The sequence below is a fragment of the Candidatus Binatia bacterium genome (assembly GCA_029243485.1).
Classification (GTDB): Bacteria; Desulfobacterota; Binatia; order UBA12015; family UBA12015; genus VGTG01.
Window position 1 is genome coordinate 57672 of the sequence record JAQWRY010000073.1, and the last position, 55553, is coordinate 113224.

Here is a 55553-nt window from a genome sequence, read left to right on the forward strand (position 1 = left end):
TGTACGTGGGCGCGTCGGTCGAGTTGCGATAGGATGCGCGGGTGACCCCGGACGCGAGAGCCACCGAGCTGTACAGCGCGAGTCGCGAACTCTTGGCGGGGTGGTCGGACGTGTGGGGGCGGCCGGGTCTGGAGGACTCGGTCGATGTCGAGATCAGCCGGAGGATGAGCCGCGCTCTGGGCCTCGCGCACCCCGGACGCCGAGTCATCAGGATCGCGCATGCTCTGCTGACCGCACCCGCCGCCGCCTTTGCGGAGGTGTTATGTCACGAAGCAGCACACGTGGTCGTCTTCGAGCGATATCGCAGGTCCGTTCGTCCGCACGGGAGTGAGTGGGCCGTTCTGATGCGCGCCGCGGGCTACGAGCCCCGCACGCGTGTCGACCCGCGGGACCTCGGCATCGTTTGGTCGCCCCCGCCGCGCCGCCCGCGAGCCCGCTACATCTACGAGCATCGCTGCCGCGCGTGTGGAATGAACCGGCGAGCTCGGCGCGCCGTCCGCCAGTGGCGATGCGCGCGCTGCCACGCCGCGGGGCTCTCCGGAGAGCTGGAGATCCGGCGGTGGCCGGAGGCGGCCGGCCGGAGATTTGGTTGGCTAGGGACGGCTCTGAATCCCTCGGATTGACAAGCCCGGGCATGAAACGTAGTGGTGACTCACTAACGCTGGCGCCCTGCCGGCCGTGAGAAAGGACCGCACGTCATGTCGACCGAGCCGAACGTTCCTGAGAACCGTTTCTTCGAGGGCATCCTGGCCCCCGTGATGGATGAGCGTAACGATGCCGAGCTCGAAGTCGTCGGAGAACTGCCGGCAGGTCTCCAGGGCATGTTCGTGCGCAACGGGCCGAACCCGCAGTTTGCGCCCGAGGGTGCGTACCACCCGTTTGACGGCGACGGGATGATCCACGCCCTCTACGTCGAGGACGGCAAGGCTCGCTACCGCAACCGGTGGATCGAGTCGGCGGGCCTGCTCGCCGAGCGCAAGCGCGGGCATGCCTGCTTCGGCAGCGTTTCGCAGTTCAAGCTCCCGGCGCAGGACGTCATGGACGAAGTCGGCATGATGAAGAACAACGGCAACACCCACACCGTGCGGCATGCCGGAAAGTACCTTGCACTGATGGAGGCCGCGCCGCCGACTGAGCTTTCGCGTGAGCTGGGGACCGTCGGCGAGTACGACTTCGCAGGTAAGCTCAAGGGACCGATGACGGCCCATCCGAAAATCGACTCGAAGACGGGAGAGATGTTCTTCTTTGGGTACTCGCCGTTCCCGCCGTACCTCCGTTACCACGTCGCGGATGCGTCGGGCGCGCTCGTTCACAGCGTCGAGATCGACCTGCCGGCACCGGTCATGATCCACGACTTTGCCCTGACCGAGAACTACGTCGTGTTCTTCGACGCGCCCGGGATCTTCGACCTCGACTCGATGATGAAGGGCGAGCCCGGCGTACGCTGGGAGCCGGAACGCGGCACGCGCATCGGCATCCTGCCCCGTCGCGGCGGAAACGACGACATCCGCTGGGTCGAGATCGACAACTGCTTCCCGGTTCACTTCTGGAACGCGTGGGACGATGGCGACAAGGTCGAGATTTACGGCCCGTCGTTCGAGAAGATGCCGGGTGGTCTTCAGTTCGACAACCCGAGCCAGATCGAAGAGCCGAAGCCGTGGCACTGGTCTGTCGATCTCACGGAGAAGACGGCGAGCGGCGAGCAGACCGACGATCGTTCCGGCGAGTTCCCGCGGATCAACGATGATCGCGCCGGTCGGCGGCACCGCTATCAGTACAACGCGCTCGCGCGCACGTGGGAATTCGAGTTCGATTTCCACGGGGTCATCAAGTACGACATGGAGTCCGGCACGTCTGAGGAGTACGTCCACGGTGAGAACGCGGTCAGTGGCGAGCACGTCTTCGCTGCCGATCCCGCGGGCCAGAACGAGGACGACGGTTGGTTGCTGAGTGTCGTGACGGATCGGCTCACGAAGCGTTCGGAGTTTAGGGTTCTCGACGCCCGCGACGTCGCCGCCGGGCCCATCGCACGAGTGAAGGTCCCGCGTCGGGTGCCGCTCGGCTTCCACGCGAACTGGTTCCCCGACGCCTGAAGCCGACAGGTGATGGCAGCGTTCGGCATCGCGAGATAGAAGCCCGACCATGCGACGTATTCTGATGTTCGTTGTCATGGTCGGGCTTCTCGCGACGCCGCCCGCCGTTCTTGCGCAGGGAGACGCGCTCGCGGAGTTGAAGAACACGACTCCCGAGCAGCGTGCGACGGTTCAAACCGGGTTCATGAAGGAGAAGCTCGGACTCTCAAAGGAGCAGGCGGAGAAGGTCGCCGCGATCAACCTCGAGTTCGCAAAGAAGAGCGATCCCGTCATCAAGGGCGACGAGGGGATGTTCAAGAAGATGCGTCTCCTACGGGCCGATCGCGACGCCAAGCAAGCCGCGCTCTCGAAGGTCCTCTCGCGGGAGCAGGATGCGAAGCTCGCCGCCTCTCGTGAGGAGATGCGCGAGCGTATGAAGAAGCTCCTCGCCGACCGGCCCTAGTGTAGCGCCGGTCGCTGCGCGCGACGTGGATTACTCCGAGGCGAACTTCTCGATGGCGGAGACGACGGTCGCCGGCTCCTTCTTGTGCGGGAAGTGTGCCTGCCCGGCGATCTTCTCGAGCGTGCCATGCGGGAGCGCGTCCGCGAGCGACTGCGAGAGGGCCGGGTCGTTCTCGCCGACGAGTACCAGGGTTGGGCAACTCACGGACTTCATGCGATCGGTGATCGCCTCGGCTTCGAGGGTCTCCATCCGGCGGGCCAGCTCCATCATCGGACCGGCCGTGCCTTCGACCGACTTGCGGCTGATCGGCCCGAAGATCGAGTGGGCGATCCCCTCGAGGGCGTTCATCCGGCCGGCTTTCAGGATCTCCGTGCACCAGTTTCTCTGCTCGGCGTTCGCTTCCGTGGCGGTTCCGAGGACGACCAGGCGCTCTACACGGTCGGGCGCCTGAAGCGCGGTCATCAGGGCGACGAGGCCGCCCAGCGCGTGTCCGACCAGAGTGGCCTTGTGGATCCCGAGGTCGTCGAGAACGGCCACGACGTCCTTTCCGAGGTCGTCCCATTGGTAGGGGCCGGCCGGGCCGCCGGAGTAGCCGTGCCCGCGCTGCTCCAGGAGAACGACGCGTCCCTGCTTGGCGAGCGCGGGGGCGACCGCGTCCCAGGCGTCGAGCCCATCGGCAAAGCCGTGGATCAGCACGAAGGTGCGCTCCCCCTCGCCGAGCGTGCGGGCCCGCAGGGAGTATCCCCCCAGATCAATCTTCTTCGTTTCTTCGGACATTTCAGGACTCCTCGGGCCAAAAGACGGTCGGGATTGCTTGCCGGATGGGCGGGGTTCAATCAAGGATTGCCGGTCGGAACGTCGGGAAGAAACGGCGGCGTTCAGATGGTAAGCTGTAGGGGAACGTTTTGTCGTATCCAGAACTCGAGACGAATCACGGGTGGGTCCGGGGGCTTGAGTCCTCGGGTATTCACACGTTCCGTGGGATCCCCTACGCCGCGCCCATGGCGGGCGTGCGGCGATTTCTACCGCCGTCGCCCCCCGAGCCGTGGACGGGGGTGCGGGACTGTACCCAGTACGGTGACGCGGTCCCGCAGGTCTCCCTTCCGGTCTTCTCGTTCATCAACCTTGCCGCGGGCCGCCTGGGAGAAGATTGCCTCTCGGTGAGCGTTTGGACGCCCGAACTGGATACCGCCCGGCGGCCGGTCCTGGTCTGGATTCACGGCGGCGGGTTCCTGGTCGGCGCGGGCTCCACGCCGATGTACAACGGCCGGGCGCTCGCGATGCAGGGCGACGCCGTCGTCATCACGATCAACTACAGACTCGGAGCGCTCGGATACGCGCATCTCGGGACCGTCTTCGGCGAGGGATTCGAAGAGAGCACAAACCTCGGCGTTCGTGATCAGATCGCGGCGCTCGAATGGGTGCGCGACCACGCTGCTCGGTTTGGTGGTGACCCCGAGAACGTCACCGTGTTCGGTCAGTCGGCCGGCGCGATGAGCATTGGAGCGTTGTTCGCGGCACCGCGCGCACGCCCGCTCTTCCATCGCGCGATCTGCATGAGTGGCGCCGGCGGCCACGTCATCGAGCGCGACCTCGCGGAAGGTGTGGCGAAAGAGTTCGTGAGTCGGCTGGGTGGGCCGCCGCCGTCGCACCGGTCCTTTGCGCAGATCTCGATGGATGACATCCTGCAAGCGCAGAACGAGACCATGAACGAGATGACGAATCTGTTTCGTCTCATGGTCTTCTTGCCGTTCGTCGATGGCGACGTCATCACCGAGCAGCCGCTCGATGCCGTTCGGCGTGGTGCGACGCGTGACATCCCGATCCTCACGGGCACGACGCTCGAGGAGTGGAAGCTCTTCCGCATGCTCGATCCGGGCATTCGAGGGCTGTCCCAGGAGGGGTTGCGAGACCGGTTCGGGCTGATCTTGAACGAGGGCTTCCCGGGTGCGCCGTCGCCGGACGAGGCGATGCGGCGTTGGCTCGAGGCGCTCCAGGGCCGAACCGCCGCGACGAGTACGAACGAGGCGTGGGTCGCCTTCCAGAGCGGGCGCATGTTCCATTATCCGTGCGCGCAGCTTGCCGAGGCGCAGCACGCCGCGGGCGGCGCCGCCTACCGGTACCTGGTGACCTGGCGGGCCGCCGCGATGCGCCGCTTGCTCGGCGCTGCACACGCGATCGACGTGCCGTTCCTGTTCGGCGCCGTCGGGAACCCGCTCGTGTTGCCGCTCACGGGCTTCAGTGGCGCGGCCCGTACCCTCGAGCACAATCTGCAGACCGCGTTTCTCGCGTTCGCGAGCGGTGGCAAGCCCGGGCATTCGGGTCTTCCCGCGTGGCCCGAGTACGACGACGAATCGCGCACGACAATGATCCTCGGTCGGCAGTTCATTGCCGAGGACGGCCCGCTCGAGCGGGAGCGTGTCCTCTACGAGGAGTGGAGCCAGGCGCCATCACCCCTGCGCATGGAGGCCGGCCCCGTCTCGTGACCGCGCCCGTTTGACTCGCATCGACGGGAATCCTAGCGAACCCGGATGGAAGAGAAGGGGAACATCCTGCTCGGGCCGGTGGGCGGGCTCGGGTTTGGTGGCGTTGTCGGTCTCGCGGTGGGGTACACCGCGAAGAAGATCGGCAAACTCGTCCTGCTGGCGATCGGCGCCGTGTTCATTCTCCTACAGGCGCTTGCCTATACCGAGTTGATCGACATCGACTGGGGTGCGGTCGAAGGCGCGGCGACGAACGCCTGGGAGACCTCGGACGGTACGCTCGCGGATCGGGCGTGGCAGGTGGTGACGAACAACCTGCCGTTCGGCGGTGGGTTCGTTGCGGGATTTGCCCTCGGCTTCAAGATGGGATGACGTGAAGTCGTGACGGCGACGGACTTCTTAGCGGTTGCCGAAGAGGGACGGCCCGCGCTCGTCGGTCCCAAGATCGACGGGCTGCGAAAGTTTCTGCTCCTGTTCGGGGCTGCGCGCAGTTGGCTGTGGCTGATCTTCAACGCGAACATGGACGTGGGGTTGCTCGTGATCGCGGCGCTGCTGCTCACGGCCTGCGCGACTTTGGCTTGGGTGCCCCGCTGGGCGCATGTGGCCCCTCGGATCGCCGTACCTCTGTTGTTCGTGGAGTTGGTCGGGAACTTTCCCTTCGCGGACAATCACTTCGTCCTGGAGCTGTTGGTGGTTTCGCTTCTCGCACTCGTCGGGCGCGACGGAGACGGGGAGTCCGCGGTTCTGCAGGGGATCCTGTGGGTCACTGCGATCGTGCTGTTTCAGACGGGGCTACAGAAGGTCCTGCACGGCCAGTACTTCGGCGGCGAGTTTCTGGCGTTCATGGTCGGTCGCGGCGATCGATTCGGCGATGTGTTCGGTTGGATGCTCTCGCCCGAGGAGGTCGTACGCCTCGCGGCGCATGACCCTCTCCGTTCGGGGGAGGGGCCATATCGGGTCGAGTCCACTAAATTCGTGCTCGCCTCGAACGCGGTCTACGTCGCGGAGATGATCCTGGCGCCTTTGCTGGTTTGGAAGCGTACGCGCACGGTCGCGGCGATCGTGGCTCTCGCGTTCGTAGTCGTGATCCAGACGGGCGCCCGGGAGATCGGCTTCGCGCTGGTGTTCGTGAACCTCTTGTTGCTGTTCACACCGAGCGACCTCATCCGGAAGCTCGTACCGGTCTTCGGGATCTTCCTGCTGTGGGTGGTGCTGGCGGCCGCGGGCTTCTTGCCCGGCGCCGCGTGGATCGAGTCGGGGTACATGTGATGGCGGCCCGCCGGAAATCGCCCGGGCCCCCGGCGCCCGTCGCCGGCTGGAAGGTCGCCGTCGTTCTGGCGGTCATCGCCTTCGTCGCGGTTTGGCCGCTGGTGCATCGGGGTCTCGTCGCGCTGTACGACGTGAACCCTTGGAAACTCGGAGGCTGGGCGATGTACACGACGGCTACGCCCCCGGTCCTCGTGGTCGCCTTCGAGCCTCGGGGAGACGGTGGCGTGCCGCTCGATCGGCGCCAGTTCCCGGCGTACGTCCAGCAGGCGCTCGGACAATTTGAGATGCGCCGGCACGTCCTCGGTAATCTCCACCGACCCGATGCGTTTGCTTCGCTGGTGCTGCAGGCTCGTCCGGATCTGGAGCGCGTCGTCGTCCTCGTCCAGCGGATGGCTCTCGACCCGTCCACTGCTCGGATGTCGGCTCGCACGATGCACTACACGTATGGCGCGGAGGGCTTGCTCGCGGAACAGGCGGTTGCGGCGGCCGAGTTGGCGGGGTCGTGAGAATGAGCCGCGCGTGGTTCCCCGACGCGTGGTGGCGAGGCCTCCATGAAGACCGCTTGGGCCGACCTGCTCGGCATCGACGTGCCCATCGTACTTCCGGGGATGAGCTGGATCTCGAAGCCGGGTCTGGTGGCGCCCGTATGTGAGGCGGGTGGACTCGGAATTCTCGCCGCGGGCGGCTTCGCGGTCAGCTGATCTAGCCGGCCCCGCTCGCGGCGGATGTCGTCTGCCGGAGGTCGCGTAGGTTGTCGTTAAGCTCGCGGACGCGACGCGACAGGGTCTGGCAGATGCTGATCGCGATCCCGGGTCGGCCGTCCATCACGCGAAGCAGGTCCGGTCGGTCGATGCGCAGGAGACGGATCTTGCTGATCGCCGTGCACGTGGCGGAACGGGTTTCTCCGTCGAGAATGGCCATTTCTCCGAAGAAGTCACGCGGGCCGAGTTCGCCGAGGGTGATGCCGCTGCGGGTGATTTGCACCTTCCCGGACACGATGAGGTACATGCAGTCGTCGAAGTCGCCTTCGTGCACGATGCGGGTGTTGGCCGAGTGGTCGACCTCGCGCACGATGCTTGCGAGTTCCGTGAGTTCGCGGGTACTGAGGCGCTCGAACAGCGCGAGGCTTCGAAGGTGTAGAACGATCTCGACTCCAGAGAGCATAGGGGAGACCTCCTCTTGGTCGGCGGGAGTGTCGGTGCAGGGGCTGATGGCCCGGATGGGGGCGAGCGGGTAGGCGGGTTCGCTGGGATGGATCTCAGGCACGCCGCCGAGCCGGTTGAGCTCGGAGTGTTCGAGGGTTGCCGCGACGAAGGCGCGCGTGAGCGAATCCTCGTCCGCGAGCGCCTGGAGGAGAGCCGCGTCGCGCTCGGCCGTGCGGTCTGCGGTTGGTCGCGGCTGCTGTGCGCGTCGGCCGTCGTCGAGCAACGTGAGCAGCGCATTCGCCTGTCCGGCGGGGAGGAGCGCCTCGAATGCTTCGAGGAGGACCGCGCGTTCGCGTCCGCTGTGCGCGCGTTCGAGCAGCGGCCCCAGTTCGGCGATCCGCTCGTCTTGGAAGAGCGCGGCGAATAGCGAAAGGGCTGCGCGCGTTCCCTCGTCGACGCGCTCGGTCAGGCGTTGTCGAACGAGGCCCGACGTCGTCGCACCGGCGAGCGCGTGTTTCAGGTCGAGGACCCGGCGGATCCCCTCGAGCTCATCGTCGACCAGGGCGTGAAGCGTTGCAGCGTTGACCGGAATGTCTCGGAGCACGGGGAGCAGTGCTTCTCGCGTGTGGCGACCGTCGCAATGAAAGGCCTCGAGGATGACATCGATGCCATGCGGTCCGAGGGCGCGGAGGGACTCCTGCGCGGCCTCGACCTCGCCCGCGTCGTCCGAAGAAAGCCGCGCCACCGCCCAGCGGCCGTAGTCGGTGCGGCCCGTGAACCCCAGGAAGCGCAGCAGGGCAGCGCGAACGGCTGGGTCGGGGTCGCTCTGATGTTCGAGGAACCTCGTGGTGAGGTGGTCGACCGCTGCGCCATTTCGTGCGGCGACGTCGGCGAGAGCGTTTGCGGCGTGCGGCCGCTCCTCGTCGTCGCCGAGGAGCGCCACGACGAGATCGAGTCGTGCACGCCAGGAGGTCTTGTCGACGGTGTCGGCGGCTCGGGGCGCGACGAGTGTCGTGCGGAGGGATTCGAGCGCGACGTGGCGAAACTCGGCGGTGCCCGACGCGACGGCCTCGCGCAGGAGCGCATCGGCGTCGTCGGCGCGCAACGCCAGCTGGGCGGCGAGCCGCACGGCGGCCGGGGTACCTTCGTCGCTCTCCAGAGTGGAGAGGGTGTCGCGGGTCTTCGCGTCGGAGATCCGCGCGACGGCGGATGCCAGGAGGATCAGCCGTGCTTTCTCGTCGGCACCGAGGTCGGCCCGCTCGGTGACGGCGCCGAGCATGGCCGAGCTGGCACCGTGGGCCTCGCTGGGGGAGAGCGTTCCGGCCTGGAGAAGGCGGCTGATCGTGTCGAGAAGGATCGGGACGTTGTCGGCTGGCGCGGCGCGCAGCGCCTCCGCAGTCACCTCCGCGGCGATGCCCGGTGGCGCTTCGAGAGCGAGCTCGCACGCGGCTGCACATCGGTCGGGATCGGGGTCCCGGAGGGAGGCTTCGAGGAGCCGCGTGGTGCGGGCATCGAGAAGGTCAGCGTCGGGGGCTTCTCCCCGCCCGAAGCGCGTCTGCGATGCGGCCTCCAAGAGCAGCGACGGGTAGGCCCGCGCCAGCGCGATTCCTGCGCCGAGCCAGAGGAAGGCGAAAGGCACGGCGATTCGGGGCAACATTGCTTCGAGGGATGCGGCGATGGTGCCGAGTACGAGTAGGTTGCCGATTACGCCTCCGCCCCGCTTCAACATGCCGTCGAGCAACGCGGCTACGGTCGGGCGGCTCGTCTCGGGGAACAGCGTTGCGAGGGTCCGTTCGGCTGGCTCGCCGAGGGCTTTGTCCTGCAGGCTCGCGGCGGCCATGGCCACGATGGCGATGCTGAGACCACCGACGGTCGCGAAGCCGATGAACCCGAGCATGTAGACGGCCGGGGCCAGGAGGGCGGCGCGCGGTACGCCGAACTGGCGGAACAACCACGAGGTCCCCCCGAGTTGGAGCGCCAGGATCGCCACGTTCATCCATCCGCGGAAGTTGCCATAGAGTTGGAGCAGTTCCTGCTCGCCGTCCATGCCGCGCGTTGCGGCGTCGGCGGCGACTGAGAACTCGTAGTACAGGACCGGGGCGAGCGTGCCCGCGAGGAGCGCTCCGGTGGCGAGCAGCCGGAACAAGCCGCTGTCACGCCACAGTGAGGTGAAGCTCGGCCGCGTGTCGTCTTCGTTCCGACGGGACCGTCTCGGCCATTCGATTCGTGTGACGGTCTTTCGGCGCAGCGCGGAGGTCGCGAGGGCGCCAAGCGCGAGCGCTCCGGCGGCGATCAATATGAGCGCGTGGATTCCGAGCTGGGTTCCGAGACTCCCCGAAGCGAAGCTGCCGAAGGCGACGCCGAGCGTCCCGCCGGCCATCATCGGTGGGACGAGGCGCTTGGCTTGGCGACCGTCGACCCAGCCGCCCATCGCGATCCAGAAGACGAGCAATGCGAGGGCCTGGATCTGTTTTGCGGCGAGGACCAGGACGGCGAGGACACCCGGGAGATCGGCCAGCAGTCCGAGCCACAGAGGTACGAGGAACGCGGCGGCGCACCATAACGTGAGAGTGAGGGCGCGGCCGTGGTCGCCGCCGGCGACCCGTCGTCCGATGAAGTACGTGCTCGCGGCGAGCAGGCCGGAGTTCACGAGGAAGACGAGCGGAAGTTGCTCGACGCCCACGCGTTTTAGGAAGAGCGTCTCCGCTGCGTTGGTGAGCGAAACGGTGGCCCAGCCTACCAGGAACAGCGAAAGGCCGCCCCACAGGACGATCGGCCGCTCGGAGGCGGTTCCGTTCGGAGGTCCGGCGGTAGGTGCTGTGCCGTCTGGCATGCAGGGGACGTTATCACCGCAGGGCCAGAGGCAAAGCCCGGCTCCGGCCCGCTTCTCTTAAGTTTTCGTAATGTGCCCGAAAGCCTCCGGTAAGGGATCGGTCGCTACCATGTTCTCTGAAACCGCCCCGACCTCGAGTAGGCCGCGGCCGAGAGAGCAAGGAATATCGAGATGATGAAGAGCACCATCACGCGCGCGACCGCGGTCGCAGTGAGCGTCGGTCTGCTGGCTGGATCGGCGGTGTACGAGAGCTACGCCAAGACCGAGCCAGCCGACACCGGGCCCGGAATGGTTCTCGCTCTTGCCAACCCGACGTCGCCCCAGGATGTCGTAGTGGTCGTGAACGGACACGAAGTCACGCGGGGCGAGGTCGACAGAGAGATCGATTCGATGCTCGGCGGACAACTCGCGAACGTTCCGGCGGAGCAACTCGATGGCATCCGTGCCCAGGTGGCTGCGCGGGTGACCGACGGTGTCATCGTGAAGACGCTCCTCGAGCAAGCCGTCGAGACGCAGGGCATTCAAGTCGACGACGCCAAGATGGCTGACGCGATGAAGAAGATCGAAGCCTCGTTGCCCGAGGGCAAGACGATGGCCGACTACATGACGGCGATGGGAACCACGAAGGCGGAGTTCCAGGACCAGCTCGGCATGAGTCTGCGGGTCGACACGCTCATTGAGAGGAAGATGGGCAAGATACCGGAGCCGACGGAGGCGAACGTCACCGCGTTCTACGAGGAGAACGGTGAGATGTTCGACGCGCCGGAACGCGCCGAGGTGAGCCACATCCTGGTGGCGATGGCACCGGATGCCGATCCGGCCGCGAAGGCCGAGAAACGTAAGGAAGCCGAAGCAGTTCGTGCCGAGCTGGTTGCTCAGGGTGGCGCCGACTTCGCGACGGTCGCCGGCCTTCGCTCGGACTGCCCGAGTAAGGCGGAGGGCGGCAAGCTCGGCATGCTGGCACGCGGGGACACGGTCCCGCCCTTCGAGGCGGCGGTGTTCTCGCAGGACGTTGGCGCCGTTGGTCCGGTCGTCGAGACGCCCTTCGGCTTCCACATCGTGCGGGTGGAGGGGCGTGAACCTGCCGGCAAGGTCTCGATGGCGGAGGCAAAGCCGTTCATCGAGCAGCGGCTGGCCGAGGAGCAGCAGCGCGCCGCCGTGGTGAAGTATCTCGACGGTCTGCGGGCAGACGCGAAGGTGGTCTACCCAAGCAAGGAAGCGGCGTGATCGGTCGCTCGGGGTTGTAGGCGCGGGTGCGTTGCGCTGGAGCGCACCCGCGTCTCGTAGTCGTGGCCGTCGAGCCGAGCCCGCGCCGTTCCCAGGCGACGGGGGCCGGCTCCGGCCGCGTCTACCTCATGTTTCGAAAGCAGTTCCGGAGTTCATCGACGAAGGTCTCCGGTTGTTCGAACGCGGCGAAGTGTCCGCCCTTCGGCAGCTCGTTCCAGTAGACGAGGTTCGTGAAGCGCTTCTCCGCCCAGCGTTTCGACGTGCGGAAGATCTCCTTCGGGAAGATGCTGCAGCCCGCGGGTAGCGTGATCTGGTCGAGGCGCGGGGTATTGAAGCTCTCCCAATACAGCCTCGCGGAGGAGGCCGCGGTGCCGGGTAGCCAGTAGAGCATCACGTTGTCGAGGAGCTCGTCGCGGGTGAGGGCGTTCTCGGGGTGACCGTTGCAGTCGGTCCACGCCCAGAACTTCTCGAGGATCCAAGCGGCCTGGCCCGATGGCGAATCCGCGAGGCCGTAGCCGACCGTCTGCGGCCGAGTGCTCTGTTGCTTGGAGTAGCCCGAGTCCCATTTGTTGTAGTGCTCGAAGCCCGTGAGGGAGGCCTTCTCGAGGTCGGTCATGTCGTTCATCGTCTCGGGGTCGGGGCCGACGACGGGCATGTTCACGTGGATCCCGGCGCAGTGGTCGGAATTGTGGACGGCGACCTGCGTTGTGACCATCGAGCCCCAGTCGCCGCCTTGCGCGACGTACCGGTCGTAGCCGAGACGGGCCATGAGCTTGCCCCAGGTTTGCGCGATCTTGTCGACGCCCCAGCCGGGGGCGGTCGGCTTGTCGGAGAATCCGTAGCCAGGCAGCGAGGGGCACACGACGTGAAAGGCGTCCTTGGCGTCTCCACCGTGGGCCGTGGGGTCGGTCAGCGGGGCGATCACCTTGTGGAATTCGACGATGGATCCCGGCCAGCCGTGTGTCATGACGAGCGGCAGGGCACCCGCGTGCGGCGAACGCACATGGATGAAGTGGATGCCGAGGCCGTCGATCTCCGTTCGGAACTGCGCGAAGGAGTTGAGATGGGCCTCGCGGGCCCGCCAGTCGTAGTCGTTCGCCCAGTACGTGCAGACCTCTTGGGTGTATTCGAGCGGGATCCCCTGGGACCAGTCGGCAACGACCTCCTTGTTCGGCCAGCGGGTCGCGCGAAGGCGCGTCCTCAGGTCTTCGAGCTCTGCGTCGGTTGCCTCGATGCGAAACGGTACGATGTCTTCAGCCATGGTGCTCTCCTGTAGTGGGATGGCCTTCAGCATGGCTTTCGCGATCGTCGCGGGCAAGGGCGGCGGCCGCGTCTCCTCGGTGCGCACATCGTGCTACTCTGACCCGATGTCGTCTGGACGTTGGGTGCTCGCGGCTGCCTGTGGGGCGCTGTTGCTTCTCCTCGGAATCTGGCTCTCGCCTTCGGGCGAGACGGTCGAATACGCGACGACACCAGCGGAGCGGGGGCCGATCGTCGCCGAGGTCACGGCGACCGGGCGCGTCGAGCCGCGCCAGTCGGTCGAAGTGGGCACGTACGTTTCCGGGCCGATCCTCGAGGTCGACGTCGACTTCAACACGAAGGTCCGCGCGGGCCAGCGTCTGGCGCGCATCGATCCCCGGACCTTCGAAGGGAAGGTGGCGCACGCGGTGGCGGATCTCACGCTCGCCGAGGCTCGCGTCGAGAGAGCGGTCGCGGCGCTGGAGCTCGAGCAATCGAAGTTGCGTCGCTCGAAATCCCTCGCAGGGAAGGCCGTCGTCTCGTCCGAGGAACTCGAGATCGCTCGCTCGAACGAGCGGCAGGCTGAGGCCGAGGTCTCCGTCGCACGGGCGGAGGTCGAGCGCGCGCGTGCTACCCTCGCCGAGGCCGAGGTGAACCTGAGCTACGCGGACATCGTCTCGCCGATCGACGGGATCGTGATTTCGCGCTCCGTTGACGTCGGCCAAACGGTGGCGGCGACGTTCCAGACGCCGGTGCTGTTCGTCATCGCGAACGATCTCGAACAGATGCAGGTTCTCGCGTTCGTGAACGAGGCAGACGTGGGGCGAGTGCGCGAGGGGCAGGTCGCCACGTTCACCGTGGATGCGTTCCCGGGCCGACCCTTCGAAGCCGTCGTGCGTCAGGTACGCCACGCGTCCGAAGGGCCGGAAACACAAGAGCCGGTCATCAGCTATGTCGTCACATACGACGTGGTTCTCGACGTCGAGAACTTAGGGGGCCTCTTGCGCCCGGGCATGACGGCGAACGTACGCGTCGTGACGGCGGAGGCGGACGACGTCCTGAAGGTGCCGACCGCGGCGCTGCGCTTCCGCCCGCCCGGTTCAAAGGTGGCTCGGACGAGCGGTGACGACGGGGCCGTGTATCGCCTCGAGTCCGGGGAGCCGGTGGCCGTCTCGGTGACCCTCGGTCTGTCGGACGACCAGCTGACGGCGGTCTCCGGTGGGGGCCTGGCCGCCGGGGACGACGTGGTGACGCGCATGCAGGTGACGTCGGACGAGGGCGGCTGGGCGCTCTTCGGTCGCCGGCGCCGTTGATGTCGTCTGGCGACCGCGTCGTTCGGGCCGAAGGCCTCGAGCGGGTCTACGGAGAGGGCGACGTCGCGGTTCGCGCGCTGCGCGGTGTGAATCTCCATGTCGCGAGGGGCGAGTATATCGCGATCATGGGGCCGTCGGGCTGCGGAAAGTCGACCCTTCTGAACCTCCTGGGTTGTCTCGACCGGCCCTCGCGCGGTTCGTTCGAGCTGGCGGGTCGGGACGTGAGCCGACTCGATCCGGACGAGCGCGCGACCGTACGGAACGAAATGTTGGGTTTCGTCTTCCAGGATTTTCACCTGCTCGCGCGCACCACGGCGCTCGAGAACGTGGAGCTTCCGCTGATCTACGGCCCTTCGGCGCCCGACGCTCAGAGAACCCGGGCCCTTGCCGCGCTCGCCCGGGTCGGACTCGAGGGGCGGGAGCATCACACTCCGCGAGAGCTGTCCGGTGGTCAGCAACAGAGGGTCGCGATCGCCCGCGCACTGGTGACCGAGCCGGCCGTTCTTCTCGCGGACGAGCCTACCGGGAACCTCGACTCGGAGACAAGCGTGGAGATCCTGGCGCTGCTCGACGAGTTGCACTCGAAGGGGCTCACGGTGGTGCTCGTCACGCACGATCCCGAAGTCGCGGCGCGCGCGCAGCGCCTCATCCGAATGCGCGACGGACGGATCGTCGAAGATACGCGGGTGACGCCTCGATGAAGCTGTGGCTGTCGACGTTGCGCCTCGCCGGCCGGTCGCTCCGGCGGAACCCGCTTCGCTCGGGTCTCACGTCGCTGGGCGTCGTCGTTGGAGTGGCGGCGGTCATTGCGATGGTGAGCGTGGGGCAGGGCGCGCACGCCCGCTTGCAGGAGCAGTTGGCGAGCGTCGGCACGAATATCGTCATGGTGTTCCCAGGGGCGACGTCGTCCTCGGGCGCGCGCGCCGGCTGGGGCACGGCCGACCCGCTCACTGTGGCGGACGCGCGCGCGATCGAGCGCCAGGTCCCGGGGCTTCGGGGCGTGAGCTATTTCCGACGCGGTGTCGTGCAGGTCCAGGGCGGTGGCGCGAGCTGGAGTACGACCCTGTGGGGCGTTCCCGAGAGTTTCTCCCGCGTTCGCGAGTGGCCGGTCCAGCAGGGCGCCTTTCTGCAGCGCTCGCAGGACGAGGCGGGAGCGAAGGTGGTCGTACTCGGCGCCACCGTTGCTGAGAAGCTTTTCGGCGTCGGGCAGGACCCGGTCGGCGCCGAAATCCGGGTGAAGGACGTTCCGTTCCGCGTGGTCGGTGTACTCGAAGAAAAGGGGCAGACGGTCTGGGGCCGTGATCAGGACGACGCGGTCTTCGTTCCCTTCACGACCGCGGAGCGGAAGGTGCTCGGGGCGAAGCGGGTAGGGAACGTGGACATGATTCGCCTGGGACTGCAGCGGTCCGAGGAGGAGCCGCGGATCGTGGACGAGCTCTCGCAGCTCCTGCGCCAGCGGCGCCGCGTCCAGCCGGGCGAGGACGACGACTTCGCCGTCCGGACGATGTCGGAGATGTCGCGCACGGCCGAGGGTACGGCGGCGGACATGTCGAATCTGCTGCTCGCAATCGCGTCGATCTCTCTCGTCGTCGGCGGTATCGGAATCATGAACGTTCTGCTGGTCGCCGTGAGCGAGCGGACGCGCGAGATCGGCATTCGAATGGCGGTTGGTGCGAAGAGGCGCCACATCCTTCTGCAGTTCCTTTGCGAGGCCGTTGCTCTGTCCGGGCTGGGTGGCCTCGTGGGAGTGGTTCTCGGGGTCATGGTGTCGGTGCTGATCTCACAACTGAGCGACTGGCCGACGTTGATCTCTCCCGCGAGCATCGTCGGCGCATGCCTGTTCTCGTGCGCCGTCGGCGTCTTCTTCGGCTACTACCCGGCCCGCAAAGCATCGCGCCTCGACCCGATCGAAGCGCTGCATCACGAATAGCGGTCGCATTATCCCAGGCCGTGGTTGGACTGAGAAAAGAAGGAGGTGCGGCATGGCTCGCGATTCGAAGGTGAACAAGGTTCTGGTGGCGACGGACTTTTCCGAGAACGCGCAGGGCGCGATCGATTGGGCCGGGGAGGTCGCCCGTGTCCACGGCGCTCACGTCGAACTCTTCCACGCGTTGCAGGCGCCACCTCTCGTGCTCGCGCCCGAGATCGTCCCGCTTCCGCCCGAGTTCTACGAGCGTGACCGCGAGCACGCCGAGAAGCTCCTCGCCGAGAAGGCCGAGGAGCTGCGCGCGCGGGGCCTTCAAGTCGAGACGTCCCTCCGTTCGGGTTCGGCTCGCGACGCGATCCTGGAAGAGGCGGCCCGGGCCGACGTGGACCTAGTTGTCGTCGGCGCGCGCGGTACGACTGCGCTCGAGCGTCTGTTGCTCGGTAGCGTTGCGGCCCGCGTGGTTCGCGATGCCGCGTGTCCCGTGCTCGCCATCCCGCTCGAGCAGGTGGGTGCCCATCGGCCGATTCACCGGCTTCTTGTCCCGACCGATTTCTCGGACGACGCCGAGAGTGCGGTCCACGCAGCGAAGGAGATCCTCGGCCCGGTGGCCGACACGAAGAAGGTCACGCTTCTGCACGTTTGGACGATTCCGGCCGGGGCGGGTATCGCCTGGCCGGCGGCGGGGATCGAACCGGATCTCACCGCGTTTGTCGGCGCGGCGCGACGCCAGTTGGAGAAGGCCGCCGAGCCCCTGCGCGCCGCGGGTTACGACGTGGAGACCATCGAGCGCGAGGGCGAGCCGGCCCATGTGATCGACGAGCAGGCCCGCTCGCAGGGGGCGGACCTGATCGCAATGGGGACCCATGGCCATTCTGGCCTGAAGCGGCTCTTTTTCGGGAGCGTCGCCGAGCGGGTTCTCCCGGCGGCCCCTTGTCCGGTGCTGACCGTTCGACGTCCGTCGAAGGATGTTGACGCCGCCTAAACTGCGGGCAAGGTGGAGAGATGAAACGAAACCGGACCATATCCGCGATCGCAGCATGCCTTGCGCTCCTCGCTGCGGGCATTGCCGACGCCGCCATGCTCGAGAAGGGCGATCCGATGCCCGACTGGAATTTGCCCGATCACACCGGTGCGAAGCTCGCCTCTAAGGACCTCGCGGGGAAGAGCTACCTGTTGTGGTTCTACCCAAAGGCGCAGACCCCCGGCTGTACGATCGAGGGTCAAAACTTCCGCGACCAACATGCGGCGTTCGCGGCGGCGGGGGTGGAGGTGCTGGGCATCTCGTTCGACACGCCCGACGGCAACGCGGCCTTCGTCAAGGCGGAGTCGTTTCCGTTCCGCCTACTGTCGGATGACGGGTCGCTGGCCTACGCGGTCGGGGCGGCGGAGCCCGGCGGAGCGAAGTACGCGAGGCGCATCTCCTATCTAGTCGGGCCCGACGGACGCGTGCGGGAGGCGTACGGTACCGTCGTGCCGGCGAATCACGCGGCACAGGTGCTCGGCGATCTCGCCAACGAAGGGGGCTGAACGATGGCCGGCGTGCGGGAGGGCGAATGCGGTTGCGGCGCGGTGCGGTACCGCAGCGAGGGTGCGCCCGTCGTCCTCGCGGTCTGCCACTGCTCGGAAGTCTGATCGCGAAGACGGAGTCGTTCTCGATCTCGGGGGAGATGAAGGTCTTCCGCCGCATGGCCGACAGCGGGAACCCGATCGATTGCCACTTTTGCCCGACGTGCGGTGTGCGCCTGAACCACGACCCGAAGAAGCTGTCCGGGACCTACAAAGTGAAGCCGGGGTCGTTGGACGACTGCGACTGGCTCGCGCCGGCCGTGCAGGTGTGGACCAAGAGAAAACAATCGTGGGTGACCCTGCCGGCGGACCTGGCCGAGGTGGAGGGACAGCCGTAGGACGGGGGGCGTAGGAGAGCGACTCTGGGCGCGGACTGGTAGGACCCCGGAGTGTCCGGCGTTGCGCCCGAAGGGGATCCTGCGGAGGACCGGAGCTTTCGCCCCGGCTGGATCGGGTATTTTCATTTTCTCGGCGAGCCGCCAGCGCTCACGCGGAGGCAGTGGAAGGTCCTCGCGCTCGTTTCGACCGCCTCCTTCTTCGACCAGTACGACGCGGGCCTGTTCTCGCTTGCGCTCAAGCAGATTCAAGTCGATCTGGCGATGCCCGAGGGGAGCCTCGGTTTCTTCTCATCGATCGTCATGTTCGGGTCGGTGTTGGCGATCCTGCTGACCTGGGCCGCCGATCGGTTCGGACGGCGCCGGCTGCTCATGATTACGATCGTCGCGTACACGCTTCTGACCGGGGCGACCGCGTTCTCTCCGAACGCAGAGACCTTCGTCGCGCTGCAGTTCCTGTCGCGGATGTTCATTACGGCGGAGTACGCGCTCGCGATCGTCGTGATCGGCGAGGAGCTGGACGACGACGCGCGGGGCTGGGGAATCGGAGCGCTCGCGGCGCTCTCTGCTTGCGGGCACGGGCTGGCGTACGCGCTGTTCGCGTTCATCGACATTCTTCCGATGGGCTGGAGAACTCTGTACCTGGTGGGCCTCATTCCGCTCGCGATGGTCGCCTGGATGCGCCGGGACATGGAGGAGACCCCGTACTTCGAGCGACTGGAAGCCGGTCGGGGAGGACAGGGCGCTCCGCGGGTAGGTCTGCTCGCGCCGCTGCGGGGCCTTGTGCGGCAGTATCCCGCGCGGTTTGCCGCGATCGGCTCGATCTTCCTACTGCTCGGCCTGGCGGAGCGGGCGGCGTTCTTTTTCGCCCCGAAATTCCTGCAGGACGAGCACGGCTTCTCGCCGGCGGTCGTCGGGATGATGGGCTTGTTCGGAGGCGCGTTGGGGGTCTTCGCGAACACGCTCGCCGGACGCTGGAGCGACCGGTTCGGACGCAAGCGCACCGCTCTGGTCTTCCTCACTGTGATGCCTATTGCCGTGATCGTGTTCTACAACGCCTGGTGGGGCTTCCTGCCTCTGCTCTGGGTGGCGCTGCTGTTCTTCGCGATGGGCGGCGGCGTGCTGTTGTCGATGTACGGCGTGGAGCTGTTCCCGACCTCGTATCGCTCGACCGCCGCCGGGGCCCGGGCGACGCTGTCCACCCTGGGGGCTGTGCTTGGGCTTGGGCTCGAGTCACTCCTCTACGGGGTCTTCGGCTCGCACTGGACGGCGATCTCGGTCCTCGCGAGCCTGGCGCTTCTCGCGCCACTGATCGTATGGGTGGCGTTTCCCGAAACGACCGGGCGAAGTCTCGACGAGATTTCGCCCGAGCGTTGAGAGTCGGGCTTACGCTGGGAACATCTTCTCGACGAGCGCGGAGTCGTTGTGCTCGCGGAACTCGACGATCTTGCCGTCTTCCAGGTGCCAGATCATGCAGTACGTGTTGCGGTACGGTTCACCGCTCTTCGCCGTGGCGTTGCCGTAGGTCTCGACTACGACCCAGTCCCCTGCGGGAATCAGGTTCTTGATCTCGAGCGTAATCATCTCGTCGAGGCCCTGGACGACGCGGCCGACGAGCTCTACGAACTCGGCCTTGCTGCTGCAATGGTTCGAGAACTGATGCGAACCGTTCATCTGGAAGTGCATCTCATCGCTGAAGTTCGAGAGGAATGCCTCGGTGTCGCCGCTGTTGAAGGCGTCGAGCGCGGTCTTCACGATCGCAATGTTCTTTTCTTGAGTGCGGTGGGCGGCGAGGAGTTCCTCGGGTGTCGGATCTACCATGAATCAGGCTCCTACCCAGTGTGAATGGAACCCGTAGGGAACCCGGCGAGGGGTTCGGATACGGGCCACCGGGCCGTCGGTGAATTTCTGGGCGTCGACGACCCAGCATTCGGTGTGGTCATCGGATTCATCGTGGACGAAGCCCACGACGTACCCGTCGTCTTCGGAGCGGCTTCCGACGCGTGGCGCGAAGACGACCTCCTGGTTGAACTGCGTGTCGTTCATCTCGACGACCTCGAGATCGTCGCTCTTTCGGTCGTGCTTGAGCATCGCGTTGAACAGCAGGCCGCGATCGGGGTGGAAGCGCGAGGCATAGCCGAAGCGGGTTTCCTCGCCGATCATGGACTCGTTGATCCGCGAGAACTCCAGAGGGGTCTCGTTCGGCCGCGATTCCTCGACCTTGCCGGTCGTCATGTTGAACCGATAGCGGTGGAGCCGCGCGTTCTGGTCATCCGTTTGTCCCTCGTCCTGGTCGAGAATCGAGGTTCGGAGTGTGCGGCAGGCGTCCATGAGGATGTCGTCGCCTTCCTCCCACGCGTTGAAGACATGGAAGATGTAGCCGGTCTCGACGTCGAACCACTTCGTTTCGGAGCCCTCGCCGTAGCGCGGGACGATGCCGATTCGGGTTCCGTTCTCGGGCTCCCAGTCGAACGCCTTGCCGCCGTTCATGATGCGATCGAACGAGAACGTGACGGGCATGTCGAAGATCAGGCTGTAGTTCTTCGTGATGGCCATGTCGTGGATCATCACGGCAGCGCCCGGAAGCTCGATTCCGGTCTGATGCGTCACCTTGCCCGTGGCATCGACGACGCCGTAGCGGACGTACGGCTTCTCGGCCGGCGAGTAGCAGAACACGATGAGTTCGCCGGTGCGCGGGTCGACCTTCGGGTGGGCCGAGACGGCTTGCGTCCAACCGTCGCCGAACGTCTGCGCGCCGACGGTCTCGAGGTTGGGCAGGCCGAGTTCGAACGGACTTCCGGCTTCCCACGTCGCGAGCAGTTTGCCGTTGTGGAACGCGAGGGCCGTGTTCGCGAGGTTCTTCATCGGCATGTCGGGTGGCGTCTCGATCTTGCCGATCGAACTGAAGCCGCCCCAGATCGATTTCCCTTCCTTGCGTTCGCGCAGGAAGCCCGCCGTTTCGATCCACCGATTGCGGTACGTGGCCTCACCGTTTTTGAACTCAATCTGATGGATCATCCCGTCGCCGTCGAACGGGTGGTAGAGTTCTTCGCTGATGGGCTCGAACTGGTTGTTGGGCCCGTTGCGCAGGAAGAAGCCGGCGAGGTCGATTGGGATCTGGCCCTCGATGTCGGTGCAGGGCAGGGCGACCTCCTCGGTTACCGGTGCGAAATTTCCCTGCAGATACTCGTTGGCCATCGAAGTCCTCCTCGCGGGCATCACCCACGGCCGTCCTCGTTAGTGAGTCACCACTACGATCAACCGCTGGGCCCTGTCAACACTCGTTGGCTAGGATGCTCGCATGAGTGATTCGAAGGTTCTGACCGAGGCCCAGCGCGATGCCTACGACCGCGACGGCTTCCTGTCGATTCCCGGGTTGGTGGACGAGGCTTGGCTCGCCCGGTTGCGCGAGACGACGGCCGGGTTCGTCGAGCACAGTCGGACGCTCACGGAGTCCAACGTCGTTTTCGATCTCGAGCCGAGCCACACGGCGGACAGCCCGCGGCTGCGCCGGCTCGTCTCACCGGTCGATCTGGACGAGACATTCTGGGAATTCGCGTCGGCCTCGGTGATCACGGACCTCGTCGAAGATCTGCTCGGCCCGGACCTGAAGTTCCATCACGGCAAGCTGAACTTCAAAGCGGCCTGCGGCGGTGAAGAGGTAAAGTGGCACCAGGATATCCAGTTCTGGCCGCACACGAACTACGGGCCCCTCACGGTCGGCGTTTTTCTCACGGATGTGAAGGAGAACATGGGCAACGTCGGGTTCATCCCGGGGAGCCACCGTGGGGACTTGTTCGATCAGTACGAGGGAGACGACTGGGTCGGATGCCTGTCGAACGGGGATGTCGCCAAGGTGGATGTGGGAAGCGCGGTCTACCCGATCGGGCCGGCGGGCAGCGTGACCGTTCACAATTGTCGGACGGTGCACGGCTCCGCCCCGAATCGCTCGGAGCAGGAGCGCCCACTGCTTCTCCAGACCTACGCCCCGGCCGACGCGTTCACCTACACCGACTTGGTGAAGCGCAGTCCGCACGGCGACATGCTGATCCGCGGCCGGCCGGCCCGGTGGGCGCGTCACGACCCGCGTCCGTGTCAGGTGGGGCCGTCGAAGGTGCGAACGATCTTCGAGGTCCAGCAGCGCGAGACCTGACCGCCGCTCTGGTGCGCGGCGTCAGAACTTCTCGTTGATGATGTTCGGTACGAGCGGGTAGGGCGCGCTCTCGCTGTAGTAGCTTTGGGCCGCGTAGTTCTTGATCTCTCGTTGGTCGACGCGGTTGTCCTTGTTGGCGTCGGCCCGGTCGAAGACGGTGTAGATGCGCGAACCGAATTTCGCTTCGTTCTTGTCGACGTGGCCGTCGTCGTCCTTGTCGTGGTCGTCGTGTTCGTCCAGCCAATCCTTCGTGCTCTTCGTCACCGCCTTGCCGAGTTCGAACAGCGTGACGTTGCCGTCCTTGTCGTAGTCGGTGTCTTTGAAGGACTCGGCGCTGAAGAAGCCGCCCTTTTTGGCTTCGTCTTTGGAGAGCTTGCCGTCGTGGTCGGCATCGGCCGCCTCGAACGCCTGCTTGAAGAGGTGCGGTGTCGGTGCGGGAGTCGGATCGGCGGCGTAGGTGGCGGAGCCGGCGCTGATCCACACGGCTGCGGCGAGGCAGGAGAGGAGCTGGTGCGCTCGAATCATGGGGTCTGCTCCTCGCGCTCGAGTCGCGCGGCGAGGGCCGATGCGGCCCCGATGTGCTCGTCGGTGAACTCGAAGTGAACGGGCCCGGCGTCGAAGCTGGCGCGGTCGGAGACGGCGAGCTTCTGCAGCCCTTGGGCGGGGAAGGCGAAGACCGTGGTCTCGTCCCTCCGGGGCGGGACTGCGTTCCGACGTCCGGTTCGGCGGCGACGTGAGGTGTTCTGCTCGACGACGGGAGCCTCTCCGGTCCATTGCCCGATCTGCAGTTGGGCGGTCGTGGCGGATCCCAGCGGTGCCCGTACGCCCTGGCGGTTCAGGCTGATCCAGACCTGCTCGGGACGTCCTCCTCTCGAAGGCGATGCCCGCAGTTGGATGAACTCACGCAGAGGGAGGAGGCCGGTGTCCGGAACGGTACGGTACCACGGAGTTCCGATGACCGTCGTGGCCCCGGCGTCGTTGCGGCTGACGGAGAGCGACACGCGCTTCATCGGGACGTACTCGCCTTCGACGGTGCTGGTTCCGGCGGAGTCCGCGGGACCTGCCGCCGTTTCCGCCGCCGGGGCCGCGCCCGCTGTGGCGGCATCGTCGGCGGCTTTCGCCGCGTCCGCCGAAGCCGCTGCGGCCGCAGCGCGGAGCTCGCCGAGTTCCGCGCGCAACCGTTCGTTCTCGGCTTGCAGTAGGGCGTTCTCGTCCGCGTCGTCCGCGTCTTGGGCGAAGGCCGGTAGGGGCGTCACGGCGATGCCGCCCATGACCCCGACGACCATAGCGACCGCGCAGAGCCCGCTGCCAGCCGGCCGCAGACTCCGCCTCGCCCTCTCCCAGACTCCGTGTGCCGACCCCATCTTGGGATCCATAGCATTCGAGGGGACATTTCGGCAGTCCAATCGCGAATCCGGACCTCGAAAAGGCCGATACGGGTTGCGGTACATTGGGACTCAACACAGCGACTGACCAATCTGACCCTGGAGTCCCGAATGTTCTTCCTCTTGCGCCGCCTGGCGATCGGCCTGTGCCTGGCTCTGCTCTGCGTATTCGCGCCAGGCGCATACGCAGCCGAATGTGGTGACTCAGTCCCGTGCGACTGCGGTGACTCCGTCGGTGCTTCGACAACGCTCACGGCCGACATCGACGGCTGCAGTCGCACCGGCCGCGAGGTCGAGATCAAGAAGAGCGACGGCGTGAAGCCGGTCGGCAACGTGATCGACCTGCCGACCACTGGCCTCGGCGTCGTCGTGCGGTAGCTTCGGCTAGCCCTTGTCGACGTGCTCCATGAGCAGGTGAGCGAACCAGCGTCGGAAGCGTGCGTCGACCTGGCTGTGCTCGGGGGTTCCGGCGTTCCAGATTCCGCCGGTGAGTGAGTCGCCGAGGACGGCGGCAGCAGCCAGTCGGGCGATGAAGAACGAGTCCTCGCGAGTCGGTGGTTTGAGCCCGTTCGTCTCGGCGTGTTCGCAGCGCCGGCGGTGCAGCAGGTCGGCGACGTGGTCGAGCAGGGCGCGGGCTTCGGTGCGGGACTCGGAGGAGAGCGCGCGCCAGGCGATCAGGCGCGCGGTCCCGCTGTCGCCGAGAGTCGAGAAGACGTGCTCGATGATGTGCTCGGCGGAGCTCTCGTTCGCGGGCGCTGCCGACAGCGCATCGACCAGGTCTCCCACCAGCCGCTCCGTGATCCGAAGCCCCAACGCACGGGTGAGGCCGTCGCGGCTCTCGAAGTGGTGCAGGATAGTAGGGTGCGAGATGCCCACGTCTGCCGCTATGTCCTGAAGTCGGATGGCCTCGGGCCCGCCGGCCTTCAGGCGACCCTCGGCGGCATCGAGGATCAGTGTGCGTGCCTCGGCCGCGGTCCGGCGCACCCGCCGTGTCGTCGGCTCGGTTCGCGTCGTCTTTTTCTTCACCGGGGGCGCCATGGGTTATTGACAGGACTGTAGATATGGTGTTGTATACAATCTTGTAGATTAGATGTGTGACCGAGGGAAGTCCCTCGGGGGAAGGATACAAACCATGGCTCGACAATCGGCACAAAGCGGCAGGATTCGCCCGCTCGACGCACTTCGCGGAATCCGCGGCCTGCTTCGCGACCCCGATGACACGGAAAAGGTCTTCGACATTATCGATGCGCTGTCGGGCCGCTCGCTGGAGCGTACCTTCGGGCGGTTCCGCCGAACGGAAACGGGGGCGCGCTTGCTCGCAGAGCAGCCGGATCTCGTCGCCGTTCTAAGCGACCGGGATCGGCTTCTCGCGATGCCGGCTGGAACCCTCGGCCGCGCGTATGGCGAGTTCGTGTCGCGCGAGCAGATCAGCGCCGACGGTCTGATCGAGGCGAGCGAGCGGATCGCCGAGCGTGATCCCAGCATTCCCGAAGACCGCTACTGGTTCGGCGGCCGACTGCGCGACATGCACGACCTCTGGCACGTCGTGACCGGCTACAACCGGGATCTGGTCGGCGAGGCCTCCCTGCTCGCGTTCTCCTATGCTCAGATCCAAAACCCGGGCATCGGGTTCATCGTGCTGGTTGCTTACCTGCGTGCGGGCAGCAAGGACATTCGCTGGGCGAGACCGATGATCCGCGACGGGTACGAGCGCGGGAAGCGCGCCGAGTGGCTCCCCTCCCAGGATTGGGAAGCGCTCCTCTCGAAGCCTCTCGAAGAAGTTCGACGAGATCTCTGCGTAGGCGTTCCGCCGCAATACGAAGAGGTTCGGTCCGAGGGTGCTCCGGCGCTCGCCTGACCAACACGCACTTTTTTCTCCCGATCACGTATCCTTTCGGCCTCGGCGCGCGTCGTGCCATGTGCGAGCCGCAAGGATGCCATCGTGATGGAGAACGCCGGAATCACCCAGGACCTGCGAGACGGGCTGCGCGCTGCCTGGCAACGCTGTATCGACATGGCCGTGCCGCTGCGGCCTGTCCTCCACGGGTACTGAGGCACCCTGACGCGCGACGCGAGCGCGAAGCCGTTCGAGCTCGCACCACAGGAACGAGCGGCCGTGCTCTTGAAGGACGTGTTCGAGCTGAGCCTCCCCGCGATCGCCGATGTCCTCGGCACGACTGCCGGGGCGGTAAAGGCCGCCCTCCTGCTCCTCGGCTTTGAGGTGTTGTTGTATTTCGCGATCGGGGTCACGCTCCTCGTCGGCGCGGCCGGCGTGATGAATGTGATGTTCGTGATTGTGACCGTGCGGACCCGTGAGATCGGACTCCGCAAGGCCATCGGTGGATCCAATGGTTCGATCTTCGCGCAGTTCCTCGTGGAGTCCATGTTCATCACGCTCGTTTCCGGTGGCTTCGCCGGGCACCGGAGTGTCGGTGGGCGAGAGCGTTGCGACGATCCGGCGACTCGCCTCGGAGGACGCACGGCCGGGCCACACCGAAGCCACTGTGGCGGGGCTCGCGGAGATCGAGCGCTTCGCCTTGTACTAGGGGTTGCCGCTCGTCTCGGTCGGCGACCTGACGCGCTGGCTCTAGAATGCGCTCGGACCAAGTCGATCTGCGCGGCGGTACGCTATCCTCGGGTGCCGTCGCGCCGGTCGTTCTTCGCGCCGTTTTGCTTGCGGGCTTTCCGTTCGTCCTTCGACTTCTTCAGGACCGATTCCGCGTCGAGGTGATCGTCTCCACAGCGCGCGAGGTACTCCTGATAGGTTCCGGCGAAGTCGACGATTCCGTCGGGCTTGATCTCGATGATCCGTGTCGCGACGCGTCCGACGAACCACCGGTCGTGTGAGACGAAGAGCGACGTGCCGTCGTAGCCGAGGACGGCATCGGCGAGGGCCTCGATCCCTTCGAGGTCGAGGTGGTTGGTCGGCTCGTCGAGTACGAGGACGTTTGGTCGGTCCACGCCCAGTTTCGCAAAGACGAGTCGGGCGCCCTCGCCACCCGAGAGATGCTCGACTCGTTTCTCGGCGTCGTCCTTCGTGAACAGAACCTGCGCGAGTCGCGCGCGAACGAAGCCGATCGACTCCAGGGCGCACTGGTCCCAGAGCCAGCTCTGGAGAGTCTCACGCTCTTTGCCGATGAGGATCTCGTGGTGGTCCTGCGCGAAGTAGCCGGGGTGGGCCTCGTAGCCCCACTCGGTCGTCCCCGCGTCGGCGTCGAGGCGGTTCATCACGATCTTGAGGAGCGTCGACTTGCCGATGCCGTTGGGGCCGATGATGGCGACCCGGTCGCCGCGGGCCACGCGGACGGAGACGTCCTTCAGGACTTCGTTGTCGTCGAAGGACTTCGAGATCCCCTTCACCTCGAGGACCATCCGCCCGCTCGGACGCTGGGATTCGAAGGCGAACGTCGGGTGGCGGCGGGAAGACTGCGGAAGCTCTTCGATCTCGATCTTGTCGATCTGCTTGGCGCGGCTCTTCGCTTGGCGGGCCTTCGTGGGCTTCGATCGAAAACGCTCCACGAATTTCTTGTGGCCTTCGATCTCGCGCTCGCGTCGCTCGATGTCCGCTTCCTTGCGATCGCGTTGGTCGACCTTGGCTAGCGCGAAGGCGTCATAGTCGCCCTTGTAAAGCGTCGCCCGCTCGTAGTCGACGTCGACGATGTGGGTGCAGACGTTGTTCAGGAAGCGGTGGTCGTGCGAAACGATGAGCGCACAGCCCTTGATCCCGCACAGGAAGCGCTCGAGCCAGCGGATCGAGAGGATGTCGAGGTGGTTGGTCGGCTCGTCGAGGACGACGACGTCGGGCGATCCGGTCAGGAGCTGCGCGAGAAGAACGCGAAGCTTGTAGCCGCCGGAGAGCACCGAAAGTGGCTCGGCGTGGAGGCTGCTCTGGATGCCGAGACCTTCGAGGACGTCGCCGGCGAGCGACTCGAGCGCGTAGCCGTCGTTTTCTTGGATGTAGGTCTCGAACTCTCCGAACTTCTCGACGTCGAAGTCCTCTTCGGGGCCTTCGAGGAGGAGCCGCTTCTGTTCCATCACGGCCCAGAGCGAGCGGTGGCCGCGCATCGCGACGTCGAGGATGGGGATGGTGTCGTATTGGAAGTGATCCTGTTCGAGAACGCCGAGCCGTGCCTTGCGCGCCAGGGTGGACGAGCCGGCGCTGGCTTCTTCTTCTCCGGCGATGATCCGAAGAAGGGTGGACTTGCCGGACCCGTTCGCGCCTACGATTCCAAAGCGCTGCCCAGCGTGGAAGTTCATCGAGACGTCGCGGAAGAGGGTGCGTCCGGCGTATTCCTTGCCGAGGTTTTGGATCGAGAGCACGTCGGTGGGAGGATAGCAGTCCACGAGCGGGTCGCCCGCCCGTCGCCGAAGTGCGTTGATCGGCTCGAGGCTGGGCTACGAAACTACCGAGCGGATGCGTCCTCTCATCGTTGGGCTGTGCCTGCTTCTGGGGCCCCTCGGGGCGCCAGCGCAAGCCGCCCGGAACGTGGCCTTTCCCGGGGCGGTGGGATTTGCGGCGGAGACTTTCGGCGGTCGTGGAGGGGACGTGTTCCTCGTGACGACCCTCGCCGACGACGGTCCAAGGAGCCTGTGCGAAGGCATCGACTCACAGGCGGGGCCGCGCATGATCGATCTTGCCTAAGCGCTCCGCATTCGCGGGAAGTCGCACCTGACGCTCGCGGGGCAGACCTCGGCCGGTGAGATCACGACGCGGGCTCGAACCGGGCGATCCCGCGGACCGCAACGACTACGAGGTCCGCCGGAAGTACACGAACCTCGAGGTCTACCTGCACACGCTGACGCGCTGAGCGTCAGCTACCGGCCGAGGCAGTGCGGCGGCGGGCGCGCCACTGCGCGCGCTCGAGGTCTTCTTCCTGCGAAAGGAAGTTGAAGATCCGTCGGATGTAGCGGAAAGCGCCGCCGTATCGGGCAAACTCGGCGGGGTGGATCAGCACCGCCTCGAGCGGCATCGGGTCGTCCTCGGTCTTCGCGACCCGCAGGATGCAGGCGTAGCAGGGCGCTTGTATGCGTCCGCGATCGATCATGTATGTGAGGTACGCACCGGCCTGGACCTTGTGGGACACACCGATCGACTTTGAGGTCTTCCAGTCGACCAGGAGCGGCACGCGCGAGCCGGGCCGCTCTTTGACCTCGTACTTCCGGTTCCAGGTCGACCTGGCCAAGAGGCGATCGAGGTCGGCGGTGCCGAACGCGTCTGCGGTGCCGGCCGACCAGATGCGCTCGTCCTCACTCCAGAGACGTTCTTCGATGCCTTCGGGGTCGGGTTCGAACGCGATGGCTTCGAGCCAATCCTTCGCGAGGCCGGCCGCGCGCGTGACGAGCGGCTCGGGCTCCGGCTCGTCGGTTCGATCGAGACCGGGGAGGGCGGCCTTCTCGCGGAGATGGTCTTCGAGAAGCGCGTGCGTGGCTGTTCCGAAGTCCGCGGCCACCTGCTTCTGGACGTCGCACGCGAGGTCGCGGCCGAGGCGCTTCTTCACGTCTCGGAGAACGGCCTTCGTCCGCACTTCGTCGAGATGCTTGCCGAGCACCGCGGCGACTTCTTCGAGGACCTTTTGGCGCTCGAGCTTGGCGGCCCACGTGGTGAGAAAGGGCTTGCCGATGCCTCGATCGATCACGGTGGTCGTGCGGGGCATGGGGCGGCGCTCCCCGTCGAGGACGTAGAAGTCTGCATCGGCGTGGGGGAGCTTGGGCTTACGGGGGCCGTTGCTGGCTTCGCTCATGGGCGATCCATAGAGACATGGGCAGGTTTCAACTCCAAACGGACTCGGTCACAATCTGCCTGATGTTGCCTCTTCTACTCGCGATCATCGCCGGTCTCGCGGCCGTTCCGCATATCGCGTGCGCCGCGGAGAGCACGGAGATCGCCGTCCTCCTGCGCGACCGCGCGGGGCGCGACGCGGACCTCGACCTGCGCCCGCTCGAGCCGGCCGAGGTTGAGCTTCTGGAGGCCGCCGCAGCGGTCGGTCTCCTGCCGACCCGGCTGCAGGACAACGGGGCACAAGTCCTGGCGGTATCGGGCGGCGCCGATGGTCCGCGCCTTCGTGCCTTGCTCGCCGGCCTGCGAGGCTTGCCCGAGGTCGTCTACGCGGATCGAGTCATCAGAGTGGAGGAGGCGACCCCGCCGCCGGGTGGGACGCTCGATCGCATCATCGTGAAGCTCCGGGATCCGGCCTCGCGCGACGCCTCGGATGCCGCGCGTCCCATGCCGCAGGAGAAGGTTCGGGAGCTCAGTCGGATTGCCGGCGTGTCCCTTTTCCACGAGCGGCCGGTCTCCGGCGGTGCGTACGCACTGCGACTGTTCCAGAAGATGCCCGATGCATCGGTCACGGCCATCGCGAAGCGGTTGTCGCAGGATCCGTCCGTCGCCTACGCCGAGCCGACCGTGCGGGGCCGTTTTCAGGCGCGCCCGAACGATCCTCTGTACGCCGACCAGTGGCCTCTCTTCGATAGCGCCGGCGGCGTGAATGCTCCGGGCGCTTGGAAGCGGACCCGAGGGAGCGCGGACGTCGTCGTCGCGATTCTGGATTCAGGGATTCGGCCGGAGCATCCGGACCTGCGTGGACGGTTGTTACCCGGCTATGACTTCGTGAGCGACGTGCGCCGCTCGAACGACTTCGACGGTCGGGACGCGGATCCGACGGATCCCGGTGATGCGACGTTCTCCGCGGAGTGCGCGATCGGCGCCCCGGCGACGGTCTCTACGTGGCACGGGACGCACGTCGCCGGAACGGTCGGTGCGGCGACCGACAACCGTACGGGCGTCGCCGGGGTTGATTGGAAGGCGAGGATTCTTCCCGTGCGGGTGGGGGCGAAGTGCGGCATCGATCCGATCGACCTCGTCGATGCGATCCGCTGGTCCGCGGGTGCTCTGGAACCCGGTGTCCGGATCGCCGACGTGGGGCCGGGGCCGGCGACCCCAGCGCGCATCCTGAACCTCAGCATGGAGTTCCCCGGTGCCTGCCCTCAGTCGCTGCAGGACGCGATCACGGACGCGGTCGCCGCCGGCGCCCTCGTCGTCGCGGCGGCCGGGAACGCCGGCCAGCCCGCGGGCGGCTTCCATCCTGCCAACTGCCAAGGCGTGCTCGTCGTGCACGGGAACGACGCCGCAGGCGCACACGCGGCGTATTCGAACTATGGCGATGTCGACGTGTCGGCGCCCGGCGGGTCGACGTCGATGGACGTACGGCGCGGAATCCTCTCGACGGTAGTCGCCGGACGCAAGACCGCCGGCGCACCCGACTACGCGTTCAAAGAGGGCACGAGCATGGCGGCGCCGATGGTCGCCGGCGTTGCTTCCCTGGCGCTCTCCGTCGCCCCGGACCTGACCCCCGGGAACCTGCACACTCTTCTCGAAGCCACGTCTCGGCCGTTTCCGGTCGGGACCGGCGCGGACTGTTCCGATTCCGGCAGCCGCTCGTGTGGTGCGGGGATCGTTGATGCGGGGGCGGCGGTCGCCGCGGCGGCTGCCGTGGATTGACCTGCCGGTCGGTGCGGTGAATCTGGCCGTTGGCGGGCGGCCTCGCAGATGGCAGGATCTTTCGATGCTACCGACCGTTCGTCGTGCCCGTGCTTGCCTGATTCTCCTCTTCGCCGTCACAGTCGTCGCTGGCTGTGGTGACAGTGCGACGACCGGAAGCAGTTCGTCGCCCGGGGGCGCCCCCGTCGCGGCGGCGGATCCCGCGCAGCCGGGGCCGTATCCCGTCGGCGTCACGCGAATCGAACTGTACGACGAAGCGCGCGATCGCGTCGTCCTCACCGAGATCTGGTACCCTGCCGCCGAATCCGCCCGCGACCAGCCTCCCGCCCCGGCGACGAGCTACCTCCCGCCGGACCTCGCCTTCCTCGCGGACAACGCGACGATTCCGCTCGTCGCTGTGCGCGACGTTTCGCTGGCTGACGATGGGCCGTATCCGCTGATCGCGTTCTCGCACGGTTCCGGCGGGATCCGGTTCCAGAACACGTTCCAGTGCGAGCACCTGGCGAGTCATGGCTTCGTCGTGATCGCGCCGGATCACCAGGGGAACACGTTCTTCGACAGTTCGGGCACTACGGAGGGGTTGCGGGAGGCGCGACCTCTCGATGTACTTTATCTCCTCGATCAGTTCAGCACCTTCACGTCGCAGTCGGGCAATCGATTCGAGGGGTGGATCGATCTCGACAAGGGCTTCGGCGTGACTGGACACTCCCTCGGCGCCTTCACCTCAATGGCCGCTGCGAGCATGGACTCACGCGTCGTCGCCTCACTGCCCATGGCTCTCGGTGGGCCGGTGTCCGACACCTACGATGCGGCGACGTTGCTCATGCTGGCGACCGTCGACAACACGATCGGCCCCGAGGGCAACGCCGCCGTCCGCGCTACGTACGACCTGGTTCCGGGACCGCGGTTCCTCGCAGAATTGGTTGATGCGGGGCACTTCAGCTTCAGCTTCGCCTGTCAGACCGGACTCGGGATCGGGGATGGCGATGGCTGCGGGACGAGCACGCGGTTCGACGGCTCTCCGGTGACGTTCATCTCGGACCTGCGGGTCTGGGAGATCGTGAACACCTATTCTGCGGCGCTCTTCGGGCGCTACATCAACGGCATTCAGGAGTATGACGAATTCCTGAGTTCGACTCTCGACCCGGAGGTGAATCGGTATGTCGCCGACCCGAACCGTTGAGCCGGCTCTTGACGCAACGATTGGCCGCGGGCGAGATCCGAGTCCTACCAGGCGGCCCGAGACGTCCGCGTGCACACGCCGGGTTGACTGATGCTGACCACGGAGCAGCTTCAGGCCACGATGAAAGGCTTGTTTCCCGAAGTGCTGGGAGTGCGCCTCATGGAAGCGACGGAGGATCGCATCGTCGCCGAGATGGATCCCCGCGAAGACCTCTGCACGCTACCCGGCCGGATTCACGGCGGTGCGCTCATGGCCTTCGCGGACACGCTCGGCGCTTACGGCACCTTTCTCAACCTGCCCAAGGGTGCCGGCACGACCACGATCGAATCGAAGACGAACTTCTTTGCGAGTCCGAAGTTCGGTGTTCCGATTCAAGCCGTCTCGACACCACTGCATCGCGGCCGAAGCACGATGGTGTGGCAGACGAGAATGGAATCGGCAGGACGGTTGGTCGCCCTCGTCACGCAGACCCAGATGGTTCTGTTCCTCGAGGGCTGATGTCGGCGGAACGCGCGCCGCGCGCTGCCGCCTGAGGTGTAGGTCAGAGACTACGCTTCTTGCGGCGAAGGTTGCGTCGGCTGCCCTTGGGCTTACCGGCACCACCGCGCGGTCCACCTGGACCGCCGCTACCACCACCACCGCCACCACCGCCACCACCACCGAACGGTGAGGGGCCGCCGAAGTCGGGTCCTCCCTGGTTCGGATTGAAGGAGGGGGTACGGGGGCGACGTTCCTGCGCTTCGTTCACGCGTAGCGCGCGACCGTTCAGCTCGAAGCCGTCGAAGCGCTGCGTCGCAGTGGTAGCTGCGGACGAGTCCGAGAACTCCACGAAAGCGAACCCACGAGGTCGACCGGTTTCGCGGTCCGTGGGGAGAAAGACCTCGGCGATCTCGCCGATGTCTCCGAACAGTTTCTCGAGCTCAGCCTTCGTCGTGTCGAAGCTCACGTTCCCAACAAACAGTTTTGCGCTAATGATGTCCTCCAGGTTCGATGGTGGCCGATGGGCCACGCGGACGACGGACCACCAAGGCCCACCTCCACTTTGGCCTTACCATAACAGGCGAAACCGCGGTCTACAGGGCCTAGAATCCATGTGGGCCCAGACAAGGGATGGCCGGTTCCGGCCGGCCTCGACGGGGTTCTGAGGGGTCGTGTACACTTTGGTTTGCAGCGGGAGAGGGGCTGGTGGGGTGGCGGAGGGGCGGAGGAGCCGCTGGATCAAGGCGGAGAATCGCGGCGGTGGTGGTCGCGACCGTCGCCCTGGGTGGTCCGGCGACCCGACAGGCCCAAACCGTTGCGCCGTCTGGGTTTCTGGGGGCGGATGCGTCGTCGCTGGCCAAGGGCCAGGACGACCAACCCAAGCTTTTCTACCTGGACCAGGTGGTCAGCTGGAAGAGTTTTGGATGCCGTTCTGCTCGGTCCGGTGACGATTTGGCGAAATCTGGGAAGTGAGGGGCATTTCACAGACCGACGAGCAGACGCTGGCGAACAGCTTGCATGGTCTGCTGTACCGCGTTCTCGCAAAGGACTGGCAGATGGCCACTGCGCGGGGGCCCAATACGCTCCGTTTCCAGGTGGCGCTCACCCAACTCGACGGCAGTGACGTCGTCTTGAACGTGGGGTCGACGGCCGCATCGGGCAGAAGCGCCTGATGGGGCTCGTGGGAGAAGTGGAGCGACGTCGACTCGGCCATGGAGTACTGGGGCGAGATGTTCCGCTCCGATTTCTGTGAGCAGCGTGGTGCGGGCAGCTGCACGAAGCCCGAGGCCGACGACCTTTTAGGGTCCTGGCCGGCGTCGCGTGCGGTAGTGGTGGAAGGACTGCACGCAGAGGCGTACACTGGGCTCGGAAGCGGCCGGAGCGAGTTGAATCTCCGGCTCGAGGACCGAGGGGCCGGTAGACAGCCGGTGTCCGCGGGGGGCGGTAGGGTGTGGTGATGGGGACGCGGAGGAAACCTCGATGACGGTGGCGGAACTCGTTGCGTTCGTTCCGTTCGTGCTGCAGGCCGTTTTTCTGGTCGGCGGTGTGGTCCTGCTGGTCTGGCTAGCCTCGGTGCGCCGGGGATTGTCGGCGTTGGAGTCGGCGACGTTGGATCAGGCCGAGGAGGCGGAGCGGAGTCGCGACGCGAACCTCGCGGCGCAGGCAACCCAGGTAGCCCTGGCCTCACGCCTCGAAGCGATCGAGAAGGCGCACGTCGATGCCGAGAAGCGCCTTCGCGAAGAGATCGGCCAGAATCGACGCGAGGCAGCCGACAACGCACGGATCGGTCGCGAAGAACTCGGCGCCACGCTCGGTCGCGTGGCCGACTCGATGCAGGAGCGGCTCGGCGAGATGGCGACCGCGCAGGCTGCTCGCCTCGACGCCTTCTCGACCCGCCTCGAGGGGCAAGCGGCCGCGAATGAGAAGAAGCTCACGTCGCTCACGCGCTCGAACGAAGAAAAACTCGAGCAGCTACGGCAGGCGGTCGACGACCGGCTCGGGCAGATGCGGCGAGACAACGGCGAGCAGCTCGAGCGCATGCGGGCCACGGTGGACGAGAAGCTCCAGGGTACACTCGAAAAGCGCCTGGGCGAGTCGTTCAAGCAGGTTTCGGAGCGCCTCGAGCAGGTGCATCAAGGCCTCGGCGAAATGCAGACGCTCGCCGGTGGCGTGGGGGATCTCAAGCGCGTCCTGTCGAACGTGAAGCTCCGCGGCGGCTGGGGAGAGGTGCAGTTGGGGGCGCTCCTCGAGGACATGCTCACGCCGGACCAATACGTCCGCAACGTGCGCCCGCGCGAGGAGAGCGCCGAGGTCGTGGAATTCGCGATTCGGCTGCCCGGCAAAGAGGGCGATCCGGACGACGCCGTCTGGCTCCCTATCGACGCGAAGTTCCCGCTCGAGGATTATCAGCGCCTCGTCGACGCGAGTGAGGCGGGGGACCGCGTCGCTCTGGAGGCCGCCGCAAAGGATCTCGAGAGGCAGATCCTGAGCTGTGCGAAGGACATCTCGACGAAGTACATCCACCCGCCTCTCACGACGGACTTCGCCGTGATGTTTCTACCGACCGAGGGCTTGTACGCCGAGATCGTTCGCCGGCCTGGGCTCGTGGACCGGCTTCAGCGCGAGCGCCGTGTGGTCGTGGCCGGACCGTCGACCTTTGCGGGGCTCTTGAACAGCCTGCAGATGGGGTTCCGGACCTTGGCTATCCAGGAGCGCTCCAGCGAGGTTTGGCAGTTGCTCGGCGCCGTGAAGACGGAGTTCGGGAAGTTCGGTGACACGCTCGATGGCGTCAACAGGAAGCTGGCGCAGGCCTCGAAGACGATGGACGACGCCGCGAGGCGCTCGCGCGCGATCGAGCGGAAGCTGCGCGATGTGGAAGAGATCCCTGTGGGGGGCGGTACGTTGGGGGTGCTCGAAGAGGGGCTGGACGCCGACGCTTCGTCTGAAGGAGAGAGTAGCGAGGAGGCTGCGCGGCATGCGCGTGTGGCTGTGGCCTGACGCGCGTCGGCGCATCTGCGCCGGATGGATGGGTCTCATGCTGGCGTTGGCCGCTCCGGTGGCGGCGCGGGAGCCTGCGCCGGAGATCGATCCTGCTTCGGAGCCCGAACCTGCGCCCGAACCGCCGTCGGACCTGCCCCATGCGCACGTCTCGGCCGGGGACATTTCAGTGGGTGCCTCCGGCGGTTTTGGCTTCGGATTCGTCCGAGCTCCGGCGTACCGCGGGGGCGAGACCGACGACGTGAACGCGATCGCTCTGTTTCCGCAGATCGGGTACCGCGTGACGGATCGCTTGGGCGGAGACGGATGGTACGCGGGTTCGTTCGAAGTTCTGCTCGAAGGGAACCTTCTGTGGGAAACGCACCCGCACAGCGGTTTCGGCGGCGGGGCGGGGCTGCTGTTGCGCTACGATCTCCTGTCGGTCCCCTACGTGATCCCGTTCGGGGAGATCGGCGGCGGCATGCTCGATCTGGACTTCGGGCTCGACGACCAGGCCGACGGCTTCAACTTCTCGCTGCACGGCGGGGCGGGCGTGCGCTACTTCATCACGCCCAACTGGTCGGCCTCGCTCGCCTGCCGGTGGCAGCACATCTCCAACGCTGGGACCACGCTGCCGAACGACGGTATCGACATGATTCAGCCGCTGTTGGGGCTGTCTTACGTCTTCGACCGCTAATCGACCGCCCGCGGGTCGCGTGGACGCGGCGGACCGGCCGCCTCGGCGCTTCAGCCGCCGACGTGCGCCGTCCGTGCCTTGGGTTGCGCGCTGCGCTGCGTGGCGGAGCTGCTTCGGTATCGCTGTGCGTAGAGCGCCGTCGTTTCCTTCAGGCGCTTCGCGATCTCGGCGCGGAGTTCGGGGGGCTGCACGACCTCGACCCACGGACTCGTCGACATGATCCAGTTCGAGAGCTCGGTCGTGCCGCGCACCTTGAGTTCCAGATGCGTCTTCCCGTCGGATCCGCGGAAGAACTTCTGCGTCGCGTGGAGTTGCCGGGCGCGCAGGTACGCTTCGGTCTCGGCGTTCTGGATCGCCAATTCGACGCGGGTGGTCTCCCCGTCGACGATTCCGAACATGCCGTTGGTGTGGCGCGCGGGGTCGAAGCCCTTGGGGTAGTTGAAGTGTATCTTTAGCCCCTCGCCGTCGACCTTGGTCTCGACGGAGCGGATCCGATCGACGGCCAGCCAGACGGTCTTGCGGTATTGCGAGCTGCGGCCGAGGAGGTAGAGACCTCCGCGGTGCTCGACGAGGGAGTAGGGGTCGAAGTCGTGGGTGCGGCCTTCGCCTACGACGCCGCCGTAATCGATCACGAGGCGCATCTGGTCGATCAGCGCGCGGAGGAGCAGATCGAGTTCGTCCTCCATAGTGGAGTAGCTCTTGGGCAGGTGTGCGAGGGCGAAGAACTTGCGGTCGGCGTTTTCCAGGCGGCGCCGCGCCGCGGCCGGAACCGTCTTCAGCATCTTGCCCCAGAGATCCTTGTTCACGGACTCGAAGACCGTTCCCTCGAGGACGCGGGCAAGGCGGAGCGTGAAGAAGAGCGCCAGGACTTCGTAGTCGGTCGTTGCGGGGCCGGTGTGCGTGTCGGCCAGCTTCACGAAACGTCGGTCGCCGCGTCGGACGACTTCGAGAAGAGGGCGCTCGCGCTGGTCGACGAGTTCACGACGGCATGCCTCGAGATAGCGGGCGAGCGTGCGTTCGGTGATCCGGAGATCCTCCTGGATGGCCTCGAAGCTCCAGCCATTCGGACGCTCGCGTAGTTCGTGAACGAGTCGGGCCAACCGGGTCGCTGCTCCGTAGGTTGGCTTGCGTCCCTGGGTGGTCCTTTTCTTCTGGCGTGGCATCACTCCCCCTTCGACAACGGGTGTCTCTGAAGAGCTACTAATAAGAGACCCTGCGGGATGCAGAAAGATGCCGAACCCGTGATTCGTCGTACGAACGTTCGAGATGTGGGCCGCGAACGGGAACGGCAAGTAGCGCTGGCCCCCTGCGGCTCGGCGGGCCCGACTCCGAGGCGTGGGCTGATGTGCACGATCGGGACGCGGGAGCCACTACCGGTTCCGCCGAGGATCGCTCCGACCCGACAGCGACTCTCGTGCCCGGCCGAGATCAGCAGAAGTTCCCGTGCCCGTCGGAGATCAAGACGAACCTCCGAAGGCTCCCCCGCCGCCGCCGCGACAAGAGTGACGAACGTCTCTACTTCTGGGCTGGGAGTCCCTCGACGTTAGTTCTACGCCTGTTCGACGCGGTTGAGCTCTGGGTCGGCGCGCTCGGCGTGCTTCTGCGAGAGGAACAGGCGGTAGCGCGCGTAGGTCCTCGGCCGCTTGGCCTCGAGCCAGGTGAAGAACTGTTCCGAGGTGCGGAAGGAGAACTTCTCTGCCGGCTCGTCCTCAGCGGTGAGCTGCTTCTCGCAGTCGCGCCAGTCGAAGTCTTTGCAGATGGCGGGGCGGTGGTCGTAGATGCCGCAGAGTCCCTTGTCCGTGAGGTTCTCGCAGCGCGTTTCCATCTGCAGGTACCACGCGCCTTCCCAGTCGATGTAGACCGAGATGCCTGCGTGATAGAGGTACCAGGAGATGTGATCGTAGTCCTTCATCGTGGTGGGCTCGTCGATCTGGGTCGCGATGTAGGTGCAGCACTGAGAGCACGAGAAGCACGGATGGCCCGAGAGCTTCGTGAGCGTGGGAGGAGTCAGAGTCGGCTTCTTCGGGGTGCTGGACCGTTTGCTCATACCCGGGCGATTAAGCCATGCGTGGCAGGGGAGCAAGGGTTGTCTGCTCCGTGCCCGCCGAATTCCCGGTCGTGCGGGGGCTAGGGCAGGCCGAGGCTGGCCGCGCTGCAGTCGGTGAAGGCGGACCGGGGCGTTCTTCGCCTGGAACCGATCGGCTTCGTCGCGCAGGATCAGAGAGGTGCTGGGGCTGAAGAGTGCACAGCTCCGCTGCTGTCCCGCGAGGATCCGGATGGCGACCCGGCCCTGTGCGCCGGTCAGGGCGAGTGTCGTGGCGAGATCACGGCCTCCGAGGTTGTCAGGCCCCCAAAACGAGCGGCAAGCGAGAAAGCGGCCGGCTACCCCTCGTCGTCAGCGATGCCACCCGCATCGAGCGCGCGATCGGGGACGCGGAGCGTGATGTGGGTTCCTTCCCCCGGATTGCTGCGGATCTCAGGAAGATAGCTGCCTCCGTAGAGGTGCGTCAGCCGGTCACTCACGTTCCGGAGCCCGACGCCGGTCGCCCCGGTCGGTCTGTGGCCATCGGTGACCATTCCGACCCCGGAATCCTGGATGTTGAGCACGAGCTCCCGGCCCTCGACGCGCGCGCGGACGAAGATGTCGCCACCCCCGACCTTGTTGGAGATTCCGTGGCGCACGGCATTCTCGACCAGCGGTTGGACGATGAGGGTGGGCACGATCCAGCGCTGGGCGTCCTGGGCTATGTCGAACTCCACGCGAAGCTGGTCCCCGAAGCGTGCCCGTTCGATGTCGAGGTATCCGTCGGCGATCTCGAGCTCGTCGGCGAGGGGGACGAACGTGCGGTCTTTGCTCTGTAGGAGGTAGCGAAAGATCTCTGCGAGTCGTTGCACGCACTCTTCGGCGCGAACGGGGTCGACCGTGATGAGGTGCGCGATCGAGTTCAGGCTGTTGAACAGGAAGTGTGGGTTGATCTGCGCGTGCAATGCCTGAAGCTGCGCGGAGGCCGCAAGCTCGTCGGCTTTTTCCGCGCGTGCTTCGAGGGCGCGCATCGGCTGCCACGCCTGATCGAACATCGATACGGCCAACGCTGCGGTCGGCAGGATTGGAAGAGCGAAGTACGGCCAGGCGCCTTCGGCGACGTGCCGGCCGGACGCGTCCTGCGAGAGCATCCAGATTCCGAACCGGGCCAACAATACGGCGTTTACGACGAGGAACGACGTGCAAGTCATTCCCAGGATCGCGGCGATGGTCTGGCCGATGAGAGTCCGCCACCTTGACGGGGTTCGGATGCGCGGCAGCACGAACCTGAACAGTAAGATGTAAGCCGGCGCGTAGGCGACCGCTCCGAGAGTGATCTCAAGAGACAGGCTCCAATTGTCCTGTGAGACCCCGGCGATCAACCCGAGGAGCATGCCCGTCGCGATTGACGACCACAGCATGAGCCTCACCTGTCGCCACAGGACGCTGCGTTGCGAGGGGGCCGCTTCCACGAGGGAGATCCTACACCTTAACCTGCGAGCGATGAAGTCGTCGTGGCGGTTGCCATGAGGGTCCGGGTTTCGACGTCGAGGATTTCCACCCGGTGCAGGGCCGTGCCGTTCCCTTCGCGGAGAAGCTCGCAGCGGGTCCGGTAGGGCCCCTTGCCCTGGGCCAGGTAGTGGACGGACAGGTCGGTGGCGATCGCCGGCTCGCCGAGGAGGGCGCCCGTGGCGGCCTCGCAGGCGGCCTGGGCGAGAGTGGCCGTGATTCCGCCCTGGAGCGAGCCGAAGCTGTTCTTCGCGAAGTCGCTCGCGGGCAGCTCCACGATGCCGGCCGCGGCGTCGGTCGTCTGCAGCCCGAGTTCGGTCAGGAACGGGCTGCGCAGCCCGGAGTCGGGGCGCGCGAAGTCGACTCGGGTCTCCTCGGTCGGCTCGCTCGGGTGCTCGAGTTCCGAGGTGAGGTCGGGGCGACTGATGCGCACGAACGTCATGGTCGAGTGGGCGAGCGCGACACCCTCCGCGGTCCGCGACTCTTCTTCCGAGCCATAGCCGCGGACGGTGACCTCGAACACGGCGGTGGTGCGTCCGCTTCGCAGAAGAGTGGGCTCGGCCACGGCCAGCTCGACCGGTTCCCGTTCCTGCGCGTGGATCTCGAGTTCGGCCGTGGCGAGCCAGTCCGGCGCGATCGTGCGCATCGCGACTCCGGCGGCGGCAAGGTCGACGGCCACGGCTAGGGCACCCAGGGAAACGGCACCCGACGCGCTTCGAAGCTCCCGAGGCGTGGGCATGAGAACGCGGTCGGACCGGTCCGGGGTCCGGATCATGCTGAACGCGAGACCTCGCAGGAGGTGCCGGTCGGGTGGGTACGCAGGCATACTGGTGATGGGTAGCGACTCGCCGGGAGCGACGCGACTGTGACGTCCTCAGGTATCCTCGTCGTCGCGTCCCGCCGCGATCTCCGCGCGCAGCGCGGCGAGATCCCCCAGGTAGAAGAACGACACCGGCACGCGCATCAGGATGAACACGAACGAGAGCAGGAATCCGAGCGCCAGGAGTTCCGCCTCGGGCGCGAATGAGCGGTAGAAGTAGACGACGGCCGCCTGTTGCGTTCCGAGGCCGGCGGGTGTGATCGGAAGCGTCCCGATGAGCAGGACGGGAGGCACCGTCGCCACGAGGTGGAACCAGGGAACGTCCGCTCCGAACGCAGGAAGCGCGAGTGCGAAGAAGAGAACGAACACGGAGAAGTAGGTCCCGCGCAGGCCGAGAACGATGAACACGTCGCGCCACGTTGCGAGCCGGTGCGAGTGGAAGACGCGCAATTCGAGGATGCCGCGGAGCCACGCCCATCCCGGCTTCCAGCCGGAGATGAAGACCGTGAGGATCGCGAGCGGAACCGCGAGCACGAACACCATCGCGATTCGGATCGATTCGAGTCCCGGATCGGCGGGCAGCAGAAGGCTCCCGAAGAGGACGAGCCCGGCCAGGATCACGAGGTCGATCAAGTTGTACAAGAGCATCGTGCTGAGCGCCTCGATGAACGGGACGCCCTTGGCGTGTCGCATGTGCAGAATGATGCCGCCGGTGCCGAGGTTCCAGTTCAGCACGGCGAGGAGATACGTTAGCGCGCGGACGGAGCGCGCTTCCCGTGGGGGCAGCGGCGCGTTGAAGCGAGTGTAGATGTAGGACAGCGCGAACGAGTCGATCCAGAACCACACCACGACGCAGAGTACGGCGGCCGGAAGGAGCAGGCTCAGGTCGGCGCGGCCGAAGGCGGCGATCGCCTCATCGAGCGGGATCTGCTGCAGGAGGTACCAGAGGACGAAGGCGGCGAGAGCCCAAGGGAGGACGCGCGTCGCGAAACCCGTCCAATCGGCCTTCGCCGGGGCGCGCTTGCTCACCCGTGGAAGTGTCGTCGCACGGTCGGCGGTTCGCAACCGGGCAGGGGGTAGTAGCGGGCCTACTATTCCGCATGACGAACCGTGAGAGTTGACACACTCAGAGTGAATGCTCACACAGTAGGTATGACTTACGGCGTGGAAGAGCTGGCACGCGAGGCGGGGCTGAGCATCGATACGATCCGCTTCTACCAGGCGCAGGGTATTCTCGACCGACCCAAGCGGGTGGGGCGGAAGGCTTCGTACGGCGAGCGCCATCTCAGTCGGCTGCACCGGATTTGCGATCTAAAAGCGCGCGGGCTGACTCTCGCAGGGATCAAGCGCGTCGTCGGGCCCGGGAAGTCCCGTTCCGACTCTGCGCTCATCGGAGCCCTTACCGAGGGGCGTGGGGCGCGGCGCTTCGATCGCGCGGGCCTCGCCAAGGAGACCGGCGTGCCCGAGGCGCTCATCGAAGCGGTGGAACGCTCGGGCCTCGTCGAGCCGCTGCGCGACGGTGGCGGTGCCGCGTACGACGAAGCCGATGTCGAACTCGCGCGCGCCGCGCTCGCCGTCTTGAAGGAAGGCCTACCCCTGCAGGAGTTGCTCGGGCTGGCAAACGATCACGCGGGCAACATTCGTGAGATCGCGGATCGCGCTGCATCGCTCTTCGACACGCATGTGCGACACGATGGTTCCGGGGGCCAAGTCGATCCGGAAGAAGTCGTGGACGCGTTTCGCCGTCTGCTCCCGGCAGTGACGTCGCTCGTGGCGCATCACTTCCAGAGGACGCTCGTCTGTCGTGCGCTCGAACGTCTCGAGAAACACGGCGATGCGTCTGGCCTCGAGCAGGCGCTCGAAGCCTCACAGTCCACCCGGTTGGCGATCCGATGGAACTGAACGCACATCGCGATCCACTTCCCGCTCCGGGCGAGAAGGCCGCAGCGGTCCGCGACATGTTCGATCGAATCGCACCCGGGTACGACCGCATGAACGGACTGATGACCGCTGGGTTCGACCGCGCCTGGCGTCGCGCGGTCCTGGACATCGCCGCGGTGGGGAACGGGGACCTCTTGGTCGACGTGGCGTGTGGTACCGGCGATCTCGGTCTCCTCGCCAGGCGAGACGGGGCTTCGGTCGCGGCGGTCGACTTCTCTGGGCCGATGCTCGGGATCGCAGCGGAGCGGGGCCTCGAGGGACGGTTGTCACGGGCGGATGCGCTCGCGCTGCCGGTGGCGAACGGCTGTGCGGACGCCGTCACGTGTGGCTTTGCGCTTCGGAACTTCGTTTCGATTCCGCCGTTCCTCGCCGAGGCTGCACGGATTTTGAAGCCAGGCGGTCGGATCGTCGTTCTGGAGGTCGCGACACCGACGAACCCGCTGATCCGATTCTGCCACCAGATCTATTTCAATCGCGTCGTCCCCTTCCTCGGCGCGCTCTTGGCGGAACGCGAAGCCTACACCTATCTTCCACATTCGGTGGTGTACCTGCCGACGACCGCCGAGCTTCTCGAGATGCTCGATGCCGCCGGGTTTGAACGGACCGGCGCGCGGAAGCTCGGATCGGGTGGAATCCAACTGGTGCACGGAAGGCGCCGGTCATGACCGCTGCGATCCCGGCGGGCTTGATCCGAGAGCCGCGGTTCCTCTGTGTGGGCGAACGCGTGCTGGACCGCGCGATGGATCCCCTCGACTTCCTCACCTGCGTCGGCGACGAGCGAGCCTTCTACTTCGAGCGCCCGGCCGACGGAGTGTCGATCGCGGCGGCCGGCGTGGTGCCCGGCATCGAAGAGCCCGATCGTGGACAAGAGCCTGCGGGGCTGCGGGTCGGCGGATTCGCCTTCGACCGATCGCGCGCGCCGGACGGGCAGTGGTCGGGGTTTCCGGATGCGTCGTGGTCCGTGCCGCGTGTCGCGCTTCTGAACCGCGACGGGGAATCCGTGCTTCGGGTAGCGGCAACGGCCGACGAAGGAGGCGGTGCGCGAGTCGAAGCGGGTCTCGATGAGGTGGTCCGCCGGCTCGGGCGCCCGACTTCGGCTCCCGAGTCCGAGGGGGTGGCCCACTATCAGATGGAGGCGCTCGGGTCTGTGGCGCATTGGAAGGCGGCGGTCGAGGCAACGCTCGCCGACATCGCTGCGGGCCGGCTCTCGAAGCTGGTCCTCGCCCGCGCGGCGCGCATCACGGCAGACGTGCCATGGCGTCGCTTCCGCATTGCTCGTCGCCTGCGCGCGGCGCATCCTGGTGCGACTGTCTTCGCGGTCACCTTCGGTACGCGAACGCTCGTCGGTGCGACCCCCGAGAGACTTGCTCGTCTCGACGACCGACGTCTCACGACCGCGGCCGTCGCGGGTACGGCGCCGCCGGCGCCGATCGGTGGGGAGGAGGATCGCGCCTTCCTTGCGGATCAAAAGGAGCGCCGCGAACACGCTGTCGTCGTAGACGAGCTTCAGAGGCGGCTTGCGCCTCTTACCACGGACTTGGTCGTCCCGGAGGCGCCCGCCATCTTGACGACGCCCGCCCTCCGTCACCTGCACACGCCGATCTCGGCGGAACTCCGCGCCGGCCGTGGGCTCCTCGATGTTTGTGGCGAGCTGCATCCGAGTCCCGCCGTCTGTGGTCTCCCTGTAGATTTCGCGAAGGAGGCTCTGCGCGAGCGCGAGCAGATCGACCGCGGTTGGTACGCGGGCGGAATCGGGTGGCTCGACGAAGGCGACGGGGAAGTCGTCGTGCCGCTTCGCGCCGCGCTACTCGATGGTCGCGTTGCCACGCTTTACGCGGGCGCGGGCATCGTCGAGGGCTCGCGGTGGGAGGCGGAGCTCGAGGAGACGCGACTCAAGATGCGCGTCATGCAGGCCGCTCTCCTGGAACTCTGATGGCGCCGAACCGAAACTATCTCGCGATGGAGGTTCTCGTCGAGGAGTTGGTGCGTTCGGGTGTGACCGATGCGTGCGTGAGTCCGGGGAATCGATCAGCTCCGCTCGCCTTCGCACTCGCGCGCAACTCGGGCGTGAAGGTCTGGACCCACGTCGACGAGCGCTCGGCGGGCTTCTTCGCGCTAGGCCTCGCACGTGCGACGCGTCGGCCCGTCGTCGTCGCGTGCACCTCGGGAACCGCGGCGGCCAACCTGCTGCCGGCGGCCGTCGAAGCGCACCATGCGGGTGTTGCGTTGATCCTGCTCACCGCGGATCGGCCCCCGGAACTGCGTGAGCGTTCGGCCGGCCAGACGATCGACCAGCTCGGTTTGTACGGAAGCCACGCCCGTTGGTCCTTCGATCTCGGGGTGCCGGAGCCGACGGAGGTGGGCGTGCGACACGTCCGAGCAGCCGCGTGTCGTGCGGTGGCCGAGTCCGTCGGCCTGCCGGCGGGTGTCGCGCACTTGAACCTACCGATGCGCGATCCACTCGATCCGTCGAACGAAGAGGGGGTAGCCCTCGCGGAGGTTGGCGCGACGGCGCGAGATTCCGAAGCGCGGTACACGCTGGTGACAGTGCCGAACGCCGGAGTCTCCGCGGATCTCTTGCGACCGATCGCGGACCGGTTGGCGACGGCTCGACGCCCGCTTCTATACTGCGGCCCTCTCGATTCAGACGCTCCGAACCTGGTTGCGGCGGTTCGGGCCCTCGCGCAACGGCTCGATGCGCCGCTCTTGGCGGAGCCGATCTCGAATCTTCGCCGGTCTGAGGCCGGAGAACGGCTCGTAGGGAGCTACGAGGCGCTCCTGCGCGACGACGCCTTCGCGGCGGCGTCTCGGCCGGATGTCATCGTGCGGCTGGGCGCACCGCCGACCTCGCGGACGGTCGCGACGTGGCTGGATGGCTGCGGCGCGGAACTCGTCGTGTTGGACGAGGGCGGCGGTTGGCCGGATCCCGGCTGCCGTGCGAGCCACGTCGTCCACGGGTCGATTGCAGAGAACTGCCAGACGATGGCCGCGGCGCTGCGGAGCGTCGATTCGGATGCGGATTGGTGTGAGCAGTGGGCTGCGGGCGAACGACGAGCGGCGCAGGCGTTAGCGGTATCCGTGGAAGGAGAGAGTGCGCCGTTCGAGGGCCACATCATGCGCGCGATCGGGGCCGCCCTTCCTTCGGACGCGAGCGTGTACGTGGGCAACAGTCTCGCCGTTCGCGATCTGGATTGGTTCTGGCCGAGCGACGCGCCTTCGGTTCGAGTTCTCGCGAATCGCGGCGCGAACGGCATCGATGGGTTCGTGTCGAGCGTCCTCGGTGCTGCCGCTGGAGGTATGCCGGTCGTGGGGGTTTGCGGAGACCTGTCGTTCTTTCACGACCTCGGCGGCCTGGTGGCGGCGCAGCGGCTCGGTGTGCGCGCGTGCTTCGTGGTCACGAACAACGGTGGGGGAGGGATTTTCGACTATCTGCCGTCGGCGCGGGCTGAGGGTGGATACGAGGAGCATTTCGAAGAGCTGTTCGTGACACCTCTCGGGATCGAACTCGGCCCGCTCGTGGCAGCGCACGGAGTCGAATTTCGTCGCGCGGAGCGGGTGGAGCAGATCCGTCCCGCGATCGAGCGCGCGCTCGCTAGCGCCACGACATCGGTGGTGGAAGTGGTCGTGGATCGAGCGGACAGTCGCGCGGCCCACGCGCGCGCGTGGGCCGCGGCGCGGGCGGGCAGGGCGGGCGAATGACCCTGTGGGCGAAGACTTACGGTGAGGGGCCGCCGCTTGTGCTGTTGCACGGGTTTACCGGCAGCGCGGCGACGTGGGATCGCTATGCGAAGGATCTGCGGGGCTTCCGCGTGCTCGCGATCGACCTCCCCGGACACGGTGCATCCGCCGCGCCGGCATCGGGCATGTCCTTCGAAGAGATCGCGGATGCGGTGGTTGCCGTTCTAGACGACGAAGGCGTGGAGCGCTGCGCGTGGCTCGGATACTCGATGGGTGGGCGGGTGGCACTGCAGGTGCTCGTTCGGCATCCGGGTCGGGTGGAGCGGATCGTGATCGAGAGCGCGTCGCCGGGACTTCGGGAAGCGGGAGAGCGCGAGGCCCGCGCCGCTGCGGACGACGCCCTGGCCGCGGGAATCGAGCGCGACGGCTTGGAGCCGTTCGTCGAGCGTTGGGCAAGGCAACCGCTCTTCGCGTCGCAGAAGCGCGTTGCACCCGAGGATCTCGACCGCGAGAGGAGGGCTCGGCTGCAGAACACCGCCACCGGACTCGCGGCCGGACTGCGAGCGCTCAGTGTGGGTCGGCAGCCCTCTTTGTGGAGCGCTCTTGGCGCGGTGCAGGTTCCGCTCTTGGCGGTCGTCGGAGCGGAAGACCCCAAGTACCTGGCTCTAGGTGAGTCACTCGTCCGCGTCGCGCCCGGCGCGGAGCTTCGTGTCGTGGCAGAGGCGGGGCATACGGTCCATCTCGAGCAGCCGGGCATCTTCTGGTCCGCTGTGCGTTCCTTTCTTCTGGGTGGGCTGGGGAGCGATCGCGGATGAGTGAGAGTCGTGCGTCGCTTCTCCTGTCGGCGATCCGGCCACGGACGCTGCCCGCCTCGCTCGTGCCGGTCGTCGTTGGGAGTGCGGTTGCGGGCCACGGAGGCGCCTTCGATCCCGCTATCGCGGGGTTGGCGATTCTCGCCGCGGTCCTGCTGCAGATCGGCACGAACCTGATCAACGACTATGGCGATCACGTGCGGGGCGCCGATGGCGACGATCGAATCGGGCCGTCGAGAGCGTCGCAGTCGGGAGAGGTGGATCCGAAGCAAGTGGCTCTCCTGGGCGGTACGGCACTTCTGGGCGCGGCGCTCGTCGGTGTTCTCCTGATCGCACACGGCGGCTGGCCGATCGTGTGGATTGGCGTCGGCTCGCTCCTCGCGGCAGTCGCGTACACGGCGGGGCCGTTTCCGTTGGCGTACCACGGCCTCGGGGAGGTCTTCGTGTTCGCGTTCTTCGGCCCGGTCGCGGTGCTGGGTACGCAGTACCTGCAGGCCGGCGAGATCAGCGCCGGCGGCGTCGCCGCCTCTGTCGCGATCGGTGCGCTCGCGGCCGCGATCCTTTTGGTGAACAACGTGCGCGACGTCGAGGGTGACACCCGGGCCGGGAAGCGGACCATCGTCGTGCGTCTCGGTCGCCGGGCCGGTCGGGCTCTTTACGTGCTCGCGCTCGCCCTCGGTTTCGGTGCGCCGCTCGTCGGTTGGCTCGCGGGCTGGCTCCCGGCGGGTGCGTTGGTGGCGTGGCTCTCGCTCCCCCTCGGGATCTCGCCGTTGCGCACGGTTCTCACGACCACCGAGGGGCCGCCCCTGAACGAGGCGCTGGCGAACACCGCGAAGCTCGAGTTGGCTTTCGGGATCGCGTTCGCCGTCGGCATGTTGCTGTGAGAATTCGAGCGGTCGAGCTCTTGTCGTTCTCGATTCCGCTCGTGAGGCCGCTCGCGACGGCGCGCGGCGCGATCGAGGAACGTCGTGGGTGGATCGTGAAGCTCACGGACGAGCGTGGTCTTGTGGGCGTCGGAGAGGCGGCCCCCCACCCGCATAGCTCCGCCGAAGATGCGGCGCGCGAATCCAGCCGGCTCCCCGAGATCGCTGTCCGCGTTCGGGATGCCGACGTGTTCCGGGTTCGCGAGGCGAGCGAGACGTTGGCGGATTTTCCGAGGTGGATCGCGTGCGGCCTCGACACCGCTCTTTGCGACTTGGAGGCCCGTGCTCGCGGTGTCACGCTTGCCGAACTTCTCGGTGGGGCGCGGCGCAACGATATCCCGGTGAACGCGGTCCTCGAGGCTGCGGATCTCGACAGTTGCGTGGATGAAGGGAGGCGTGTGCTCGCGGCCGGATACACGCACGCGAAGCGCAAGATCGCGGGCGACGTCGCAACGACGGCAGCGGAGGTGCGCGCGCTCGGTGCGGCGGTCCCCGGTCTCGCGTTGCGGCTCGATGCCAACGGTATTTGGGATCGCGCGGAGGCCGAGGCGGCCTGTCGAGCGCTCGCCGGTCCGAACGTGGAGTGGGTGGAGCAGCCGCTCGAGTCGAGGGACTTCGAAGGGTTGGCCGCGCTGCGGTCGAGCGTGGAGGTGCCGATTGCGGTCGACGAGTCGGTGCGGAGTCCCTCCGATGTCGAGGCGCTGGCGCGAGAACGAGCGTGCGACGGCGTCGTGGTGAAGCTGGTGCAAGTCGGAGGACTGTCGGTGGCCTGCGAAGTCGCGGTTGCCGCGGCCGCCGCTGGGTTGCCGCTCGCAGTCACGAGCGGCATCGACACGGGAATCGGAATCGCGGCGGCTCTGTCGTTTGCGGCGACGGTGCCCGGGTCTTTAGCGGCCTGCGGTCTGTCGACAGGCTCACTCCTGGTCGGCGACCTGGTGCGTGACGTGGTCCGCCCCGGACCGTGGATGGGCGTGCCGTCAGGGCCGGGGCTGGGAGTCGAGCTCGACGAGGTGGCGTGCGCGCGGTTTGCCGTGGAGTCGACATGACAGTTCAGCCGGATTGGTTGCGGCGACAGGCGGCCGCCCGGCCGCGTCATGCGGCGGTGGTCACCCCGCAGGGCAGCGCGACGTTCGCCGAACTAGACGATCGCGTTGCTCGGCTGGCCCGGGTCCTGTCCGCGCATCCGGCGACGCGGGTCGGGGTGGTCCTGGGCAACGGGCTCGCTCTCGCGGAGACGGTGCTGGCCTGTCTACGAGTCGGCAAGCCCGTGGTCTTGTTCGATCCTCGGCTCGGCCTGGAGGAGGCTCTCCCTCTCGTCGCGACGACCGCGCCCGGCTTAATCGTCACGAACGCGGAGACGCAGGATCTCGGTGGGGCGCTGGCGGCCGAAGTCGATGGCGAGTCTTGCGCGCACGCAGGACTTGCGGCCGCGGCGCGCTCGTCCGCACGGGACACGCCCTCGGGTGTGGATCTCGAACGAACCGCCGTCGTCGTCTTCAGCTCCGGTACCAGTGGAACCCCGAAGCCGATCGAGCTGACGGCTGGCAATCTTCTGTGGAGTGCTCTCGCGAGCGCGTCCCGCCTCGGCAGCCGGCCGGAGGACCGATGGCTCGCGTGTCTTCCGCTCTCGCACATGGGCGGGTTGTCGATCCTGTTTCGGAGTGTGCTGCTCGGAACCACGATGCAGCTGCACCGCGGTTTCGATTTGGCGGCGGTGCGCGCTGCCCTCGCCGGGGAGGGCACGACCATGGTGTCGCTGGTCCCGACCACGCTCGCCCGGCTCATCGACGAGGTGAAGAGCGGAGTCGTTGCGGCCCCCGCGCTGCGCTGCGCGCTGATCGGTGGCGCGAGCGCTCCGATCGAGCTTCTCGAAGAGGCTCGCCGCTCGGGCCTGCCGGTGGCGCCCACGTATGGGCTCACCGAGACGGCATCGCAGGTGGCGACTCTGGCCCCTGGTGAGCCCTTTGGCGAGACGGGCCGTGTCGGGCCGCCGCTGCTTCCCACGGAGGTGTCGATCGTCGGCGCCGACGGTCGTGACGTGGAAGCGGGAGTCGTCGGCGGGATTCGGATTCGAGGCGCGACCGTTTCGGCGACGGCGCTCGAGGAGGACGGCTGGCTACACACGGGGGACGCGGGCCGGCTGGACTCGGTCGGGGTGCTCACGGCGCTCGGTCGGCAAGACGACGTCATCATCACGGGGGGCGAGAATGTTTCGCCGGGGGAGGTCGAGGCCGTACTGGGCCGCCTGCCCGGGATCGCCGAGGTCGCAGTCGCTGGGGTGGCGGATCCGCAGTGGGGTCAGGTCGTCGGCGCGTGGGTGGTGCCGAGCCCGGGGGCGTCGATCTCGTTGGAGGGCCTGCGCGAGGCTTGCGGCACGCAGTTGGCGCCGCACAAGCGCCCGCGATGGCTCACCCTGGCCGACGCGCTGCCGCGCACCGCACTCGGCAAGATTCGAAGAAACTTACTCGGCGGGCGGTGAGGGGGGCGGCGTCGGGTGGCGACGGCCCGCCCGCACCGTCATGATGGGGGGATGCCTTCCCCGCGGCTCCGCGCTCTTCCTCTCCTCTCTCTCGGCCTCGTCGCGGTGGTGCTGGTCTGGGCGGTGCGGCTGCCGGCTGTGACGTGGAAGAGTGCACAGCCTCCTCGTCACGTGATCTTGATCTCGCTCGATACTCTTCGCGCGGATCACTTGGGGGCCTGGGGGTATGAGGGGGAGACGAGTCCCCGCTTGGACTCTCTGGCGAAGAAGAGCGTGGTTTTCCGACGTGCCGTCGCGCAGGGCAGCAGCACGATCCCGTCCCACGCGTCGTTGTTCACATCGCAATACGCGTCGGCGGTCATCGCCCCGGGTGCCGGTCTGCTGGATTGGTCCGAAACTCTCGCGGAGGCGCTCTCGCTTGACGGGTTCGCGACGTGGGGCTTCGTAGATGGTGGGAACGTCCGCAGTAGATTCGGATTCGATCGGGGGTTCGAGCACTACGAAGACGATCGCGTCGGAGTGGAGCGTCTGGTGGCGCGCGCGAAAGGTTGGATCACGTCACATCCGACGCCCCGCTTCTTTCTATTTCTGCACACGTACGAGATCCACACGCCCTACAAAGCTCCGCCCGAGTACGTGAAGATGTTCGGTACCCCCGAGTTCCGGCCCGGCTTCCATCCGGACACGAAGTACTTCCGCGAGATCGAAGCGCAAGGCAAGGGTTTGTCGGCCCGCGAGCATCGCGAGGTCGTGGCGCGGTACGACGCGGGCATTCGCTACACGGACGAGCGCATCGGCGGCTTCCTCGATTGGCTCGACGAGAGGGGGCTCCTCCAAGACTCGCTCGTCGTGGTGGTGTCGGATCACGGCGAGGAGTTCCTCGAGCACGGGAGGCTCGGCCATCAGCAACTCTATCTCGACCCGAATCTTCGCGTGCCGCTGCTCTTCTATCGTCGCGGGATGCCGGCTCGGGTGATCGACGAAACCGTGGAATTGATCGACGTCGTGCCGACCATCCTCGATCTCCTCGAGTTGCCGAATCTCCCCGCGTCGGTGGGCCAGAGTTTGGTGGCGTCCTTCGCGGGCGTACCTCCGCGGGGCGACCGGATGGCCTACGCGGAGAAGGGCACCATGCCCGGGGCGCAGACCGTGATCACGGACCGCTACCAGCTCCTGGAGGATCGGACGACGAATGAGGTCCGACTCTACGATCTCCAGGCCGATCCCGAGGCGACGCGCGATGTTCTCGCAGAGCAGCCCGCGGTTGCGGCAGAACTTGCTGCCGCGATGGCAGCGCGACGTGAAGCGGCCAGCGAAAGCTGGCATCGACACGAGCGCGAGGCGCGCCGCCAGACCCGGATTGCGCCCATGAAGGACAAAGTGCGTCGCGAACTCGAGGTGCTCGGGTATCTCGAATAGGATCCGATCGACCGTCGGATTTTGCGGCGTCAGGACGTTCTGCTAGCAGGCGGGTATAGGCGGTTGGTAGGCCGTCAAGGGTGAGAGAATGATCGAGAAGAGAAGCCGGATGAAGAGGATCAACTGGGTCACCGCGGTGTTCTTGTTCTCGACTCCGGTGGGGGCGCTGGTCTGGGGCGGATTCCATGTTCACGCGAACGGAGTCAGCGCCGCCGAGGTCATCTTCTTTGCGTTCTACCTTGTCATCACCGCGATGAGCATCACGGCGGGCTACCACCGGCTCTTCTCTCACCGTGCCTACGAGGCGAGCCCTCTGGTCCGCGCGCTGTATCTTCTCTTCGGTGCCGCCACCTTCCAGGACTCCGCGTTGGCGTGGTCGGCCGACCACCGTTCGCACCATCAGAACATCGATCGCGAAGGCGACCCGTATAACGTCCATCGGGGTTTCTTGTGGGCGCACATGGGTTGGCTACTCGTGACCGATCACCTCCACGAACGTCGAACGAACGTCCCCGATCTCGAGGGCGATTGGATGGTCGTCGCTCAGGATCGGTACTACGGGTTGATCGCGACCGTCATGTGCTTCGGGCTGCCGCTTCTCGTCGGGTTCGCATTCGGTGATCCCTGGGGGTTCCTCCTCTGGGGAGGGCTCGTTCGCGTCGTAGTCGGACACCACATCACCTTCTTGGTGAACTCGCTCGCGCACACGCTCGGAGAGCGTCCGTACGAGCCGGCCTTTTCGGCCCGCGACAGTCTGGTCACCGCCGTACTCACGTTCGGCGAGGGGTACCACAACTTTCATCACCGGTTCGCGAGCGACTATCGCAACGGTGTCCGTCGGTACCAATGGGATCCGACGAAGTGGCTCATTCGTGGCCTCGAGAAGATCGGTCTCGCGTCGAACCTTCGCCGGGTCCCCCGGGAGCGGATCGTCGCTGCCCGAATGCGGTCGGATGAGCATCGTCTCCTCGAGCGCGTTCGCGAATGCTCGCAAGACGCGGTGGAGTCCGCGCAGGCCCGGTTGGCGGAGATCTCCGTCGCCGTGGAGCGGACGGTCACGCGGCTCGGCGAGCTCGAGAGGGAGTTCGCTCGCGTCCGGACGGATGCTGCGGGCGTCTCGCGCGAGCGCCTCCGACAGCTCCAGGCCGACTTGCGCGCCGCCCGCAAGGAGTTCCGCGAGGCCTGGCGTCGGTGGGCCCGCGAGCTGTCGCGGTTGCCGGCGAGCCTCGAACCCTCGCCGACCGCGGGCTGAGTTTCCCTCAGATCGGTCCGATTTCGGGGATCAGCTTCGCCACGCGGAGGGAGTCGTCGATTAACCGGTCGACGGTGGGATGCCTGCGGAAGCTGATGTGCCCGCCCGGGTACCAGACGATGCGCGGCCGGTCCCAGTGACGCCAGAGATCTCTCGGGTGATCGGGGGCGACGATCCGGTCGGCCGTCCCGGCAAAGATCGAGCGTCGTTCGTGCGGCACCAGCGGCTTCATCGCCAGTGGAGACACGACGCTGAGGAGTTCTCGGATCTGCTCGTGCACGAGCCCCAGGGCCTCGGCGGCTCGGATTTGCAACGGCGAGCCGTGACGCGTCGATAGCCGGAGGAAGTCCACTGCGGGGATCCCGGCGATGACGGCATCGAGCGGCTCGAGCGAGGAGAGAAGAGCGGCGTTGTACCCGCCGAGTGAGAGGCCATACACACCTACGGGACCGTCCCACTGCGTCCGAATCCACGCGAGGACCCGGCGAAGATCCCACACGGCTTGCGCTTCGGCGTGGATGGAATCCAGGAAGTCCGCGCCGAGGTAACCACCGCCGTTCCGACGCCCGATACGTCGAAGTCCGTGCAGGGGGAGAGTCGGGATCGCGAGGTTCAACCCGAGCCGGTCGTGCAGGCGTCGGGCGCGAAAGGCCCCCAGGTCCGCGCGCGGAAGGCCCATCTCATATCCGTGTACGCAGATCAGCCACGGGCGCGGCGCGCCGTGTCGCAAGATCCATGCGTGTGCCCGGCGATTCGAGGCGTGGTCGAGCCAGCGGTCCCGGCCGGGCTCGTCCGGCCACGGTTCGTACTCGCTGTCGAACTGCATGTGCTCGTAGGACAGGGTGCCGACAGCCGCGCGCGGCATCTCCATCCGTGTCGGTGGCTCTGGCTGGCGATGAAAGGCCGCCGGATCGTCGAACCATCCGCGGCTCCGGAAGAGCGCGCGGGCCTCCGTCGCCTCGTGGAGCACTCGCCTGTGTTCCGCGACCGGGATCGGCGCCGTGCGCAGCGTGAGGCTTGCCAGAATCACCTCGTCGAACGCCACCTCGCCGTCGAGTCCGAGCGATGGCGTCACCGGCGGTACGTCTTCGAGCAGTGGTTCCTGTCGGAGGGCGGTCCGCCCGGCCGCGAGGAAGCTGGCCGCCGAAGCGGCGAACAGCGCTACTGCGAGGACAGGCTCGACGGCGATCGCGAGCGGAAGGCTCAGGAGGGCTCCGGCCGCAGCGCCGAGTGCGAGGAACTGGGGGATGCGTATGTCTCCCGGGTACAACACCGTCGACAGACCCGCCGAGAGCAGCAGGGTGCCCGGGAGCAGGCTTGCCGCCCCGGCGAGTCCGCCGCAACTCATCCCGCACCAGAGCCAGGCGAGACCGGTGAGCGGGGGGAGAAGGACGGGGAGGGACCAACGAGGTGGCTCGAGCATGGTTCGCCCAGCGATACCGTGCCGCCGTCCGCGGGGCCACATCAGAGGTCCCGATATCACCCATTTCGCGCCGAGCGGTCGTAGACCCTGACGGTGCCGGCCAGCTGCCGGCCGCAACAGGAGGTAGAGAAGATAGTCGGAACCATGGCCGCCCAATCAGCTTTTCCCTCGGACGCGATCCCCGTCTGGGATTTCACCCGCCCCGCGCTCCGTATGCTCGGCAAGGAGCGCGATGGGGAGGACGGTGTCGGGGTCTGGAGGAAGCGAGGACGACAGCCGGAGATCGAGGCGGATGCCGAAGTCGAGTTCGCGCCCGCTGCCGAAGGCTCCGCCCAGTTGCGGATCGACCTCGACCGCGCCCTACGCCGCCTGTCTCCGGAGATGCGGTCGGTGGTCGTTGTGCGGTTCTCGGAAGACTTGGCCTACGAGGAGATCGCGCACGTTCGCGGTGCGAGCGTGAACACGGTCAAGACGCAGCTTGCGCGCGCCAAGCGCGTGATGCGTGAGGAGTTGAAAGGAGCTTGGTCATGACTGGACGATCCGGAGATCTCGGAGCTGCCTTCGCGGCGGTGCCGCCATCGCCCGACGGGTTGGGTTCTCGCATCCTGGACTTCGTACGGGGTGCCGCAGAAGATCTGGCGAGCCTTCCCGAGCTCGACCGCATCGTGTTTTCGACGGTCGAGTCGGCGCGCAAGGGTGGTTGCCGGGTCTGTCGAAAGTGTCAGCCGACGGATCCGACGCCCGAATGACGCAGGCCTCATAGGTCAAGTAGGTAATCCTCGAGGCGGAGTTGAACGCATGTTCGAGGAATTCACTTGATCCGATGGTGAGAAGGAGACTAGCGGGTACCATGTCCCAAGAACTCGAGACGGCTAGTCAGGTAGAAGTTCTCGAGACGATGGAGCGACTCTCTCGAGCCGGGTACTGCGAGGTCGATGTAAAGCGTCGTCTTCGGCCCGGCGAGTTTCGGAGAGTGGTGGGGTGGTCGGAGGCGGAGAGGCGGATTCGTTTCACGCTCGAATGGAAAGCA

The 55553-nt window shown here is 66.6% G+C and carries 54 protein-coding genes and 2 pseudogenes; 39 read left to right on the forward strand and 17 right to left on the reverse strand.

From position 1 onward, the window contains the following. Positions 1–41 precede the first annotated feature (41 nt). The 3 genes from P8R42_21115 (at position 42) to P8R42_21125 (ending at position 2535) form a co-directional block, all read left to right on the forward strand. The gene (locus tag P8R42_21115) at positions 42–623 is read left to right on the forward strand and encodes a SprT-like domain-containing protein (protein ID MDG2307100.1); all 582 of its coding nucleotides are present in this window, start codon (positions 42–44) and stop codon (positions 621–623) included. A gap of 75 nt (positions 624–698) precedes the next feature. Continuing rightward, positions 699–2093 (forward strand): carotenoid oxygenase family protein, encoded by a 1395-nt coding sequence (locus tag P8R42_21120; protein MDG2307101.1) that lies wholly within the window; start codon positions 699–701, stop codon positions 2091–2093. A gap of 49 nt (positions 2094–2142) precedes the next feature. Continuing rightward, entirely contained in the window at positions 2143–2535 is a 393-nt protein-coding gene (locus P8R42_21125) for a hypothetical protein (protein MDG2307102.1), read from the forward strand. Positions 2536–2565: 30 nt separating this feature from the next. On the opposite strand, the gene P8R42_21130 is transcribed toward P8R42_21125, so the two are convergent. Beyond that, positions 2566–3312 (reverse strand): alpha/beta fold hydrolase, encoded by a 747-nt coding sequence (locus P8R42_21130; protein ID MDG2307103.1) that lies wholly within the window; start codon positions 3310–3312, stop codon positions 2566–2568. 128 nt (positions 3313–3440) lie between these two features. On the opposite strand from P8R42_21130, the gene P8R42_21135 reads away from it, so the two are divergent. From P8R42_21135 to P8R42_21155, 5 genes and pseudogenes are all read left to right on the forward strand, one after another. Further along, positions 3441–5021, forward strand: a complete 1581-nt coding sequence (locus P8R42_21135; GenBank protein MDG2307104.1) for a carboxylesterase/lipase family protein — start codon at positions 3441–3443, stop codon at positions 5019–5021. A gap of 45 nt (positions 5022–5066) precedes the next feature. Beyond that, a complete protein-coding gene (locus P8R42_21140; protein ID MDG2307105.1) occupies positions 5067–5390 on the forward strand; it encodes an FUN14 domain-containing protein in 324 nt (107 codons plus the stop codon). A 9-nt stretch (positions 5391–5399) separates the two neighbouring features. Next, the gene (locus P8R42_21145; GenBank protein MDG2307106.1) at positions 5400–6287 is read left to right on the forward strand and encodes a hypothetical protein; all 888 of its coding nucleotides are present in this window, start codon (positions 5400–5402) and stop codon (positions 6285–6287) included. Beyond that, positions 6287–6793, forward strand: coding sequence for a hypothetical protein (locus tag P8R42_21150; GenBank protein ID MDG2307107.1), 507 nt, complete (start codon positions 6287–6289; stop codon positions 6791–6793). The genes P8R42_21145 and P8R42_21150 overlap by 1 nt, the downstream gene beginning before the upstream one ends. 45 nt (positions 6794–6838) lie before the next feature. Continuing rightward, positions 6839–6970 (forward strand): annotated as a pseudogene (locus P8R42_21155) (nitronate monooxygenase). Positions 6971–6989: 19 nt separating this feature from the next. Here P8R42_21155 and P8R42_21160 read toward each other — a convergent pair. After that, complete coding sequence (locus P8R42_21160) at positions 6990–10265, reverse strand: cyclic nucleotide-binding domain-containing protein (GenBank protein ID MDG2307108.1); 3276 nt, start codon at positions 10263–10265, stop codon at positions 6990–6992. A 171-nt stretch (positions 10266–10436) separates the two neighbouring features. Between P8R42_21160 and P8R42_21165 the strand changes: the two genes are divergently transcribed. Beyond that, complete coding sequence (locus tag P8R42_21165; GenBank protein ID MDG2307109.1) at positions 10437–11492, forward strand: peptidylprolyl isomerase; 1056 nt, start codon at positions 10437–10439, stop codon at positions 11490–11492. 121 nt (positions 11493–11613) lie between these two features. Here P8R42_21165 and P8R42_21170 read toward each other — a convergent pair whose 3' ends face one another. After that, entirely contained in the window at positions 11614–12753 is a 1140-nt protein-coding gene (locus P8R42_21170; protein ID MDG2307110.1) for an epoxide hydrolase, read from the reverse strand. Positions 12754–12784: 31 nt separating this feature from the next. On the opposite strand from P8R42_21170, the gene P8R42_21175 reads away from it, so the two are divergent. The 7 genes from P8R42_21175 to P8R42_21205 are packed head-to-tail and all read left to right on the forward strand — an operon-like array spanning position 12785 to position 19249. Then, on the forward strand, positions 12785–14044 hold the full coding sequence (locus tag P8R42_21175; protein ID MDG2307111.1) for an efflux RND transporter periplasmic adaptor subunit: 1260 nt from the start codon (positions 12785–12787) through the stop codon (positions 14042–14044). Then, on the forward strand, positions 14044–14745 hold the full coding sequence (locus P8R42_21180) for an ABC transporter ATP-binding protein (protein ID MDG2307112.1): 702 nt from the start codon (positions 14044–14046) through the stop codon (positions 14743–14745). The genes P8R42_21175 and P8R42_21180 overlap by 1 nt, the downstream gene beginning before the upstream one ends. Beyond that, positions 14742–15974 (forward strand): ABC transporter permease, encoded by a 1233-nt coding sequence (locus P8R42_21185; protein MDG2307113.1) that lies wholly within the window; start codon positions 14742–14744, stop codon positions 15972–15974. Before P8R42_21180 ends, P8R42_21185 begins: the two co-directional genes overlap by 4 nt. 52 nt (positions 15975–16026) lie before the next feature. Then, positions 16027–16953 (forward strand): universal stress protein, encoded by a 927-nt coding sequence (locus P8R42_21190; GenBank protein ID MDG2307114.1) that lies wholly within the window; start codon positions 16027–16029, stop codon positions 16951–16953. A gap of 20 nt (positions 16954–16973) precedes the next feature. Continuing rightward, positions 16974–17498, forward strand: coding sequence for a peroxiredoxin (locus P8R42_21195; protein MDG2307115.1), 525 nt, complete (start codon positions 16974–16976; stop codon positions 17496–17498). Positions 17499–17524: 26 nt separating this feature from the next. Beyond that, complete coding sequence (locus P8R42_21200) at positions 17525–17875, forward strand: GFA family protein (GenBank protein ID MDG2307116.1); 351 nt, start codon at positions 17525–17527, stop codon at positions 17873–17875. Positions 17876–17926: 51 nt separating this feature from the next. Continuing rightward, positions 17927–19249 carry an MFS transporter gene (locus P8R42_21205; GenBank protein MDG2307117.1) on the forward strand — a complete coding sequence of 441 codons (1323 nt, stop codon included), beginning with the start codon at positions 17927–17929 and terminating at the stop codon, positions 19247–19249. Positions 19250–19258: 9 nt separating this feature from the next. On the opposite strand, the gene P8R42_21210 is transcribed toward P8R42_21205, so the two are convergent. Together P8R42_21210 and P8R42_21215 are read right to left on the reverse strand one after the other, a co-directional pair. Then, entirely contained in the window at positions 19259–19693 is a 435-nt protein-coding gene (locus tag P8R42_21210) for a nuclear transport factor 2 family protein (GenBank protein MDG2307118.1), read from the reverse strand. A gap of 3 nt (positions 19694–19696) precedes the next feature. Beyond that, positions 19697–21070 (reverse strand): carotenoid oxygenase family protein, encoded by a 1374-nt coding sequence (locus tag P8R42_21215; GenBank protein MDG2307119.1) that lies wholly within the window; start codon positions 21068–21070, stop codon positions 19697–19699. Between the two features lie 103 nt (positions 21071–21173). Between P8R42_21215 and P8R42_21220 the strand changes: the two genes are divergently transcribed. After that, the gene (locus P8R42_21220; GenBank protein MDG2307120.1) at positions 21174–22025 is read left to right on the forward strand and encodes a phytanoyl-CoA dioxygenase family protein; all 852 of its coding nucleotides are present in this window, start codon (positions 21174–21176) and stop codon (positions 22023–22025) included. A gap of 21 nt (positions 22026–22046) precedes the next feature. Here P8R42_21220 and P8R42_21225 read toward each other — a convergent pair whose 3' ends face one another. Continuing rightward, entirely contained in the window at positions 22047–22550 is a 504-nt protein-coding gene (locus tag P8R42_21225) for a hypothetical protein (protein MDG2307121.1), read from the reverse strand. Next, positions 22547–23389 carry a hypothetical protein gene (locus P8R42_21230; protein MDG2307122.1) on the reverse strand — a complete coding sequence of 281 codons (843 nt, stop codon included), beginning with the start codon at positions 23387–23389 and terminating at the stop codon, positions 22547–22549. Before P8R42_21230 ends, P8R42_21225 begins: the two co-directional genes overlap by 4 nt. Positions 23390–23521: 132 nt before the next feature. Between P8R42_21230 and P8R42_21235 the strand changes: the two genes are divergently transcribed. Then, on the forward strand, positions 23522–23788 hold the full coding sequence (locus P8R42_21235) for a hypothetical protein (GenBank protein ID MDG2307123.1): 267 nt from the start codon (positions 23522–23524) through the stop codon (positions 23786–23788). Between the two features lie 6 nt (positions 23789–23794). Here the strand turns inward: P8R42_21235 and P8R42_21240 are convergent, their stop codons facing one another. Next, complete coding sequence (locus tag P8R42_21240; protein MDG2307124.1) at positions 23795–24436, reverse strand: TetR/AcrR family transcriptional regulator; 642 nt, start codon at positions 24434–24436, stop codon at positions 23795–23797. Positions 24437–24542: 106 nt separating this feature from the next. Here P8R42_21240 and P8R42_21245 point away from each other — a divergent pair, with 106 nt between their 5' ends. Further along, entirely contained in the window at positions 24543–25268 is a 726-nt protein-coding gene (locus tag P8R42_21245; GenBank protein MDG2307125.1) for a Coq4 family protein, read from the forward strand. Between the two features lie 378 nt (positions 25269–25646). Next, positions 25647–25820, forward strand: a pseudogene (locus tag P8R42_21250) (FtsX-like permease family protein). Positions 25821–26038: 218 nt separating this feature from the next. On the opposite strand, the gene P8R42_21255 reads toward P8R42_21250, so the two are convergent. Further along, positions 26039–27730, reverse strand: coding sequence for an ABC-F family ATP-binding cassette domain-containing protein (locus P8R42_21255; protein MDG2307126.1), 1692 nt, complete (start codon positions 27728–27730; stop codon positions 26039–26041). 491 nt (positions 27731–28221) lie between these two features. Continuing rightward, positions 28222–29151, reverse strand: coding sequence for a hypothetical protein (locus P8R42_21260; protein MDG2307127.1), 930 nt, complete (start codon positions 29149–29151; stop codon positions 28222–28224). A 62-nt stretch (positions 29152–29213) separates the two neighbouring features. On the opposite strand from P8R42_21260, the gene P8R42_21265 reads away from it, so the two are divergent. The 3 genes from P8R42_21265 to P8R42_21275 all read left to right on the forward strand — a co-directional run bounded on the left by P8R42_21265 (position 29214) and on the right by P8R42_21275 (position 32589). Next, positions 29214–30908, forward strand: coding sequence for a S8 family peptidase (locus tag P8R42_21265; protein ID MDG2307128.1), 1695 nt, complete (start codon positions 29214–29216; stop codon positions 30906–30908). A 64-nt stretch (positions 30909–30972) separates the two neighbouring features. Beyond that, positions 30973–32091 carry a hypothetical protein gene (locus tag P8R42_21270; protein ID MDG2307129.1) on the forward strand — a complete coding sequence of 373 codons (1119 nt, stop codon included), beginning with the start codon at positions 30973–30975 and terminating at the stop codon, positions 32089–32091. 90 nt (positions 32092–32181) lie between these two features. Continuing rightward, positions 32182–32589 carry a PaaI family thioesterase gene (locus P8R42_21275; protein MDG2307130.1) on the forward strand — a complete coding sequence of 136 codons (408 nt, stop codon included), beginning with the start codon at positions 32182–32184 and terminating at the stop codon, positions 32587–32589. A gap of 43 nt (positions 32590–32632) precedes the next feature. Here P8R42_21275 and P8R42_21280 read toward each other — a convergent pair whose 3' ends face one another. After that, complete coding sequence (locus tag P8R42_21280; protein MDG2307131.1) at positions 32633–33100, reverse strand: RNA-binding protein; 468 nt, start codon at positions 33098–33100, stop codon at positions 32633–32635. A gap of 439 nt (positions 33101–33539) precedes the next feature. Between P8R42_21280 and P8R42_21285 the strand changes: the two genes are divergently transcribed. From P8R42_21285 to P8R42_21300, 4 genes are read left to right on the forward strand one after another with little or no spacing between them, the layout of a single operon-like run. After that, positions 33540–33743: a DUF3313 family protein gene (locus P8R42_21285; protein ID MDG2307132.1), complete on the forward strand. Its 204-nt coding sequence runs from the start codon at positions 33540–33542 to the stop codon at positions 33741–33743. A 39-nt stretch (positions 33744–33782) separates the two neighbouring features. After that, on the forward strand, positions 33783–34028 hold the full coding sequence (locus P8R42_21290; protein MDG2307133.1) for a hypothetical protein: 246 nt from the start codon (positions 33783–33785) through the stop codon (positions 34026–34028). 22 nt (positions 34029–34050) lie between these two features. After that, entirely contained in the window at positions 34051–35568 is a 1518-nt protein-coding gene (gene rmuC / locus P8R42_21295) for a DNA recombination protein RmuC (protein ID MDG2307134.1), read from the forward strand. Further along, a complete protein-coding gene (locus P8R42_21300; protein MDG2307135.1) occupies positions 35546–36244 on the forward strand; it encodes an acyloxyacyl hydrolase in 699 nt (232 codons plus the stop codon). The genes rmuC and P8R42_21300 overlap by 23 nt, the downstream gene beginning before the upstream one ends. 50 nt (positions 36245–36294) lie before the next feature. On the opposite strand, the gene P8R42_21305 is transcribed toward P8R42_21300, so the two are convergent. The 5 genes from P8R42_21305 to P8R42_21325 all read right to left on the reverse strand — a co-directional run bounded on the left by P8R42_21305 (position 36295) and on the right by P8R42_21325 (position 41625). Then, entirely contained in the window at positions 36295–37407 is a 1113-nt protein-coding gene (locus P8R42_21305; GenBank protein ID MDG2307136.1) for a WYL domain-containing protein, read from the reverse strand. 386 nt (positions 37408–37793) lie between these two features. Next, positions 37794–38291, reverse strand: a complete 498-nt coding sequence (locus tag P8R42_21310; protein MDG2307137.1) for a YkgJ family cysteine cluster protein — start codon at positions 38289–38291, stop codon at positions 37794–37796. 335 nt (positions 38292–38626) lie between these two features. Then, positions 38627–39739, reverse strand: a complete 1113-nt coding sequence (locus P8R42_21315) for a histidine kinase (GenBank protein MDG2307138.1) — start codon at positions 39737–39739, stop codon at positions 38627–38629. Between the two features lie 17 nt (positions 39740–39756). Continuing rightward, entirely contained in the window at positions 39757–40602 is an 846-nt protein-coding gene (locus tag P8R42_21320) for a PaaI family thioesterase (GenBank protein MDG2307139.1), read from the reverse strand. Between the two features lie 48 nt (positions 40603–40650). Further along, on the reverse strand, positions 40651–41625 hold the full coding sequence (locus P8R42_21325) for a lysylphosphatidylglycerol synthase domain-containing protein (GenBank protein MDG2307140.1): 975 nt from the start codon (positions 41623–41625) through the stop codon (positions 40651–40653). A 123-nt stretch (positions 41626–41748) separates the two neighbouring features. On the opposite strand from P8R42_21325, the gene P8R42_21330 reads away from it, so the two are divergent. From P8R42_21330 to P8R42_21375, 10 genes are all read left to right on the forward strand, one after another. Then, the gene (locus tag P8R42_21330; protein MDG2307141.1) at positions 41749–42498 is read left to right on the forward strand and encodes a MerR family transcriptional regulator; all 750 of its coding nucleotides are present in this window, start codon (positions 41749–41751) and stop codon (positions 42496–42498) included. Continuing rightward, complete coding sequence (locus P8R42_21335; GenBank protein ID MDG2307142.1) at positions 42489–43202, forward strand: ubiquinone/menaquinone biosynthesis methyltransferase; 714 nt, start codon at positions 42489–42491, stop codon at positions 43200–43202. Before P8R42_21330 ends, P8R42_21335 begins: the two co-directional genes overlap by 10 nt. Further along, entirely contained in the window at positions 43199–44470 is a 1272-nt protein-coding gene (locus tag P8R42_21340; GenBank protein ID MDG2307143.1) for an isochorismate synthase, read from the forward strand. The genes P8R42_21335 and P8R42_21340 overlap by 4 nt, the downstream gene beginning before the upstream one ends. Further along, entirely contained in the window at positions 44470–46236 is a 1767-nt protein-coding gene (gene menD, locus P8R42_21345) for a 2-succinyl-5-enolpyruvyl-6-hydroxy-3-cyclohexene-1-carboxylic-acid synthase (protein MDG2307144.1), read from the forward strand. The genes P8R42_21340 and menD overlap by 1 nt, the downstream gene beginning before the upstream one ends. Then, positions 46233–47030: a 2-succinyl-6-hydroxy-2,4-cyclohexadiene-1-carboxylate synthase gene (menH, locus tag P8R42_21350; GenBank protein ID MDG2307145.1), complete on the forward strand. Its 798-nt coding sequence runs from the start codon at positions 46233–46235 to the stop codon at positions 47028–47030. Before menD ends, menH begins: the two co-directional genes overlap by 4 nt. Next, a complete protein-coding gene (locus P8R42_21355) occupies positions 47027–47911 on the forward strand; it encodes a 1,4-dihydroxy-2-naphthoate polyprenyltransferase (GenBank protein MDG2307146.1) in 885 nt (294 codons plus the stop codon). Before menH ends, P8R42_21355 begins: the two co-directional genes overlap by 4 nt. Then, a complete protein-coding gene (locus P8R42_21360) occupies positions 47908–48996 on the forward strand; it encodes a mandelate racemase/muconate lactonizing enzyme family protein (protein ID MDG2307147.1) in 1089 nt (362 codons plus the stop codon). Before P8R42_21355 ends, P8R42_21360 begins: the two co-directional genes overlap by 4 nt. Continuing rightward, positions 48993–50429, forward strand: coding sequence for an AMP-binding protein (locus tag P8R42_21365; GenBank protein ID MDG2307148.1), 1437 nt, complete (start codon positions 48993–48995; stop codon positions 50427–50429). Before P8R42_21360 ends, P8R42_21365 begins: the two co-directional genes overlap by 4 nt. A gap of 51 nt (positions 50430–50480) precedes the next feature. Then, positions 50481–51848 (forward strand): sulfatase, encoded by a 1368-nt coding sequence (locus tag P8R42_21370; GenBank protein MDG2307149.1) that lies wholly within the window; start codon positions 50481–50483, stop codon positions 51846–51848. 109 nt (positions 51849–51957) lie between these two features. Then, positions 51958–53100 carry a fatty acid desaturase gene (locus P8R42_21375; GenBank protein MDG2307150.1) on the forward strand — a complete coding sequence of 381 codons (1143 nt, stop codon included), beginning with the start codon at positions 51958–51960 and terminating at the stop codon, positions 53098–53100. Positions 53101–53107: 7 nt separating this feature from the next. Here the strand turns inward: P8R42_21375 and P8R42_21380 are convergent, their stop codons facing one another. After that, a complete protein-coding gene (locus P8R42_21380) occupies positions 53108–54523 on the reverse strand; it encodes a hypothetical protein (protein MDG2307151.1) in 1416 nt (471 codons plus the stop codon). A gap of 144 nt (positions 54524–54667) precedes the next feature. Here P8R42_21380 and P8R42_21385 point away from each other — a divergent pair, with 144 nt between their 5' ends. Together P8R42_21385 and P8R42_21390 are read left to right on the forward strand one after the other, a co-directional pair. After that, the gene (locus P8R42_21385) at positions 54668–55054 is read left to right on the forward strand and encodes a sigma factor-like helix-turn-helix DNA-binding protein (GenBank protein ID MDG2307152.1); all 387 of its coding nucleotides are present in this window, start codon (positions 54668–54670) and stop codon (positions 55052–55054) included. Further along, entirely contained in the window at positions 55051–55272 is a 222-nt protein-coding gene (locus P8R42_21390; GenBank protein MDG2307153.1) for a hypothetical protein, read from the forward strand. Before P8R42_21385 ends, P8R42_21390 begins: the two co-directional genes overlap by 4 nt. The last annotated feature ends 281 nt before the right edge of the window (positions 55273–55553 follow it).

Excerpts from the sequence above, each read along its gene's own strand:
- P8R42_21120 (MDG2307101.1), top strand. The coding sequence starts at position 699 with ATGTCGACCGAGCCGAACGTTCCTGAGAACCGTTTCTTCGAGGGCATC.
- P8R42_21125 (MDG2307102.1), top strand. The coding sequence starts at position 2,143 with ATGCGACGTATTCTGATGTTCGTTGTCATGGTCGGGCTTCTCGCGACG.
- P8R42_21130 (MDG2307103.1), bottom strand. The coding sequence starts at position 3,312 with ATGTCCGAAGAAACGAAGAAGATTGATCTGGGGGGATACTCCCTGCGG.
- P8R42_21140 (MDG2307105.1), top strand. The coding sequence starts at position 5,067 with ATGGAAGAGAAGGGGAACATCCTGCTCGGGCCGGTGGGCGGGCTCGGG.
- P8R42_21150 (MDG2307107.1), top strand. The coding sequence starts at position 6,287 with ATGGCGGCCCGCCGGAAATCGCCCGGGCCCCCGGCGCCCGTCGCCGGC.
- P8R42_21160 (MDG2307108.1), bottom strand. The coding sequence starts at position 10,265 with ATGCCAGACGGCACAGCACCTACCGCCGGACCTCCGAACGGAACCGCC.
- P8R42_21165 (MDG2307109.1), top strand. The coding sequence starts at position 10,437 with ATGATGAAGAGCACCATCACGCGCGCGACCGCGGTCGCAGTGAGCGTC.
- P8R42_21170 (MDG2307110.1), bottom strand. The coding sequence starts at position 12,753 with ATGGCTGAAGACATCGTACCGTTTCGCATCGAGGCAACCGACGCAGAG.
- P8R42_21175 (MDG2307111.1), top strand. The coding sequence starts at position 12,785 with ATGGCTTTCGCGATCGTCGCGGGCAAGGGCGGCGGCCGCGTCTCCTCG.
- P8R42_21180 (MDG2307112.1), top strand. The coding sequence starts at position 14,044 with ATGTCGTCTGGCGACCGCGTCGTTCGGGCCGAAGGCCTCGAGCGGGTC.
- P8R42_21185 (MDG2307113.1), top strand. The coding sequence starts at position 14,742 with ATGAAGCTGTGGCTGTCGACGTTGCGCCTCGCCGGCCGGTCGCTCCGG.
- P8R42_21190 (MDG2307114.1), top strand. The coding sequence starts at position 16,027 with ATGGCTCGCGATTCGAAGGTGAACAAGGTTCTGGTGGCGACGGACTTT.
- P8R42_21195 (MDG2307115.1), top strand. The coding sequence starts at position 16,974 with ATGAAACGAAACCGGACCATATCCGCGATCGCAGCATGCCTTGCGCTC.
- P8R42_21200 (MDG2307116.1), top strand. The coding sequence starts at position 17,525 with ATGCGGTTGCGGCGCGGTGCGGTACCGCAGCGAGGGTGCGCCCGTCGT.
- P8R42_21210 (MDG2307118.1), bottom strand. The coding sequence starts at position 19,693 with ATGGTAGATCCGACACCCGAGGAACTCCTCGCCGCCCACCGCACTCAA.
- P8R42_21215 (MDG2307119.1), bottom strand. The coding sequence starts at position 21,070 with ATGGCCAACGAGTATCTGCAGGGAAATTTCGCACCGGTAACCGAGGAG.
- P8R42_21220 (MDG2307120.1), top strand. The coding sequence starts at position 21,174 with ATGAGTGATTCGAAGGTTCTGACCGAGGCCCAGCGCGATGCCTACGAC.
- P8R42_21225 (MDG2307121.1), bottom strand. The coding sequence starts at position 22,550 with ATGATTCGAGCGCACCAGCTCCTCTCCTGCCTCGCCGCAGCCGTGTGG.
- P8R42_21230 (MDG2307122.1), bottom strand. The coding sequence starts at position 23,389 with ATGGGGTCGGCACACGGAGTCTGGGAGAGGGCGAGGCGGAGTCTGCGG.
- P8R42_21235 (MDG2307123.1), top strand. The coding sequence starts at position 23,522 with ATGTTCTTCCTCTTGCGCCGCCTGGCGATCGGCCTGTGCCTGGCTCTG.
- P8R42_21245 (MDG2307125.1), top strand. The coding sequence starts at position 24,543 with ATGGCTCGACAATCGGCACAAAGCGGCAGGATTCGCCCGCTCGACGCA.
- P8R42_21260 (MDG2307127.1), bottom strand. The coding sequence starts at position 29,151 with ATGAGCGAAGCCAGCAACGGCCCCCGTAAGCCCAAGCTCCCCCACGCC.
- P8R42_21265 (MDG2307128.1), top strand. The coding sequence starts at position 29,214 with ATGTTGCCTCTTCTACTCGCGATCATCGCCGGTCTCGCGGCCGTTCCG.
- P8R42_21270 (MDG2307129.1), top strand. The coding sequence starts at position 30,973 with ATGCTACCGACCGTTCGTCGTGCCCGTGCTTGCCTGATTCTCCTCTTC.
- P8R42_21275 (MDG2307130.1), top strand. The coding sequence starts at position 32,182 with ATGCTGACCACGGAGCAGCTTCAGGCCACGATGAAAGGCTTGTTTCCC.
- P8R42_21290 (MDG2307133.1), top strand. The coding sequence starts at position 33,783 with ATGGAGTACTGGGGCGAGATGTTCCGCTCCGATTTCTGTGAGCAGCGT.
- rmuC (MDG2307134.1), top strand. The coding sequence starts at position 34,051 with ATGACGGTGGCGGAACTCGTTGCGTTCGTTCCGTTCGTGCTGCAGGCC.
- P8R42_21300 (MDG2307135.1), top strand. The coding sequence starts at position 35,546 with ATGCGCGTGTGGCTGTGGCCTGACGCGCGTCGGCGCATCTGCGCCGGA.
- P8R42_21305 (MDG2307136.1), bottom strand. The coding sequence starts at position 37,407 with ATGCCACGCCAGAAGAAAAGGACCACCCAGGGACGCAAGCCAACCTAC.
- P8R42_21310 (MDG2307137.1), bottom strand. The coding sequence starts at position 38,291 with ATGAGCAAACGGTCCAGCACCCCGAAGAAGCCGACTCTGACTCCTCCC.
- P8R42_21320 (MDG2307139.1), bottom strand. The coding sequence starts at position 40,602 with ATGCCTGCGTACCCACCCGACCGGCACCTCCTGCGAGGTCTCGCGTTC.
- P8R42_21330 (MDG2307141.1), top strand. The coding sequence starts at position 41,749 with ATGACTTACGGCGTGGAAGAGCTGGCACGCGAGGCGGGGCTGAGCATC.
- P8R42_21335 (MDG2307142.1), top strand. The coding sequence starts at position 42,489 with ATGGAACTGAACGCACATCGCGATCCACTTCCCGCTCCGGGCGAGAAG.
- P8R42_21340 (MDG2307143.1), top strand. The coding sequence starts at position 43,199 with ATGACCGCTGCGATCCCGGCGGGCTTGATCCGAGAGCCGCGGTTCCTC.
- menD (MDG2307144.1), top strand. The coding sequence starts at position 44,470 with ATGGCGCCGAACCGAAACTATCTCGCGATGGAGGTTCTCGTCGAGGAG.
- menH (MDG2307145.1), top strand. The coding sequence starts at position 46,233 with ATGACCCTGTGGGCGAAGACTTACGGTGAGGGGCCGCCGCTTGTGCTG.
- P8R42_21355 (MDG2307146.1), top strand. The coding sequence starts at position 47,027 with ATGAGTGAGAGTCGTGCGTCGCTTCTCCTGTCGGCGATCCGGCCACGG.
- P8R42_21365 (MDG2307148.1), top strand. The coding sequence starts at position 48,993 with ATGACAGTTCAGCCGGATTGGTTGCGGCGACAGGCGGCCGCCCGGCCG.
- P8R42_21370 (MDG2307149.1), top strand. The coding sequence starts at position 50,481 with ATGCCTTCCCCGCGGCTCCGCGCTCTTCCTCTCCTCTCTCTCGGCCTC.
- P8R42_21375 (MDG2307150.1), top strand. The coding sequence starts at position 51,958 with ATGAAGAGGATCAACTGGGTCACCGCGGTGTTCTTGTTCTCGACTCCG.
- P8R42_21380 (MDG2307151.1), bottom strand. The coding sequence starts at position 54,523 with ATGCTCGAGCCACCTCGTTGGTCCCTCCCCGTCCTTCTCCCCCCGCTC.
- P8R42_21385 (MDG2307152.1), top strand. The coding sequence starts at position 54,668 with ATGGCCGCCCAATCAGCTTTTCCCTCGGACGCGATCCCCGTCTGGGAT.
- P8R42_21390 (MDG2307153.1), top strand. The coding sequence starts at position 55,051 with ATGACTGGACGATCCGGAGATCTCGGAGCTGCCTTCGCGGCGGTGCCG.